This window comes from Runella zeae DSM 19591, assembly GCF_000423565.1.
Lineage (GTDB): Bacteria > Bacteroidota > Bacteroidia > Cytophagales > Spirosomataceae > Runella > Runella zeae.
In genome coordinates this window covers 1-53,649 of sequence record NZ_KE384050.1, presented here as the reverse complement: position 1 = coordinate 53,649, position 53,649 = coordinate 1, and the positions used below count along the sequence as shown (strand labels likewise).

Here is a 53,649-nt window from a genome sequence, read left to right as displayed (position 1 = left end):
GTACCGCTAGACATGGCGTCTTGAGTGATATTGGCAGATGAAGAGAAAGTGGATGAGTTTTGGAAGACATCCACTAGGTTGCTAGAGCCAGCACCCGAAGCAGTTTGGTCGATGATGATATCCCCCAATGCATCGGTACGTTGTAGCGTAGTAGCGGTATTGGAAGAGTTGTCGATTGCATCTTGAGTGATTTCGGCATTAGAGCCAAGAGCGTTGAGGTCTTCTTGGGTAACGGTAGCAGTATTGGTGGCACTGAAAGCGGCTGTTTGGTCTACAGATGCAGTCGCGTCATTTCCTTTTTGAGTGACAGTAGCGGTGTTTGTACCCGCATTTTGGGCATCTTGAGTGATGGTCGCATCGCTCATGTTAGCAGTAGACTGCTGAGTAATAGTAGCGCTATTGGAGCTACCTGAGCCGTCGGCCATTTGGTCGATAGTGGCTGTTTGGTCATCCCCAGACTGAGTGATAGTGGCTGAGTTGTCAGCACTTGCCATTGCATCTTGAGTGATAGTAGCACTGTTGTTATCGGTTTCATCTTCTTGCACTATTTTGGCAGTGTTGGTGCTACCGGCACCAGTACCAGTTTGGGTGATTTTGGCGACAAGGTCATTTTCATCTTGCTCAACATCAGCGTAGTTTTCAGCACCAGCTTGCGCGTCTTGAGAAATATTAACTGAAGAATCGTCGGTATCCTCATCTTGCTCAACATAAGCGTCATTGGTGCTACCAGCTCCTGCCGCAGTTTGGGTGATGGTAACGCCAGAGTCTTCACCATATTGATAAACTTCCACATCATTCTCACCACCGGAAGTAGCCGTCTGAGTGATAGTAACTGTATTTTCATTTTGCTCTTGGTAGATATAAGCGTAGTTGTCGCTATCGGTGCCATCGGCGGTCTGGGTAACAGTTGCTTTTTGATCGTCGTCATACTGGTCAATGTAGACATAGTTGTTACCCGTAGCACTTGCCGTTTGGGTTACAGTAGCACTGTTATCATAATCATATTGGTATATATCCGCATCATTTTCACTTCCTGTACCAGTGGCTGTTTGGGTAACAGTAGCAGTATGTCCTTCGTCTTCTTGGAATATATATACGTCGTTATCCCCTGCGCTAGCAGTTTGAGTAACAGTAGCACTACTATAATCTCCATCTTGATCAATACCTGCGTTGTTTACCCCAGCACCAGTGGCATCTTGGGTGATTGATGCTTCTGAATCATCCGTAGAAGTTGTGTAATCTTGATCGATGTCGGCAGTGTTTTCACTACCAGCACCCGAAGCAGTTTGACTGACAGTTGCCTCATTGGTGCCAGAATCATCAATTTGTTGTTTAATCATGGCGTTGTTAACCCCAGCTGCTGTGGCAGTTTGAGTAACAGTAGCCACATTGGCATAATCTTGGCTATCTTGGATGATGCCAAAGTTATTGACAGAACCAGCACCGTCTGCGTTTTGAGTAAGATCTACGGTATTACTACCAGTTCCAGAGAATCCTTGAGTCAAGGGGCTAACATTGTTGACACCCCCGTTGGTAGTAGTCTGATTGTTGTTGAATACGTTTTGTGAGAAGGCGGCCATGGTAAAAAGAAGCCCTGCCACTGTGAGTGTGAGTTTTTTCATAAAATGAATGTTGAATAATGATGATAAATGTGTGTGTTATTTACTGATAATATATGATATACGAACAAATCTACACAGAATATTTTAAGAAAGGATATAAATGTTATTGGAAAAGTATAAAAAATTATCGAATGGAATAATTTCGCAAATGAAAAGTTAGGTATGTGTCAGATAATCAGCTTTTTGTGTGGTTACTTTTCGGAAGCTGTGATACTAGTTTGAATAAAGAGGCAACACTGTTTAGGGTGATTACTTTATTCTCCTTTACTAATATGAATACAGGGTGGTTTAGAAGATACTACAATTAAGTTGCATGAAGAGGGACTTTGTGAGACATACAATATATACTAAAAAGAAGCTCCTGCTTAATCCTAGAATGATGTAGCATCTTAAGTTATTTGAGGTTTGAGATTGTATTCGGGAGAAATACTAAATAAACAAACTATGAAACACATACATGATAGTATATTATTTTTACAAAAAAGACAGAGTTAAGGAAAATATGATTAAGTTAATAAAAAACTTTAAAAGATATATTTTGAAGAAAAGAAATAGTTAAAAGTCAATAACGAAAAGTAATAGATTATTAATATTAATTTCAAATGAGTGTGTAAGCGGTCTTGTTGTTTTTGTGACTAAATTGAGAAGGTTTGGTTAATATAGGTAGGAGTTGAGATACAAAATTACCATATTAGAGTAATTTAAAGCACAATGATTATACTTTTAAGTCAATGGAAAAGAATTTTGTTGATAACTTTTTGAGTATCCAATGACGGCCAAAAGGCTCAGCCATAAATCTAAATTCAGATATAAAGTGCCAGAGGTAAGGCCTAAAAGGAAAATAGTGATACTGAGGGCATATACAGATAGTATAGACGGTGGAATATCAACAAAAAGTACTTTGTAAAGGGCTTTAAAGTAATCGCGAATAAAAAAAAAGAAAAAAAAAGCACCAATCAAGCCAGTTGCCATCAAAACTTCTAGGAATATATTATGAGCATGATAGCTATCAAAATTGTTGACAAATTGATCTCCTATAAGTGGACTTTGAAGAAATTGACTCCATGCGGCGGAATATTCAAAAACTCGTTCTTCATTGTCGGTGTTGTTGATGTTGTCAATAGTAGTGATAACTCTCCTAAAAGCTTCTATATTTTCTAACGTTTCATTGCCTATAAATATAATTAATGCTGCTATAATAATAGTAGTGGTTGCGAGATATTTTAACAAATTTTTTAGGCTTTTCGCTTTAAAGTTTTTTACAAAAAGAAAGAAGGATATTACTAGAATCATATTTAAAATGGGGCCGCGAGATCCTCCTAAAAGTAGTAATATAAATCCAATGACAAAACTTATATAATAAAGATATTTTTTTACTTTTAGGTCTTTGTTAAATAATAAGTGGCCAATGCTAATAGCTGTAAGTTGTTGCCCAACGAGAGCGAAGGTGATAGGGTTTAAAATGAAACCTTCAGTTTCGTCTGATTTATTAACAACAATTCTAGTTTGAAATATGGCTGGTGAAAAACCGAATTCATTTATTACATAATATAATAGCTGTAGATTGCTAATTAATAGACTAATGAAGAGCCATTTTCCTAAAAATGAAAAATCTATGCTTTCTAATAAAAAACAAAAAATAAATACAGCACTTATGGTATTGTGAATAAAAAATAATATAAAAAAACTATCTTCTTGCTCATAAAACTTTATTCCTCTAACTAATACATCTACCATTACTCGTACATAAATGATAAAGCTAAAAATCAGAATAGGTAATGTATAACGTGGGAGTTTGGTGAATTTTTTTTGTAAAATTCCTAGAAAAAATAAATAAGCTAGTAAAAGAATACAAAGGACACGATATATATAACTGCCCATGGAATCAATTCCAATCATGACAGACCAAAAAGCACTAATCGGAAATCCACATATAATTGAAATAATATAGATGGACGCAATATGACTTAAATGTTTGTTAGAAAATAAAAAGCTCATTACAACTCATTAGAATGTTTAAATTTCTTTAAAAAGTACATACGGCCTTTAAGCATGTTAATACAAATATCGATAATGTCGAATATACATAAATTAATAGGGATAATTCTTTTTTGGAATGCAGCTAGTCTCACGTCTGTTTCAGAGGGCGAAAAAAGGATATCTTCCGCAAAATTTCCCCATCTTTTAGAAGGCATTAAACTAATACACATGCCAGCATGAGCAGATGGTAAAATCATGCTAGAACCGTGCACTCCTATGATAAGCTCACTTTCTGAATAGATTTGACAAAGAAAGCGCTCTGTATCATCATTGAAATCGTTGGTACGTGCGTCAGTAATAAATTTGGGAAATAACATCCATTTCCCAAAGCCAGCTACTGTATAGATGAAGCGATTGCCAAACTCTTTTTTGAGAAAGAAAAAAAGTGTCACTATTCTTAAATAATGAAAAGGTAATAATATTTTTTTTAAACCTAATTTTTCAAATCCTTTAAGGATATAGATATTTCTAATCCAAAGCCTACCGGGGTCTTGGCGCCATATAAAAGTAATACGAGGGCGGGTAGGAGGTATATCAAAGTTAAACGGAGGTATTTTGGTGAATTCTTGAATATTAATAGGAGTATTGGTTGGGATGAGATGCCCATGACTTAAAAAAACTTGTTCAAACCTCTGTAATTCTTTATGAATAGCCATGTTTAGATATTCATTATAATAAGTCATTTGTTTGAAGGAAGCGTTTACGGTCCATATTTCGGCAATTCCTTCTTGCGGTAACATCCATTTAAACATAGGTTGAATTATTACAACTATCCCAAGTGTAGAATTAGAGTTTAATTTTATGATTCGTTGTAGATTAAATAGTACTAATACAGCATGCCCGTATACAAACTCTAAACAATTTAAGATAATTATTTTTTTATTATGAGTATTTACTTGAATATTTAGGGATATATCGTCTTTGACGGGAGTTAAAATGGATGATAAAGGCTTATTGAGCCAAGCATCTTTGCTTGGTTGCCAATCAAGTTTATAAACACTTTTTGTATCTTTTTCAACAATTCTTGTTTCTAAAAGAGATTGTCCAGTTGGTATATTTTGTAGAAAATTTTTGTTACAATTCTTACACGTAATATCCACACAAACATGTTGACCTTGCCAGATAATCTCTCCAAATATTAGATCTTTAGATCCACATTTACAAATTGAGTTGAGAGTGACTTGAGCAGGTTTGATTTCTATCATTATACAGATTTATGCTTAATGTTATTTTTTTATCATTTCAAAGATACCACATCCAAATATGCATCCGAAATTGTGTTCAATTTCACGGTCAGTGAGTGCTACATTTTTAAATAGATCTCCTTTGTCATTGACATAAGAAAAATGAATAATGTCATATTTTTTATTAAACAATTCTAGTAAGTATTTTACACTAAATACTCTATGAGCATTAAACTCAATACGCTGAGGGCCGATAGGGGTTGAAAAGTAAAAATGACCTCCTGGTTTAAGTATTTGATATATATTTTCTAATCCCTTGAGATGTCCATCAATGTCAATGGGATCATTGTAGCGACCTAGACCAAAATGCTCAATGACATGGAGGCAAGAAATAGAGTCAGTATAGTGAATTAAATTTTGGTCAAGATGCATAAGATCTGCTTGAATAAATTTGACATTATAAATATAATCTGGAAGTGATCGAATATCAAATACTTCTATTTTCCTAAAGGAAGCTACATGTGCTACAAATCCATCCACCCTTGACGCTATATCGACATGGTTAACTGGCTGATTTTGAAATATACGTTGAGCGATTAGAAGATCTTGATGAAAATAATGACCTGAAGCAATACCACTAGTAGAAAACTTTTCGTTTAACACTGGATATTTTTTTCCAAAAGGAAATTCGTTTTTATTTTTAGATTCTATTTGTTTTTTCAAAGATTTTAAATCTTTGAAGTACCAAACGAGTCCTTTGATGTTTTCCAAGAGTATACTAGGGTAAAACCCTAAAAACTGAATTAACGCTTTAAATCTTTTAAGCATTTTATTTTATTTTTTAATGAATAAAGCCCTTAATAGAATCCGAAAAATATGATAGCAGGATACGAGTGGTGCTTGAGAATAACTTGCTTTTTTTAACCAAAGAGAAGCATCGTATACATTACTAATTTCATAAATATTGCCATCAATAATCACATTTTCTTTTACACTTTTCAAAATAGATAACAAAACCGTGAATTTATTTTTAGGTTTTACGGGGTATTTAGCAATTAATGCTTCGATTTCAGCTGATAAATGATGCTTTTGCCCAAACTCTCTTAGATAATCCACAGTCATGTTGTATTTTACAGTTCCGGTTTTGACGTCAATTTTGAGGGTTTGTTCTATATAAGTTAGGATATCAAGCTTAGTATTTTGATGAAAACCCCATTTCTGAGCTTGAGCTATACATTCAAGCATGATAATCTCAATGGAAGGAATGAAACGTATGTAGTCTTCGTGAAAAGGGAGATTGTCTTCTTTAATAAACTTCTCAGCAGCGTCTGATTTCTTTTTTTCAGGCGAAAATTGAGCAGTACCTCCACTATGCCCTGACCCACCATTGATTGCAATTTTATCATCTGTAACATAATAATAGTCTATCATTTCTGGTATAACCAAGCTAGAATAAACGTCAGGAATCATAGAATGAAAAAAACGGCCTTCGGAACGTTCTTTTATTTTATTGATAACATTGATGTGTACAAATCCTTTATAAAGAAAGGGAAGCTCAGTATAGTTTTTTTTAAAAGATAATACATCCCTGAGAGCTTCTTTAGACGAAATTACCTGATTGACTTTGGTTTTTGGTATAGATAATACATTTTTATAAAAATCAGAGATATTGTTTGGCCATCCATAAAAAACATTGTAAACACAAACTGCTTCTACCTTATATGTATTGACAATCTCATTTACTCGACCAATAGCATCAGGTGTAAAAGCATCATCATCTCCTAAAAATGTTACGAAACCTTCCTCTACATGACTAAGAGCAAATTCCCAGTTTTGACTCATCCCAGTGCGTTTATTGGTATTGATGTACTTTACTCTAGGGTCTTTGAACGATTGGACTATTTCATGGGTGTTATCAAAACTACAATTGTCACTAACTATGATTTCTAAGTTAGGATAGTTTTGTTGGAGGGCTGTTTTGAGAGTCCAATATAGGGTATCAGGCCGTTCCCTTGTAGGAATAATGATCGTAAATTTATGTTGAATCATAATCTGTACTGGGCGAATTGATCAAATTAAATTTATTTAGTTTTATTGAATTTTTGGTGTAGGAGCCGACCTTGCGTCATTAATAAATGTCTCGTAAATTTAGTAAATACACCAGCTGCTAGAAGAGAAATTGTAAAAACGGTACCAATCACTAATATTTGAATGAAAGGTGGTTGCGGGGGGTGTTTATCAAGCCAGTATCGGCCTAAAATTAAAATTGGAAAAGTACTGATAAATGGGATTAAAATATCATATAGATACCATTTTATTTTTTCTCCTTTTAAATACTTATGATGAAATATATGAGGCTCAACAAATAAATAACTTATGTTGAGTGAAGCCCATATGAAACTTGCCCCCATAGAACCATACAGTTGAGTGAGCCAAAGTAATAAAGGGATAAGAATAAATAGAGCTGCGACATTTTTCCAGAAGGCGAGTTTAGTCCACCCATTCGCCAGTTGGTAGTAATAAGACATAGTAACCAGACCATTGCACATTGTCCCTAAGATAAGTACACTTACCAAAGGAGCACATTCTTTGGTGCTTTCGTCATTTTTTAACCACCATCCGATGATTTCTTTTGAGAAAAAACTAAGAGTGAGACTTATCGGTATAATAACCACAGCCATGAGCTGACTACTTTGATGGTACAAGCGGCGCTGTTGAAGCGAATCGTTGAGCTGAATCGCTTGAACAATACGGGGATAAAAGGCTGTAGCTATAGGAGAAATGACCCGAAACAGTACGAATGAAATGGAAAAAGATAGAGTATAATATCCAAACAAATCCAAAGGAAGGATCTTGGATAAGATTAGCTTGTCGGTTTGCATCAAAATTGTGACCACTAGAGAAATACCACTTACTCCTGCCGAAAACCTGGCTATCTGTAAAAGAAGTTTTTTACTGAAAGTAGGTTGATAATTTGGAATATTTAGGTTTTTCCAAAGAAAAGCCCGTAGTAACAACGTAGCTACCAATGTAATGATAATTTGCCAATTAAAGAAAGCTTGAATATCATTTTGTACCCATTTGAGAATAAATATCACTCCTACAGCTTTAGCAGTTTCTGTTATAAGTGTAATGGCATTTAGCTGAACCTGCTGTTGGATACCTACCAGCCCTCCATTATAAAGGCTAGTAGGCCACCTAAAAAAAGTCAAAATACCCATTTGAATGAGAGCAAAATGTACTTTGCTAGCAGGTAGGCGCGTATTGTTGAGCCATGAATTAGCCATCCAATCGGACGAAATTACGATCCCAAGTCCGATGACCAACCCCATACTCCAATAAAGGCGTTCGAGGGTATAGGTCAAATTTGCCGCTTCTGTATTGTGAGCAGAATTGGTCGAATACCTTGCAAGTTCTCTACTAAGAGCAGCCCCTAAGCCTAAGTCCAATACAGCAAATATTCCTAGAAGGCTGGTATAGAAACCAATGAGTCCATAGGCATCTGCTCCTAACATATTGATGTAAGTAGGCACAAAAATCAACTGAATCAAACCTGACCATATTTGGGTCACGAAATTTGATATTATGTTGAATTTAATACTAGACTTCATAACTATTTTATTCTTTTAAGATACCCTTCAGGTGCCACTGAAATTAATAATTTATTATCAATTGAATGGTCAATTTCGAACTTAGAATTATGCTTTAAAAATTTCCATACAGCAGTTTTAGGGTTATTACCTACATCCCAAGGACGGTCGTACATTCCAGCAGGCATATCTTCCACAATGGTATCAAAAACTACTATGTAAGAGCCTAGCGTAACTAGTGGCTAATAAAGATTAAGCTGTTCTAAAACATGGTCATGAGTATGATTAGAATCTAAACATATTAAAACTTTGTCTTTCACGACTTCTTTGACTTGATTAATAACTTCTGAGCTAATAGAACAGCCTTCTAATAATGTAATACGCTTGGACATAGGATGATTTTCTATTGCTTCTCGATTATGAGTACGAATATCAATATCAATTCCTATGACTTGACCTTTACCAAGCAATTCAAATAAGGAAGCATAATATATGAGAGAGCCTCCGTGAGCAACACCTGTCTCGACGAGCACATCAGGTTGAATCTGCCAAATTAACTCCTGCATGGCTATCATGTCTTGAGGATATTGAATTATGGGGCGTCCCATCCAACTAAAATTGTAAGAGTATTTTGCTTGATTCGAATGCACATTGAAATTTTTGGCTGCTACCTTCAATGGTTCATTGTGTTGGTAAGATGCAATAAGTTCTTCTCTCTCTATTTCGAACTTCTTAATGGGATTCATGATGTATTATTTGTTTTAATTTATGAATATTTCCCCAGAAAGCCATAGGCTCATAATCGGGGTAAGGGTAAAAGCCTAAATTAAGTTGGATTTGTTTGCGGCATTTTTTAAGGTGATTCTCAACCAGCTCTTTTACTGAAATAGGAGCCCCACTACAGCAATTGATAATACCTTGTACATCATTTTGAAGGGCTATTGCGACAAGGTATTGAGCTACTTTTTCTACAGCTAGGTAGTCTCTTAATTGCTCTCCTGCCGACATATTAAAAGACGGTGCATTTTCTTGTAAGGCTTTGTCTAGCTGAGCTAAAATACTTTTGGGGTTTTGTCCTGCTCCGTACATATAGAAAAGCCTTGCCCATTTTAGTGAAAATGGCACTTGCTTTTGTAGTTCTTCCAAAAACTTACGTAATGTATCTTTGGCGATGGCATAGGGGTTTTGTGGGTTAGGAACTAGTGATTCATCCAGTTCTCCTTCACGTAAGCCATATTCGAGGCAAGTGCCTGAGACACATAAATTACCAGACCCATTTATGATTAAATTTTTTAGAAAATGATATTGCTCTGGAAGTACCTCCTCGTAGTGAAAAAGTTCTTTATAGCGTGGTAAACCGCTCCATGCTAGATGAATAATTACATCAGGTTGCTCAAAAAAATTGAATAAATTGTGCCTAATTGAATTAGCTAAGTTAAGAGACTTGTAGGTATAAACTTCTTTATACCAAGAAGAGTTTTGGGCTTTTTCAAGATTAGAGGATGATGCAATGACGTCAACATTATGCTTAAAAAGTTCTTTTATTACATGATTTCCTAAAAAACCTGTCGCCCCAGTAACTAATACTCTCATTCGATTGTAAGGTTAGGGATGGGGATTACAAATTTTCCGCCCCAGCCTCGGATATAAGATAGTTGTAGAATAATTTCTTGTTTTATATTCCAAGGTAATATTACTACATAATCGGGTTTTTCGGCTTTGAGAGTAAATTCAGTTACCACAGGGATATGGCTACCTGGCAAAAACTTGTTTTGCTTGGAAGGATTAGCATCTACTACAAAATCAATAAGGTCATTTTTAATACCGCAGTAGTTTAGAAGCGTATTGCCTTTAGCCGCAGCTCCGTAAGCTACTACTTTCTTTCCAGCTCTTTTTTGTTGAATCAAAAAATCAATGAAGGCCAATTTGACTTTAAGAGCTTTAGCCTGAAAACCTTCATAATAACTTAGGTTATTTATCCCTTTTTCATTCTCTTCATTTAAGAGACGGTCTACATTCTCAGAGATTGCTTTACTTGAATCCTGCTTGTGCTTGGCATAAATTCTAAGAGATCCTCCGTGAGTCGGGAGTTTATCGACATCAAAAATTTCTAACTCTTGTGAGTCAAATATTTGTTTGACGGTATATAAAGATAAGTACGAAAAATGCTCATGATAAATGGTATCAAATTGATTGTTATCAATCAATTGTACTAAATGAGGAAACTCCATGGTAATCACTCCTTGAGGCTTAAGTATAATTTTCATACCTCCTACAAAGTCTATGATATCAGGTACATGAGCGAGAACATTGTTGCCAAGCAAAAGATCAGCGTAGAGGCCTTGATTGGCAAGCGACTTGGCTAAAGAAACCCCAAAAAAAGACGTTATAGTTTGAATTCCCTTATCAATTGATACTTGGGCAGTGTTTTGAGTTGGCTCAATTCCCAAGACAGGTATATTTTTTTTGAGGAAATATTGCAACAAATATCCGTCATTGGAAGCAATTTCTATCACTTGAGAAGATCTATTTAAAGAAAATCGTTCAGTCATAGATTCGACGTATTGTTCTGCATGAGCTAACCAGCTACTTGAATAGGAAGAAAAATAGACATAATTGCTATCGAAAATGGCCTCTGATTTTTTATATTCATCGATTTGCACCAAAAAACAATGATGACAAGTATAAACTTTTAACGGGAAAAAAGTTTCTGGTTCGTTAAGTTGCTCTTTTGTAAGAAATGAGTTCGAAGCTGGTGAATTTACTAAGTCAATAAAGACATTCTGGAGGCTTGTTTTACAGAATCTACACTGCATAATGTTAAAAATTAATTTCTTTAAAAGTCGAGGATTTGAGATACGGGTGGCTCAAATCCCGCTCCGAAATTTCAGTAAGCGGAAGAGGCCATGCAATATTTAGAGAAGAATCATCAAATTTGATGCCTCTTTCTGCGCTATTTTCATAAAATGCAGAATGGCAATAAAGCATTTCACAATTTTCGGTAAGAGTTTGAAAACCATGGGCAAAACCTTCAGGTATATAAAGCATTTTACGATTTTGAGCACTTAGTAATGTGGCATACCATTGTAAAAAAGTAGGGGATTCTTTTCTGAGGTCTATAATTACATCCCATACTTCTCCAGCGATACATCTTACTAATTTTATCTCGCTGTATGGAGGAATTTGGAAGTGTAAGCCTCTTATGCTACCTTTTTTGCTTGTAAAAGTGTGATTCATTTGTACCCAAGTTTTTTTAAAACCAATATCTTCAAATTCTTTTGCACAATAAATCCTAGCAAGCCATCCTCTAGAATCACCTTTGAGGTCTAAGCTTATTTCATAAGCATCTAATAAAGGTGTGTGGGTGAATTTCATTGAGTCCAAAGAAGTTTGGCTGTGATTGCATCTGATATGTAATTTGTTAAATCATCATGCGTTAATAGCTGTTGGTCAAAATAAAAAGCCTTATACCATTCAAAAGTTTTTTTAATGGCTTGATGAGTGTTCCAAACAGGATACCATTCGAGAGCCATATTAGCCTTAGAACAATCGAGCCTCAAAAAATTGGCTTCATGAGGAATACCTTCTTGGGACAAAATAGTATATGATATGGCAGGCCAAATACTTTTTCCGATTTTTAATACGGCATCTACTGATAGTGCTTCACCATCATTAGGTCCAAAATTCCAAGAATCAGAAGCTGTTTGGGCACCTTCTAATAACTTTTGTCCAACACTAAGATAACCTGATAATGGTTCAAGAACATGTTGCCAAGGACGAGTGGCTTTAGGATAGCGTATTTCAACAGATTTTGATTCGATAGTAGCTTTGACAATATCTGGGATGAGCCTATCTGTAGCCCAGTCACCTCCACCAATTACGTTTCCTGCGCGTACACTTGCCATTAGAATTTTACCACCGTAAAAAGATTTACGAAAACTTGCCGCAACCAATTCTGCGCAACCTTTAGAAGCACTATAGGGATCGTGACCTCCCATAGCATCCGTCTCTTTGAAAGCAAGGTTATGCTCGCTATTTTCATAACACTTATCACTTGTTACATTAATAATTGCTTTCAGATTGCTACAATGTCTAGCAGCTTCTAACACATTAGCAGTCCCTAATACATTGGTAGAGAAGGTTTCTAGAGGAAATGAGTATGAGCGTCGTACGAGGGGTTGAGCTGCCAAATGAAAGATAATATCAGGATTTATGGCAGTTACAACTTTTAAAAAACTTTCGTAATCTCTAATATCGCCTTCATATGAATCAATTTCAGGTCTGATGAGTTCAAAATGATTGGGCGTAGTAGGCAGGCTCAATGAGTAGCCTGTGAGCTGTGCCCCAAGATTTTGGAGCCAATAGCTTAGCCAAGACCCTTTGAAACCAGTATGTCCAGTAATAAGAACTTTTTTTTGCTTATACTGTCCCCCAAAAAGGTTTACCATACTTTCCATGCTGCTTGATTAGTTTGCCAAAGTTCTTCCAACTCTATTTTGTCTCTCATAGCGTCCATACATTTCCAAAAACCAGAGTGTCGATATGCTGCAAGTTGGTTGTGATTAGCAATTTCAACTAGAGGTTTTTTCTCCCATTGAATAGCATCTACATTGCCTTTTAAATAATCAAAAATGCCAGGTTCAAGTACAAAATATCCGCCATTGATCCAGATACCGTCCCCTTCGGGTTTTTCTTGGAATTGGGTTACTGTGCCTTCTTCATTGATATTCAAATTTCCAAATCTTCCAGGTAATCGTATTGAAGTGAGTGTAACGAGTTTATTGGCTTTATTGTGAAAGTCTAACAGCTGCTGTATGTTTATATCCGCTACTCCGTCCCCATAAGTCAGCATAAAAGTTTCATCTTTTACGTAGTCCTGAATTCTTTTGATACGCCCTGCGGTGTTAGTCTCTAATCCTGTATCTACAAGTGTAACTTTAAATGCTTCTGCATTTGTGTATAATACATTGAGGTTATTATTGTGTAGCTCAACCGTAATGTCTGAATTATAAAGAAAATAGTTGATAAAGTATTCTTTAATCATATAACCTTTATAACCCAAACATATCACAAATTCATTAAAACCATAATGGGAGTATGTTTTCATGATATGCCAAAGGATAGGTTTCCCGCCTATTTCTACCATAGGTTTGGGGCGAAGGGTAGTTTCTTCGCTGATACGAGTTCCCATGCCACCTGCCAAAATAACGACTTTCATTAGTTGACTAATTTGCGGTTTTTGAAAATAATAAAAATGACAGCACATATAGCACCTATTGCAAAAAATACAGAAAAAAATGTGCGTCTTTTGGGTTCGCTTTTTTGCAGAGGGATTTGAGTAGGTTCGTGTACTTTTAGCACAGGAGTTTCTTCTTCTAGTTTGATTTTCGCTTGTTCATATTGACGATTTAAATCGTTATAAATTGACTGAGCTAAAGTAAAATCACTTGTTAAGCGAGCTTCTTGAATTTTAGCTGTTTGTAGTATCAAAGAGCGATTCCGGTCTTGATATGAAGCAAGGGCGGACTCTGCATTTTGATAGCGCCTTTTAGAGTCATCTAACTGTTTTTTTACAAATTCTAAATTTCTCTTTGCTTTCTCCGTCCGATACGTGGTCACATATGTGATCAAGTATTCAATTGTAAGGTTAGTGACACTTGCGGCGGCCACTGGATCGGGCATTTTAGCACTAAGAGTAATGACGCCGGTTTTACGGTCAAAAGAAACGGCCACTCTACTGCTGATTTCTTTAATTAGAGTTTCTTTCTCTCTAGTAAGTTCAATAGCTTGGCTGTATTTTTGAGGATCTAACAAAGAAGATGCATTTTCAGAAGACTTCATTAATTGACTAAGCCAAGTTTTTTGTTTTTCTTTAAGTAACTCTTCTACGGTCATAAGTTTTTTAGGCTCAGATACATAGACTTTTTGTTGAAGAATATACAGGCTGTATAAAACACTTTGGATAATATTAGGGTAAAGGTCTGGACGAAGCGCATCCATGCTGCCCCCCGCGGCACTTATGTCAATGCCAGCAAGGCCTGCTAATGCTCCAAGTCCACCACTTAATTTTGAAGTAGAGGTTGAAGCCATTTCTGGAAGTAATTTGGCTTGGGCTACATATTCCTTTTGAAATAGGAAAGACAAGCATATTCCTGTAAACCCAAAAATAAATCCAGTGATTAGAATTTTTTTCCAAAAAGTTTTGATAAAGATAAAGACAACACTTAGATCAATTTCTGCCGATGCTGTATTATGACTTCCTTCTATCACTTGTCTTAGGTTTTTAATTTAACAAAAAAATAGCCTTATCTTAAGAGTGTTGCAGCGGCAATAGCCAAGGTTCCAAAAAATGATAGTAGTACTGGGGCTGATAAATCGGACTTCTTCTCAATTTTAGGCTTATACGGAACAAAAATAGTAGAACCAGGTTCTATTTTTGGGTGAATTCTAAAAAATAAGAAATGTTTAGTTCGGGCGGCATAGCCATTCGCATATCTTACATATACTTTGCTTTTGTGGGCTCTATCTCCATAACCACCTGCTTGGGAAAGATAAGAATTGAAATTAAAATCCTTTGAATAGTTGAGAATAGAAGTATTTAAAACAGCGCCCGTAACTCTTACCAATTCAGATTGGCGAGGTATGATCAATGTATCCTCACTTTGCAAAGTCAAATTGCTTTCGATGGTGGGTTGTTCAATGATGTTTTTGATTTGAAGTGCTACCCTTTCGCCGCGCCGTCTCAAAATAGCTCCATCTAAGTAAGCAGATGAACGTATTCCTCCTGAGCGTTCAATAAGACTTGAGATTCGTTCGGTATTGTTTACAATTGCGTAAGTTCCCGGATAGATGACTTCGCCAAGAATTGTTACATTTTGTTGGGTTTCATAACGAGGGGATGTCCGAATGTATACAATATCGAAGGGCAGTAGTTTGAATTGTGCATCTGTCTGAGTAAGACCCAATTTGGCATCGACTGTTAAGGGGATAATTTGAGTGTTGTAATTGTCTGGAACGTCGGTCATATTATCATCTCTGATTCTACGTGCTACTTCGATCCTTGTAGGAATACCGCCATCCACAAAACCTCCCGCTTGGGTAATAAGATCCGAAACACTCATATTATCGGCAAAAAGAGCGTCGCCTGGTTGATTGATAGCCCCCAAAATAGTAACAAAGTACTCCTCGCGTAATTGTTTGACAGATTTGACCACGATACTGTCGCGTGCTTTCAAATCTAAATCTGCGGAGGCACCTGACATAATTTTAGTGAAGTCAACCGATACCACTTCTGGGTCAAAGTTGTCTTTTAATCTATGTACTAAAATTCTACTTTTAAAAGCATCTTCACGTAAACCATCAGCCTGAGCCAAAAGCTGAGTGAGCGTCTTCGTCTCAGAAGTAAGCGCGTAGTCGCCAGGCCTAAATACGGCTCCCGTAAGTTGTATACGGTTTTGGAAGCGGTTAAGTATTTTTCCTATTACATATCGATCTCCTGTTTGTGGCACTACATTTCCAAAGTTTTCTTGCTTGATGTTCAAAACTTGTTGCTCCCTTTCAGAGTTACGATACAAGGTTATCGAAGCTTTGTAAGCTGATTCGTTGAAGCCGCCAGCAAAACTCAAAACCTCTTTGAATGTTTCTCCCTCTTTTGATTCAAAAATAGCAGGACGTTTTACTTCGCCATCGATTTCGATTCGAGTTGTATAATAAGAAACATGTATTACATCCTGATCTTGAAGTAGAATGTTGTTTTTTTGTTCTCCTTTGAGTAGAAAATCATACAAGTCGATTGTGCGAATGGCTTTATTGTTTCGAATCACTTTAATGCTTCGAAACGTACCCGTCGAATCAGGCCCGCCACATAGATAAAGTGCATTGAAGACAGTCGCTAGTGACGAGACAGTATACGTGCCAGGTTTTTTTACTTCGCCTGTTATCGTGACTTTGATACTACGGATATTGCCGAGATTGATGGATGCTCTAGTTCCTCCACCGCTATTAAGTCCAGCGTAGGCTTGCCGTAATCTGCTTATAATTTTCTCTTTTGCTTCCTCAATGGTGAGCCCACTAACGTATATGGGGGCAAAATTAAGAACTTTAACAGTGCCTTCAGGGCTCACTTTTAATTTATAACTATCGGAGGCATTGCCATAAATATCTACAAGAAGTTCATCATCAGGGCCTAATACATAGCTAGTGGGTGTGGCTAGACGTAAATTAGGCTCAAAGGCAAGGTTAGAATTTTCAAAGAGCGTTGACCCATAAATGAGTAATTTTTTTTGGGTCTTAATAGGTAATTTTAAAGAGTCTCTTAGGTTTGCGTTTTTTGTTTTTATAGATAACTTACCTATCTGACGACGAGGGCTTATCACGCTATCTTTCCCATTTTTGTTTTGCTCACTTTGTATTTTTGCAAGTCGTTTACGAGCATTTGAAATATCGGTCAGCGTGAATCCTTGGGCAAGAGCGGCTTGTTCCATCTGAATTTCTGACATACCACTTGCCATAGCTCTTTTATAAAATTCCATAAACTGTTCATCGCTTATACTGTCAATGGTTGGAGTTTGGGGAGATTGTTGGGCTTGCGCGGAGGTACTATTTAAGTTTAGAACGCCCCCCACAATGAGAGCGAAAATTAAAGTATATCTATGGAAAAAAGACATAAAATGCGACACGAATATAATCTTTTGAGGATGTGTATGCGAATGTTGTTAGATAATCAATGCAGTATATTTTCTGAAAAGACCTACAAATTAAGCGAACATGCAGCATTTTACCAAAATATTGCTGCTACACTTATCAAGCGGAAAAATTGGATTTAAAACACTCATTTTGAGATAAAATATACCAAAAATCCCCGAGATCACTTAAATTGAAATTGCCTTTATGTATACGTGAAATGAAGTAAATGCCGGAATTTCGTCACTAGATAGATATATAAGCTATTTTAGAAATCATTCAGATTTTATCCCAAAAAAAGCCTAAGTATAGGTAGTGTGGATTGGCATTTTAGGAGAAAAAATTGCTTAAAAAAATACTTTTCCAAATGTAGGAAGCAAGCATAAAGAATGCGCTACACTGATGCGTCAGTAGAAATTTGTACCTTTGCGAATCCTATCCAAAAAGTACTCAGTGATTTTTTGTAATGAAAATACTCAATATAGTCGGTGCTCGTCCTAATTTCATGAAAGTAGCCCCTTTGCACAGGGTTTTTCTGACCAAAAATGAGATTGAATCAAAAATTGTTCATACTGGCCAGCATTATGATGCTAAGATGTCGGATGTGTTTTTTAACCAATTAGAACTGCCAGAGCCTCACTATTTTTTGGGAATAGGGGGAGGCTCTCATACGCAGCAAACTGCCAAAATCATGCTGGAGTTTGAAAAAGTGATGGAGGTGGAGCGTCCAGATTTGGTATTGGTGGTAGGGGATGTGACCTCGACCATTGCGTGTGCTTTAGTAGCTAGCAAAATGCACGTTCCTATTGCCCATGTAGAAGCAGGACTGCGAAGCGGTGACCGTCGAATGCCCGAAGAAATCAATCGAATCTTGACAGATAGCATCTCCGATTGGCTTTTTGTAACCGAACAATCAGGCATCGATAATCTAAAAAAAGAAGGCGTGCCGGATGAAAAAGTTTTTATGGTTGGCAATTGTATGATTGATTCGCTGGTATATTATCATCAAAAAGCCCAACAACTTGATTTAACGGATTTGATAGGAACGTCACTACATGCCAGTGAATACGTATTGATGACGATGCACCGTCCAGCCAATGTAGATACTGAAGAAGGTTTGCATAATATTTTACAAATAATAAAAGATACCGTAAAACACAAAAAAGTCTTGTTCCCGATTCATCCGCGAACTAAAAATAACATTGAAAAGCTTGGTTTGTTGCCAATGCTCACTCAAATTGAAGGATTGATTCTCACTGAGCCTCAAGGGTATTTGGAGTTTTTGAAATTGATGCAAAATGCCGCTATTGTCATCACAGATTCGGGAGGAATCCAAGAAGAAACTACTTTTTTGCAGGTACCATGTCTTACTTTTCGAGATACTACCGAGCGGCCTGTGACCGTAGAGCTTGGTACTAATCAGCTTTTGGCCGATTTGAATCCTTTGACAGTACGTCAAAAAGTAGAAGAAATACTCACCGGACGTACTAAAAAAGGTACTATTCCTCCTTTATGGGATGGAGCGGCTGCCAACCGCATCGCCGATATTTTAGTACAAAAATTCCATGGTGAGTTGGTATAGTTGTCTTATTTATAAGTGATTGATAAATTTATTTTTATGTCCCAAAATGTCCGTACAGAGGCGCTGCCCGACAATCCCGACGAGCATTATCGTATCAAGCCTCCCTTTGGGCATCCACGTTGGTATTATCTTAAAAAACTTCGTGCATTGGTAGAATGGGGGCGCGATAAGTATGTAAACTCCCTGGCCCAGAAAACAACTATTACATTGGCTGATTATGGATGTGGTACTAAACCCTATCTTTCTCTTTTTAGGAATAAAAATATCCAGTATTTAGGAATTGATTTGGCCTGGAATCCACATGCGGATATTATTGTGGGAAGTGATAGCAAGATTCAATACGGGGATAGCGAGATAGATGTAGTGCTTTCGACCCAAGTACTAGAGCATGTAGAAGACCCAGAAGGCTATCTTAGTGAAGCGCATCGTATCTTAAAACCCGACGGCACTTTGTTGTTGACAACGCACGGGTATTGGATGTACCACCCCGACCCTACGGATTATTGGCGTTGGACCTCCACAGGATTGAAAAAAATCGTAGAGCGAAATGGGTTTGAAGTAGTCGCATTTCGGGGAATTATTGGACGCTCAGCAATGGGGCTACAGCTATTTCAGGATGGACTTTTGTTCAAACTTCCGTCTTTTTTACGTCCTTTGCTTACGATTCCCATGCAAGCTTTGATTGCCCTTTTTGATAAAATTAGTACTCAACAAGCCACTGATACCGATGGATGTACTTATCTGGTAGTGGCAAAAGCCAAAAAATAAAGTATGAAGATAGGTTTTGCCCATCCCAATAAACGCAATTATTCAGAAACGTTTATTAGGTATCATATCGAATACTTAAAACCTTTTTTTGTACTTACGGGCGGAAAAAGACCGTATGAAGACCAAAACGGTAAATCTGTTTTTCCATTTAGTGAACCCATCAGGGTATTTATCAAAAGGCTTATTCCAGCGTTGTATGCTAAGGTTTACACGCACTATTTGGCTAAGTATTTACTTCAGCAGCAGCCTGATGTAGTAATAGTAGAGTATGGCACTACGGGTGCGGGAATCATCGACGGTTGTATCAAAGCAAGGATTCCGTTGGTAGTGCATTTTCACGGATTTGATGCTTTTGAAAAAAAAACGGTGGAATCACATTTGGCCGAATATCAAAAGATTTTTAGATATGCCAAAGCAATTGTAGCAGTGTCGAGAGATATGGTGGAGCGTTTGGTGGAATTAGGCGCTCCCCGCGATAAAGTCCATTTTGTATCGTGTGGGGTAAAAATACATGAGTTTTTTGGCGCCAATCCTGCTACTTCCGAAAAATTGGCGGTGGCAGTAGGACGTTTTACGGGCAAAAAAGCCCCTCATCTGACTATCAAAGCATTTGACAAGGTTTTGGAAACTCATCCTGATGCCCGTTTGGTGATGATTGGACATGGTGATTTGTTTAATAGTTGCAAAAAACTAGTAGAAGATTTACAGCTTCGACACGCCGTACAGCTACTTGGCATCAAAAAACCTGACGAAGTAGCTTCTTATCTTCGTGCAGCGCGGTTGTTTGTACAACACTCAATGTTTAATCCCGAAAACAATGATTCTGAAGGTACTCCTACTTCTATTTTAGAAGCAGCGGCAACGGGGCTGCCCATCGTAAGTACACGACATGCGGGTATCAAAGATGCCGTTGAACATGGAAAAACAGGCTATTTGGTAGAGGAGCAAGATGTTGAGAATATGGCGTATTTTATGTCAATATTGTTTTCCGATGCCGCATTAGCTGCTCAAATGGGAGAGACTTCTCGTGAAAAAATGATAAAAGAGTATGCTATTGATTTACAAACTGAGAAGTTATTACAAGTTTTAAAAAATTAGAAGGGCTTTCTTAAAGCTAAGTTTTGACAAAAATAACTTATGGAAAATACTTCCCCCATGACCGTTGTTTCCCCACTTACTGGTAAGGCCGATGTGGTACTCGAAAGCCAATTGTCTGCCAGCCAAATCATAGAGCAGTACCAAAAAGAATTTAGTGTGGATGTAAGTAGCTATTTCAAAGGACTGGACAATATTGATATATACCAATGCCAGACTTCTCAATTGCGGTTTTATTATCCTTTTTCATTAGCAGGAGATGGGCAATTTTACGCAGATTTGGCTAGGGTTTATAAGGGCTATTATTCACTGTGGAAATGGGAGCATGAGAAGACAATTCAACATATAAAGGAAGGACAAAAAATATTAGAAATTGGCTGTGGTAATGGTTATTTCTTACAGAAAATAAAAGAAAAAAAGGCAGAAGGCATTGGCTTGGATTTTAATCCTGAAGCAGTGGCCTATGGTAAAACCCAGGGAATCCAAATCATCGACCAGACTATCGGTGAGCATGCCACTCAGTATCCAGCTAAGTATGATATGGTATGCGCTTTTCAGTTGTTTGAGCATGTCAATGAAGTAGGACAATTTATCAAAGATTCGTTGACTTGCCTGAAAAAAGGAGGTGTATTTGCTATCGGTGTACCTAACAATGATAGCCCTATTTTTGCACTCGACCCTTATCATACACTCAACGTACCACCGCACCATATGCTACTTTGGGATGCTCGCTCATTGGCTTATTTGGCTACTCAATATGATTTGTCAATCGTTGAGATTTCGATTCAGCCTTCCGGGGCTATCAATCGCAGCATGGCGTATCGATTATGGCTCAATAAGATACTGGGCAACAATATCTTAAGTAGTGCTACCCATGTACTTACTCGTTGGCTAGTCAAACGCTTACCTGTATTTCCACAAGGAGCCACCGTACTAGCCGTTTTTCGTAAAAACTAAACCTTGCTAGTTGGACTGATGCGTTTTTGTGAATCTATGGTTGTACATGAACCACCGACAATTCGGTATCACCTCCAAAATCAATAGGCGTTGGAATGGCTTTTAATGGCCAATGTCTAAGACTAGAGGGGCGAATATCGGTCGCTTCAAAAAAATAGCGATTGATACTCACAACGGAAACAGGCTCTGGCTTGGTCAGAGATTGGTGTTTGAGCATATATCCTAAATCGGCGATTGTTTGGGTCAAGGGAGCTATCCATAAATGCTGAGAGCTTTGGTAGGCCGAAAATTGCGTATTTGAATGAGAATCATACCCAGTATATTGAAACTTAAGAGCGGGTTTGGTATGATCGGTGGAGATATTGACTTGGCAATCTTCGCAGCTAATACTTTCTTGACGAAAAGTCGAAGTAAAAGAAGGTATTTGCCAAATGCCACTTTCTATGATTTGATGCGTATTTTGATTGATGAGATGATACTCCTTAGGGCCACGATGAGCAGGATAAAAACTCCAGCGACTGTTGACTTTAAAATTGAAAGCGTCAGCCTCAATTTGATGGTGTAAGTTGATGATGTGAGGGGTATGTATAATATAACTTGCCATCCAAAATAGGCCCGCAAATACCATCCCTATGACCCTGACTTGTAGACGGGATGAAAAATATTGTAGCCCCCAACTATACAATACAATTATGAAAATTTGGGAATAGATGCGATAATAATCAGGAAATGACCACTGATTAAATTTGGCGCCAACTCGATTGAATGCTGCGGCAAGCCCTACAATGCCCAAAAAGAAAACGATGTGTAATAAAAACAGTTGATTTAAACTTAAGTTTTGCCGTGCTTTCCAGAGCACTTGAGGAAGTTGATGCCACGAAGAGGCTTGCAAAATAGGTTTTAATTGAGAAAATACCCAAGTCAATAACCCCCCAAAGCTGAGTATTCCGATGAGCATTGCGGTCATTTTGCCAGCTTTAAGAGAACCAAAATCAAAAATATCGAAGAAAAACGTAGGAAGATAAAAGGGTAAATTGAGAATTTTGGTAAGCAAAGGGACGTTTTGAGGGGCAAAAGAACTTGGTTTTCCGCCTCCGCCAAAATACCCAACAATACAGATAAGGGCTACTATTGTCCAGATGATTAATTGATTACGCCTATTTTGCCATACTAAAATTGAACCACCTACGCCCCAAACAATAAGCCCCGTGCCTGTGCTAAAAGTGGCTAAGAAAGCTAGCAATAAAGCCAAAACGAGCTTGTGCGGAAAGTAAATTAAGGTATAAATTGTTCCTATGACAAACAAAATGGTGTAGTGATTGGAGAGACCGTATGTGGTAAAGATGTTGTGATAGCATTGAGGTTGCCATAATATCCAAGTAATAGGCCATAAATAAGAGATTTTAACAAGAAGATTACGACCCGGCAAGGATTTCCAAAATAAAAACGGTAAGGCTAATAAGCCAATATTGCCAATCAACAAAAGGGTTTGGAAATTGATAGTACCATTGAGCCAATAGCTCGACAATAAAAACAAACGTAACCATACGATACGGTGCTCAAAATAAAATCCAAATAAATGTTGCCATTGTTGAGCAGCGTTTTTGGCTTGAGTCCAGTCAGCCATGAAATTGACCGCCCACAAAAAATCATCCCAATAAGGTGTGTTGGAAGTATATTGAAGAAGATAAAACCACCATACTCCAAGTGCGCTACCAATGGCGATAAAAGGAAGGGCAAGCGGAAATAGAAAGGAGGATTCCTTACGTAAAACCTGCGTAATCATGTTAATTTTGGGGTTGGGTAGTGTAAAATATATACTTAAGCAGCAGTTCTCAACAATTATGCCAAATGGGATATTTTTAATGTAAATATTTGTATTAATGGGAATTATAATTAGGCAAAGCCTTAAAAATTCGATAGTTACATACCTAGGAGTCATTATAGGTACTGTAAATATTCTCTATCTCTACAACAGTTTTTTGGAGACGGATCAGATGGGATTATACAGTGCCCTGACGAGCTACCCCGTGGTGTTTGCGTCTTTTACGCAGCTCGGAATTCCGTTTGTAGCAGTGAGGTTTTTTAATCGTTTTAGTAATGAACGAAATCAACACAACGGCTTTTTTGTGTTTCTGTTGGTAGCGCCTTTGATAGGATGCCTCATTTTTACGTTGTTTTACTTTTTTGGGGTTGATTTTTTTCGGTGGTTGTACGAAGAAAATTCGCCCCTTTTGGTAAGTTACTATTATTACTTATTGCCGCTGACAATATGTTTGGTATATATGGCGGTGCTTGAAGCATATGCTAGGGTGCATCTTCGGATTGTGGTACCGGCTATTATTCGAGAGCTAGGAATCAAACTGACTAATTCTCTCTTGGCGATTTGTTATGGCTTTAAGCTCATTACTTTCAATGAACTCATTATGGGATTGGTGTTGGTACATGTAGCCGCCGTCATAGCCCTTTTTGGATATTTATTTTGGCTTGGGAGGCTATACTGGAAAGTTGATTTTAGTTTTATTAGAAAGCCAATTTTTCGGGAAATGTGGCAATATGGCCTTTGGGTAATCATGGGTGGAATCAGCGTCAATTTGGCGCTTAATATTGAGAAGTTTTTTTTGCCCCTCTATAGCAATGGAATGACCAACACGGCCATATTTGACATTGCAACCAAAATCGCCCTCATTATTGCGATTCCTCGCAATGCCCTTGCTTCTATCAGTACGCCGCTTCTTAACGAATCTTGGCAAAAAAATGACATGGGCCATATCGACGAAATCTACAAGAAGTCGTCGCTTAACTTGCTGATTATCGGTGGGTTGTTGTTTTTGGGGATATGGTGTAATATTGATAGTATTTTCAAAGTTATCCCTAAATCTGAAGTATATCAACAGGGGAAAATGGTGGTGTTGTTTGCTGGTTTGGGAAAATTGGTTGACATGGCTACGGGGCTTAATTCTGAGATTTTGGTAGGTTCTAAATACTATCGCTATGACCTTTTCTTTTATATTTTTCAAACCCTCATGCTCATCGTTGCCAATGCCATTTTGATTCCTACTTATGGCTACAACGGAGCGGCTTTGGCGATGCTTGTGGCTCTTACGATTTACAACTTTATCAAGTTTTGGTTTATTTATAATCGTTTTGGGCTGCAACCCTTTACGAGCAAAACGCCCAAAGTCATGCTCTTGATCGCCATAACTTACGGCGTTTCGCTCTTGATTCCGCCACCTTCTTCTTCCCTAATGAGTATTTTAATAAATATGGTCGCCAAATCTCTGTTGATTGTAACGGTATTTGGAGGAGGAGTGCTTGGGTTGAAGATTTCGGAAGATGCCAACAAAACGCTTTGGTCTATTTGGCGAAAATCAAAAGGGTATTTGGGTAAATAAATTACAAAAAAAAGCTGTCCAAAAAATCTGGTATCACCAAATTATCTTCGGCGTCTGTTCAACCTCACGGCAGCGGCCGACCGTCCCCTAAATCCCCCTCACGGTACGCCGTCGCGGCCTTTCAGTAGAGGGGGACTTTTGAGCCCTTCTCCTGCCAGGAGAAGGGTTGGGATGAGGTTGAAACCAAAGAATATTTTGTGACCTGTTACTTTTTGGACAGCCTCTTTAGACCCAATAAGGCAAGGGCTTATTGATTAAAAAACATGACTTCGGTAGCGGGTTCTCCAACGTATAATTTGAGGGTATTGCCTTCTACGGCAAACTTCTTCACATTTTGCAAATTGCTATGAAAATCCCTTTCGGCTTTCATTTGTTCAGGAGTGCCAGCCATTTTTGTCATACCGATAGGGGCCGCAATTTGAATGCTAGATTGAGCTTCGTTGTAAGTAAAAGACGTAGAGTATAAATTTACAAAAGACCGACCATTTACTATCAAAATGTCGGAAGATTCACCTTTCGAAAACTCGATAGTAGCCTCGCTATTGGCCGGAACGGTTTTGTCTTTGAGATACTCTTTAAAAATCCACTTGCCCGACAATTTTTCAAAATTAGCGCGTGTGTTTTTAATTTGGGTGGCGTTGTTCAATTCATCGGTGGGTGTTACTTCGTTTTTGTTGCAACTTGCACTTACCAACATCACAACTGATAACATACTAATCAACTTAATCATGGCTTTTGTGTTTGGGTTTGATTAATAACTTTTATTTACTTACCATGACGCAGGCTGAAATCTAAAGGTTGGAAATGATTCTTTTGATTGGTAAATGTAGCCTGTAAGTGGGGGTGTAAGATGTTGATTATCAGTATTGTGTGAGGTGCTGAAAACTAGCTCATAATTTGTAATATCGAAGCCCTTGACCGCTGCTTCGGTGGTGGGGTCAACATTCACTACAAATACAAAACGTGCGTGTGGGGCATGAGTCCATACCCATAGCTTGTTGTTGGGGGCTGTGCTTGGCGCTACAAGCCAATTCACTACTTGCGACTGAATATGTTTCCAAATAGATTCCGCAAACAGACGTAGTTTATTGAGTTCTGCAAACTGAGATACGTTCTTTCCCCATTCAAAAGGCCCATGAGTTACTTTGTCTTCCTCACTATCATCGTGGATTTGGAATACGTACAGTTTGGTATATTCTTCATTTTTACCCCGTTCAAGGTGCAAGTTTCGTACTTCAAAACCTAGGCTGTAATAACTAGGCATATCGGTCAAAAAAAGCCCCATAAAATACCGAACTAGATTGCCGTTTTGGTAAAAAATATCAAAGCGAGGGTCGTCTTTGTCGGCAGTAATGACAGTAAAGCTAGGGGCAAATTGCCGTGTACGTAGCAGTTGGTCATAGAGAGAAAAGCGTTCAGAAAATTCCTCACTTCCTACGACCGATGCTTGTAAATCGCCCAGCGTGGCATCAGCGTTGATAGCTTCGAGGTGGTCGAGTTCGTCGCCGTAGCCCATCACGTTGGGGGGAGCGATAAATGTCTCGGCATAAAAAGCGAAATATTTGACACCTCGTTTTTGAATAAAAGTTTTAACCGCTCGTAGCGGGTCATAAAAAGCGTCTATATGGCTAGGGACTCCTTCGGGGCGCATTTGGACGTGTGCCATATCGCCCCTCATAAAATCGAAGTTGAATTGCTGTTGGCACTCGTAGTATTTTCTCATAAAATAATGCCAAGCACCTACATTGGGGTTTTCAAAATCCAACTCCCACGCTTCGTTATTGTTTTTGGAATGGTAAAATCGATAGCGTGTCAATGGTCCAAATACCCGCGACATCTCTTGGGGATGGTCAAACTCATACTGAAACCACGGAGTACCTCTTTCGTCAAGTACAAATACGTCGGGATTGATATGCAAACCACGGTAAGGGGGTGCCATAGTCATGGGGAGTGTCTCAAATCCTTGAGCAACTAAGGTTTGCATCAAGGCCAATCGGCGGTGTAAGCGCTGCTGTTGATCAAAGCCAAAAATAATTTCTTGACGTTTTTGGTCACTAAATAGTGGGATTTCGGGGTCAAAAAGGATGTCTTTCCCGAAATTGAGTTGGCTCCCGTCGGCAGTGCCGTGCTCTTGGAGAAAAGCCCAAATCACGGCTTCCACTTGCTGCCATACATTTTCTGAATGGTCGATGAGCATTCCGCCGTCGCGACGTACCCATTCAAAAATCCGAGGATGAATCAGTACAATTTCCGAAAAACGATCAGTGTGAGGAATCACGTCAAGTCCTACTGTTTTGCCTAAAGCATGGAGTAAATTGACCACCACTTTGAGCTGCTTTTCGACACTATCGAGCCAAGGTAGGGCCTCTTGAAGTTTGTTACTAAAAAACGCTGCGTTGATATTCCAACTTACTTTTCCGTACAAACTTCCCACTACACCCGGCTCCCAGATGGGTAATAGATGAACCGAGTCATGAAACTGAGGCAGGGTAAGTGCATAGGCCACCACATTCCAAAAGCTACCAATCGTACGGACATTGACCCCCACCATATTTGATTTTTTGAGCCATTGGCTATCGGGCTCGTTCTTGACCGGCGAATCGATAGTTTCGGTAGGATTGAGTGCACGCAAAAAAACGTCATTACCAAGCCGTTGTCGTAGGATTTCGAGGAGCTGAAAAGTAGGGAGCTTGACAGAAAACTCTGGTAAAAAATAAGGAACGAATGAGCATTGAGACTGCTCAAAATCAGTAAGAAAGCGATGGTGAATATCGCGCCACTCTTTTACATACGCATCATATGTGAGTGGAGTATTGGTAGTAAAATGATTCATCATAGGTTTTGTAAAGCGACAAAATAATACTTTTTTTGGAAAAAGTACAAAGAAAAAAGCCGCTTTAAAACGGCTTTTTGTAAACTAAAAATATACTTATCAGCTAAAAAAACAAATCTATTTGCCAGTAGGAGGCGAAAGAGGCAGTGTCCAAGCAGGTGGCTCGGTTCCTAATAAGTGTTTTACGAAAAAATCACGTCTTTTACGTTCGCCATAATCGCCGCCCGCAGAATGACCCATGTTGGGAATCATCAAAAAATCAAAATCTTTATTGGCCTTAATAAGCGCATTGACAAGCTGCATCGTAGAAGCTGGATCCACATTGTCGTCCACTTCTCCCAAGATAAGCAAAAGCTTCCCTTGCAGTTTGTCGGCATGAGTGACATTGGAGCAATCAGCATAGTGCGGGCCAATAGGATACCCCATCCACTGTTCATTCCACCAGATTTTATCCATACGGTTGTCGTGGCATCCACAAGAAGATACCCCTACTTTATAAAATTCAGGATAAAACAGTAGTCCGCCCGTCGAACTTTGCCCACCAGCCGATGTACCGTAAATACCTACTCGGGTCAAATCCATGCTGGGGTATTGGCGGGCGGCGGCTTGGAGCCAAAGGATACGGTCTGGAAAGCCCGCGTCTTTGAGGTTTTGCCAGCATACATCATGAAAAGCCTTAGAACGGAGCGATGTACCCATGCCGTCGAGCTGTACTACAATAAAACCCAACTCGGCCAATTCAAACATGGAGCGATTGTAAGTCATAAAAGACTTAGGAGTAAAAGCACTATGTGGCCCTGCATAAATATTTTCGATAACGGGGTATTTCTTTTTGGGGTCAAAATGAGTAGGTCGTATGATGATTCCCCAGATGTCAGTCTGACCGTCACGAGCTTTGGCCGTAAATACCTCTGGCGCTTTCCAGCCTGCTTTTTGCCATTCTGAAATATCTGCTTTTTCTAACTCCATCAATACAGAACCGTCGGTGGCCGACCGCAAAACCGTGAGCGGAGGCATATCGACTCGCGAATATATGTCTACAAATGACTGGAAGTCAGGGGCGAAAAAAGCAGTATGATTGGCATTGTCGGAAGTGAGTGGTGTAAGCTCTGTGCCGTCGAAATTGATACGATAATAATGCACAAAGTAAGGGTCTTGCTGAGGGTTCATTCCACTTGCCGCAAAGATAATTTGACGCTTGTCAGGATTAACGTTTACCACATTACGTACAACCCAATTACCTTTTGTAATCTGATTTTTGACTTTGCCCGTTTCGGCATCGTACAAATAAAGATGATTCCACCCGTCTCGTTCGGAGGCCCAGATAAGCTCTTTACCGCCTGCGACATCATAGCGGTATTTTTTACCACTATAATCAATAAAGGTTTTGCTTTGCTCCTCTACCACAGCTCGTACGTTTCCGGTAGTGGCGTTTACCTCAAGTATGCGATAAATTTGATGACCGCGTTGGTTGTATTCGAAAGTAAAAGCACGACTATCTTTGCGCCATTCGACGCGTGAAATATTAAATTGGTGATTGAATAAGGCATCATCTATCGGAATGTGCTTTTTGGATTCTATCAAAAAAAGCTGAGGTCTCCGAAAAGGAAGCGCGTCGCCGGGTTTGAGATATTCTCGGTTTTCGAGTTTAGGCTGAAGTTGATCTTCGGGCGACGAACGCACAAAGTATATCAGGTGTTTTTGGTTGGGGCGGATTTTGTTGGCTACTACTTTTTTAGAATCGGGCGACCACTGCACATAGCCTGAATAGTAATCGCCTTCTGAACCGTCGTAGCTCAGTTGGAATTCTTTTTTGGTGGATACTTCACGAATGTAAAGGTTGTAGTTTTTGATGTAGGCCGTCCAGTTGCTATCGGGCGAAAAAACAGGCTTGTCAGGTTGGTCGTTGCCACTTGCGCCCCAGTATCTTCTATCTTCAGGCCGAACAGGTTCTTTTTTTGTCAAAATTTGGTTGCTCAATCCATACGTCCACACAAAATCCTCCGCATTGAATTCAATCTCTTGGTCGTTTTTGAGGTACTTAAACGTGCTGAAAGGCAGAGCGTAAGGGTCAATTTTTTTGTTGAGCGATTGAGAAAGTTGTTGCGCCACTGACTCCTGATTAAATGCAAGCTGACGTTTTTTCTCTTTGGCATTCACGGCAATAAATTCCTTGCCCCGTGGGGTTTGGATAAGGTACCAAAACCACGAACCACTCATAGACCAAGTAGCCGTCGAAGGCGCACCATATACTTTGTCTTTAAGTTGATTTTTGAGTTGTTCGGCACGTTGGTAGTCTTTGAGCTTGCCTTGGGCGAGGGCCAATTGACTCAAAAGAAAAGAAATCAGTAATGTTTTGAGAAAAATGGGCTGAGATAAATGAAAACGTATCATGTAGGTGTAAGTTAAGGTAATACAAATTTAAGGGTAATTTTGGGGCTTTTCTGCCGCCTTCTTAGCTAAGATTGGTATTATTTTAACCCCTGGGCCAATTCAAGTAAGTAAGGCCGCACTTATATTTGTATTGTTTAACTTATCTCATCTTCATGCAAGCAGCACTCGACTTATTACACCAACTTGTAGACTCTGTTTCTCCTTTATCTCCTGAAGTTTGGGACGATTTTTCAAAGATTTGGCGGCCTTTTTCTGCCAAAAGAAAAGAGATTTTAACTACTGCTGGTGAGAAAGAAAAGTACCTGTATTTTGTGATAGAAGGCGTACAGCGAGTGTATTACTTTGACGACCAAAACCGCGAAGCAACCATTGTATTCACCTATGCCCCTTCGTTTGGAGGCGTATTGGACGCGTTGATGTTGCAGCATCCTTCCAAATATTATTACGAAACACTGACGGTATCCACATTTTTGCGAGCTTCTTACGCTGAGCTTTATGAGCTAATACAGCAGCATAAGGAAGTAGAAGTACTGGTACGACAAGGGGCAATGATTTCTCTTTCGGGGGTATTGGAGCGTTTGGCAGAGCTGCAATGCTTCAGTGCCGAAGACCGTTTCAGACGCCTTTTGCAACGGAGTCCGCATATTTTGCAATTGGTTCCTCATAAATATTTAGCCAATTATTTGGGAATGGATGCCACAAATTTCAGCAAACTGATCAATAAAGTGAGGATGTAGAAAATGTTGGTAAATACCAAGAATTGTTTTGGGCGGTTCTCCCAATTTTGTATCCATCAAACAAATAGTCATGGAAACAATTCTCACTAAACAATTGCTCGAAAAATTAGAAAATCGTGTTGACAGTCACTTGCAAACGGTGATTCAACAATTTCAGAATCTTAAAGAAGAAGATTTGTTACGCCCCTCATCGACAGGTGGTTGGAGTATTGCGCAATGTTTGGCGCATCTCAATAGTTATGGAGATTATTATCTACCAGAGATAGGGGCAGGGTTAGCAAAAATACCTTCTTCTCCGCCCAGTGACACCTTCAAAAGTTCTTGGTTGGGTGCTTATTTTATCAAAATGATGGAACCGCAAACGGGCAAGAAAAAATACAAAGCTTTCAAAGGGCATATCCCTTCTCCGACATTGGATGCCTATGCAGTAATAGCGGAGTTTATTCAGCAGCAAGAGACTTTGTTGAGCTATTTGAGGCGCGCCTACAGCGCTGATTTGAATCAGATAAAAATTCCTATTTCGATAGCGCGTTTTCTAAAATTAAAATTGGGGGATGTGTTTCAATTTATGATTGCGCACGACGAGCGACATTTGCAGCAAGCCTTGCGCAACCTAAGGAAGCATTCAGTTTTGATTTGAAAGAATGCCTGTTGCGTCAGAGACGCAGCTCCAAATTGTCCCCAAATGATAGTTTGGTGACAGCTGCTTCTCGTCCCGACATATTGTCGGGGCGGAAATGGTTTAAAGTCTCCGACTTTAATACACAAGCCTATACAGCCGATTATAATTTCATACTCAACGCAATACGTTTACGGTTTAAGTCCACTTCTACGACTTTTACCGTAACGTGTTGTTGGAGTTTAACTACTTCGTTGGGATCTTTGATGAATCGATTGGCCATTTGAGAAACATGAACAAGTCCGTCTTGTTTGACCCCAATATCTACAAATGCCCCAAAGGCCGTGATATTGGTGACAATACCGGGTAGTACCATTCCTTCGTGCAAATCTTCGGGTTTGCGCACGCGGCTGTCAAACTCAAAAGCCGAAATGGGAGCCCTAGGGTCGCGTGAGGGTTTTTCCAATTCCTTCATAATGTCCTGCAAGGTAAGCAGCCCTGTGGTGGCACTCACGTATTGTTGAAGATTGATTTGGCGGCGCAATTCAGGTTTTTTCATCAATTCGGCCACGGTGGTTCCCAAATCTTTCGCCATTTTTTCTACTACCTGATAGCTTTCAGGGTGTACAGCGCTATTGTCGAGGGGATTGGCGGCGTTGTCGATGCGCAAAAAGCCCGCAGCTTGCTCAAACGCCTTACCTCCCAAGCGTGGTACTTTCATGAGTTGCTGACGCGATTTGAAATCTCCGTTTTGGGCGCGGTATTCTACGATATTTTTAGCCAAAGAAGCCCCCAAGCCTGACACATATTGGAGTAAGTGCTTGCTAGCGGTGTTGAGATTGACACCCACCGAGTTGACACAACTTTCGACCACAGTATCTAGTGCTGTTTTGAGCATTCCTTGATTCACATCATGCTGATATTGACCTACTCCGATAGATTTGGGGTCGATCTTTACCAATTCGGCAAGTGGGTCCATTAAGCGGCGACCTATTGATACAGCACCCCGTACGGTTACATCCTTGTCGGGAAACTCATCGCGGGCTACTTCGGATGCCGAATAAATAGAAGCGCCTTGCTCCGACACCGCAAACACGCTGATGTTTTCTTTACCAAGACGAGGCAATATGTTTTTGATAAAATCTTCCGTTTCGCGGCCTGCTGTACCGTTACCAATGGCGATAGCATCAATTTGATGTCGTTGAGCTAAATTTTTAATCGCCGCTTCAGCCTCCATTGCTTTATCAAATGGATAAATCACCGTGTCGGCGATAAGGTTGCCTTGCGAATCTAGGCATACCACTTTGCAGCCTGTGCGATAACCTGGGTCGATTGCTAAAACTCGTTTTTGACCAAGTGGCGAGGCCAAAAGAAGTTGACGGAGATTTTCGGCAAATACCTGAATAGCATAGCGGTCAGCTTTTTCTTTGGAGCTATTTGAAAACTCCGTTTCGATACTTGGCTTGAGCAAGCGTTTGTAGGCATCCGATACAGTGAGTTCTTGTTGGTCTTTGCAAGCCGGTAGCCCTTTCACAAACAACCTATCCAAAAATTCAATAGCCATGTCTTCGTCGGGCGAAATATCCACGCTCAAGATACCTTCTTCTTCCCCGCGACGAATGGCCAAAAGGCGGTGAGAAGGGATTTTGTTGAGCGGCTCGCTAAAGTCAAAATAATCGCGATACTTGGCTCCTTCTTCTTGTTTGTTTTTCTTGACTTTTGACGAAACGTAAGCCGTCCGTTCAAAAGCATAGCGTACTTTATTGCGTGCATCGGTATTTTCTGAAATCCACTCAGCCATGATGTCGCGCGCGCCTTGGAGTGCTTCTTCGACGTTGGATACTTGGTCATTGAGAAATTGTTCGGCTTTGCGTTCAGGATTGGCTTCTTTTCCCGCAAAAATCAACTGGGCCAACGGCTCTAACCCTTTTTCAATCGCCATAGTGGCGCGGGTTTTGCGTTTGGGCTTATAGGGGAGATAAATATCTTCTAAGGTCTGTAAAACGTAGGTATTTTCGAGCTTTTTTTGAAGTTCAGGAGTCAACTTTCCTTGTTCTTGAATACTTTTTAGAATGGCTTCTCTTCGTTTTTCAACTTCTTGAAACTTCTGATATTGTTCTTTGATGGCATTGATTTGGACTTCATCGAGCTGTCCAGTCATTTCCTTACGATAGCGTGCGATAAACGGAACAGTAGCACCTTCGTCAAAAAGGGTGATGGTATTGTGGGCTTGGCGTTCGGTGATTCCCACCAAAGGGGCGATAAATTGAGCGGCGGTCATTAAATTGGATTAATTGGTGACGATAAGGATTACAACGACCAAAGTCGAAATCCTGTATTTTGGGGTTGCAAATAAGCAAACGGGCTTTGAATGGTGCAAGCAATTTTTGAGTTAAAAAAATCTAATACTATCAATTAAGCGTATATTCAAGCAAAAAACAATAATGCAGAATCGATTTTTATTTTTCATACTTCTGACTTTGGGTAGTCGATGTGTATATGCCCAAGCATCTCTCGAAGTGACAGTGAGTAGTTTACTTTATAAAAAAACATTAAGAGGAATTAGGATTTATCTCCAAAGTTCTAGTCAACCATCCATTGATTCAACCATTAGCGATAAAAATGGGGTTGCATTATTTCCTAATTTGAGGACAACTGAAAAATATCGAGTTTTTACAAAACTAACGGATGAATTTGACGCTACTGAAGTGATAGGTGTCTCTTTAGAAAACAATCAAAAAACTACTTTGGCACTTACCTTACCAGCACGCCGGCAGACTGTGTTGGAAGAGATTATCATCACCGACGTTCGCTCGGCTAAGCTCAATGTGCAAAATGCGGAAGGCGCCTCGGTGATTGGTAAAAAAGAACTTCAAAGTTTGCCTATCGAAGGGCGCGATATTACGAGGGCACTTGTAAGACTCCCCAATCTGTCGGTCTCAAGCCTAGGGTACGCCGAAGCCCCCAATGTAAGCATCAATGGCATCAACGGGATTTATACCAATTATCTCATTGATGGTATGGACAACAATGAGCGTTTTTTAGGAAACGTAAAATTCAATGTACCAGTAGGATTCACAGAGTCGATTCAGGTCTTAACCAACAACTACTCGGCGGAGTGGGGGAATACCAGCAACGGGATTGTAAATGTGACTACTCGTTCGGGCAGTAATCAGCTAACGGGTGAAGTTTTTTATCTGACTCGTCCAGGTTCGATCATAGATGCAAAATCACCCTATCCTACGCTCGATTTGTCGGGCAATCCCGTCAAAGATGGTTTTCAGCGGCATCAATTGGGAGTGGGAATCGGCGGTGCTTTGAAAAAAGATAAGACGTTTTTTTATGTCAACTTTGAACAAACCTATGATAAGAAAGACAATTTGCTACGGGTGCCACAGCTCAATATCAACGAGATAGTGACGGGGCGCAATAGTTTTTCTTATTTTTCCACTAAACTAGACCATAACTGGACTCCCTCTTTCAAATCAAGTGTACGTGTCAATGTAGGAAGTTTTGATATTGCTAGGCAAGGAGGTGGTTTGGAAGGAGGTATTGTTTTCCCTTCAGCGGGTGCCAAAATCGCCAACCGTACTTATCTCGTTGCTTTGAAAAATAGCTATGTCTTAAAAACAAATTTAACGGGCGAGACCAACTACCAAATTTCGATGTTTCGCTGGAATTACCGTCAGCCCGACAATCCTACAAGTCCCTCAGTGACAGTGCAAGACCCTAGCGGAACGGCCTTTGCGACTTTGGGACAAACGGGCGCTATTTTTGATGATTTTGAACATACTCATCATCTTCAGCAAAAGTTCACATTACGTAGCGGACGCCATACTTTGAAGGCAGGAGGGGAGTTTATTTCTTCCAATTTTTCGCTTTTGGGAGGAGGCAATCAATACGGGACTTATACCGTGAGATTGACCCAAGCGCAGTTGGATGCGCTAAAAGCAAGGAATTTAGGTTCGGCATTGAGTATCAATGATATACCAAGGGATGTTTCAGTACGGACTTATGACGTCGAACTAAGACCTACTACTTTTGGGGCACGTCAAAATGTAGTGAGCCTGTATTTAGAAGATACTTGGAATGCTACCGACCGTTTGAAGATTGCATTGGGACTGCGGTACGACTACGATAATTTGTCCAAGGGAGGAGGTACTAAAGGTGATTTTAATAATGTAGGGCCGCGATTTAGTTTCAACTATCAAATACATCCACAGTGGGTAGTGAGGGGAGGATATGGATTGTTTTATGACAAAATAAAGTACTCCATTTATAGCGACAATCTACAATTTAGTAGCAATTCGACCGACTTCAAAAAACAATTGGCCGAACTTCAACGCCTAGGAGTACTCGACCCCACGGCCAATCTTGACCGTATTACATTTCCAGGTAATATCAGAGCGACGGCCTCCAACGTGACTTATCTGGCGGGGCCTTCTTATGAGCAATTGCAAGGGCGTAGAAATGAGCAGTTTAGTGCCAATTTACGCGTCATGAACCCCAATGGATTTCAAAATCCATACGCACATCATGTAACGGTAGGAGTACAGCACAAGCCGGCGGCTGCTTATCTTTTGTCGGTCGATTTGGTACATGTAGCTACCAACAATCTTTTCATTATTCGCAATCTCAATGCGCCAAGCCCTTATCCCTTTACGAGCGATAAAGATGTGAAAACCAGAACCGTAGCGCAAGGAGATTTGACTCGTCCTATACCCATTCGCTCAGATAGCAGAGGTGCTTATGCGGTAGCGGGTAGAGATACTTTAAGGGGGATTGCTCGAAATGTATTTATGACCGAAACGGCGGGTATTACTCGTTATTATGCCGCTAATTTTGCTTTTCAAAAACTCAAAGGAAATGACAAATACGCGTATCGATTAGGCTATACGCTTTCTTCTATCAAAGGCAATGCGGGCGAGAGTATCAACGTTAGAGCACAAGACGCCAACAATTTTGACAATGAATATGCTTATCACAGCAATGACCGACGCCATATCATCAATGCTATGTTTGCCTACTATCCCTGGCCAAGTTTGATGATTTCGCCCGCAATTCAGCTTCAAAGTGGACAGCCCATTACGCGTTTGGCCGATGCCAAAGTCTTTGGAACGACTGATTTGAACGGTGATGGAGAGAGTTTTGGGTATTCGGCAGATTATTATCCTGGCGAAAAACGAAACAGTGACCGATTGCCGTGGTACAAAGGTGTAGATGTGACTGTCAGATATACCATTTATATCAAAAACAAACCTCGCATAGAATTTGAAGGAGATGTATTCAATGTGTTCAATACCCTCAATTTATCTGGTTTTAATGCCACTATCGGGGCTAGTAATCAGTTTCAAGTAGGGCCTATCGGAACGCCTTTGGTAGTGAGGGCAGCGGGTCCTCCACGTCAGTTTCAATTTGGATTACGATATTTGTGGTAAAACTTTCAAAACATCTTTTATGCACTTAGATATTGCGCAGCCGCAGCTTCTGGAAGATTACTTAAAAACAAAAAATTGGCTCAAAGAAAACGAGCAAATCCTTATCTTGGAAAAGCCTGGAGAAGGCAATATGAACTATACCGTACGCGTGCGTACTCATGACCGTACTTTTATTGTGAAGCAGTCGCGGGCTTATGTCGAAAAATACCCTCAAATAGCTGCTCCCGTCAATCGTGCTATCACTGAGGGGAGATTTTATGAGCAAATCCAACCCTTTGCAAGCCTGAATGAGCTAATGCCTCAGTTGATTGGAATGGATGAAGAAACCAATATTCTGGTATTGGAAGACCTAGGAACGGCCAGTGATTATACCTTTTTGTACCAGCCTAACCAAACGCTGAGCTTGGCTGAAGTGGAGGCTTTGGCACACTACATCGCGATGCTTCACCGACTGACCCGTAAAGAAACAATCGACGAATCGTTTGCCAATCGCGAAATGCGCGCCCTAAATCACGAACACATTTTCCAGTATCCATTGATGTTGGAAAATGGGTTTGATTTAGATACCGTTTCGCCGGGACTTCAGATGATATCGATGGCCTATAAAGTAGATGAGGCACTCAAACAAAAAATCAAAGAGCTAGGTTTGGTTTATTTGGCAGATGGTCGCTGCTTGCTACATGGCGATTTTTATCCGGGTAGTTGGCTCAAAACCCTCAATGGTGTCAAGGTGATTGACCCAGAGTTTTGTTTTTATGGGCCTGCGGAGTTTGATTTAGGAGTGATGACAGCCCACCTGATGATGGCCAAGCAAAGTGAAGAGGTGATTCGTAAAGTATATCAAGCTTACGGAGACATCAAAAACCCTCAATTGGTAGATCAATTTACGGGTATCGAAATCATGCGCCGATTGATTGGACTGGCCCAATTGCCTTTGACATTGAGTTTGTTGGACAAAGAAGAATTGTTGGAAACAGCCTACGAACTGATCATGAAGTCCTAATCAATTGGCTTTATTTCAATACTTTAAGTGTTAGAACACTGGTAACAGTATGTGGGCAGTTAGTCATTAATTGTGTTGAATAGCAGCAGCTTGAAGTGTCGTTGGTATTTCTTATCACCAGCCTGAAGGCGAGGATTAGAAGGTAATATTAATTAAAGGAAGTGTTTAATAATCAGAACAATTAACCGTGGGTAAGTACTTAGTTTGCTTTTTTCTTGATATTTATGAATAAATTATTGGTGTTTTTTTGCTTTATATCCACTCTTACTTTTGCCCAAAAAAAGGTGTGGCTGGATACGGACTTGATGATTGGATTGCCGGAGCGGGCTCCTCGTGAAGTAGACGACGGTGTCACACTGATGATGGCTCTTCAGCATCCCGATAAAATCAATTTGGTAGGGATTAGTACCATTACTTACGCAGACTATGGCTACGAAACCGCCCAAAAACTCCTTAGATGGTATAGTCGTGGAAAGACCATTCCGGTATATAAAGGTTCTGATAAAGCCGACGACATGGGGACTGAAAATGATGCAACGCGGGCGTTGGCGGAGGCCCTTCAAAAAGAAAAATTAACGATTTTGGCGATAGGTCCTTTGACCAATATTGCTACTCTTCTCAAAAATCATCCCGAACTAGCTTCCCAAATTGAAGAGGTGGTGGTGTGTGCCGGGCGTACACCGGGCTATTCGTTTAAGCCGGGCCTTGAAAAAATAATAGTTTTTGATTACAACTTTGAAAAAGATGTAGAATCATTCCGAACGGTGCTAGATGCAGGTGTCAAGATGGTATTGTCGGGTTTTGAATGTAGCGTCTATTTATTTTTGGGAAAAACCGATTTTGAATTTCTCAACAATCGTTTCCAAGGAGACAAATGGGTGTATGACCAACTTACTCCTTGGGCATTGCGTGGTAAGAAACTATTTGGTATTGAGGGGTTTATTCCCTATGATACCACCCCATTGGGTCATATTACTCACCCTGAGTTTTTTAAATATTACAAAGATATTCCCGTCCAAATCAACGTTAAAAAGAATGATGCGGCGTCGGGAATTGGCGGCGTTCGCCCTGATGAAAAAGCGTTTTTGGAAGTGTCCTATGATTTTCAATCCAAATGGAAGGTCGATTACGCTTATAAAACCTTGCCCGGATTTGAGGAGATTTTGATAGAATCTCTCAAAAGAAAATATGTGAAGTAAATACGAACCTTAGAGCATAGTATCGTTTGTGTCCCGACCTATTTTTGGGAATACAAACGATACTACTTTAATATCCTGGCACTACCGTACCCAATTCTTTCGCTGCCAAGTCGTTGATGTTTTTATAAAATTTGTATTGCTTCTGAATCTCCATGATTTGCGCAAATTCTTCGTCGGTATTACCCGTGATTTTACCCATTTGATTGAGCAAATCCTTCATCTTATCGCCTGAGTAAGCCATCTTAAATCGTAAGATTTTCTTGAAAGCGATTTCGTGGAGTAAATCCTCGTCGGAAGGTACCCAAATCTCGTGTTTTGACCAGTTTTCGCTCAAATAATGCTTGCTCGTACACAGGTCAATCGTAAAGCTCTGAATATCCGGGTCAAGATGACTCAGAAAATAATCAGTAGAGGGTACTTCTCCAAAGCTAAAACGCTGACGGAAAATATTGAGAATCAAATCAAAAAGCTGGTTTTCAAAAGTAATTTCGCCGATTTCGTGGAGCAAGTATCGACATACCGAAATACCCGGTTCGAGTTCTGTTTGCCCGTACAAAATCAGCAAACGAACAAAGGCTTGTTCTTGAAAGTAAAGCCTTGCTTTGAACAAATCCGTAGGAGGCTCGTGTTTTGAAACGGGAGTTTCGGCAGGAAGCGACTCCGTGGGAGGGGCGTCAGTTACCAATATGCCAAACTCTTCTTCTATGAAATTCTCAGAAAAAGAAAATGGGTCAGGTTCGGGATTGAAGCGAGGTTTTTCGGCACTTTTGGTAGGTTGAGTAGGTTTTTCGGGGTTTTTATCACGTTTTTGACGCAAGTGCTTATTGCCTTCCGAAATGAGCGTTTGCTCGTCCATTTTCATCAATTCGGCGGTGCGCTTAAAGAAAATTTGCCGTTTGATGGGGTCTGGAATTTTGGTGATGCTAGTCACAATGTCGTTGATAGCTTCGGCGCGTTTGAAAGGGTTGTCGCCGGCTTCTTTGAGGAGCATCTCGGTTTTGAACGTAATAAAATCTTTGGTGGCGCGCTTGACGTGCGCCTTAAAGCCCTCGGCGCCTACCTTATAAATATAGCTGTCGGGGTCTTCGCCATCAGGCAAGGTGACTAGGCTTACATTGAGGCCTTCTTCGAGCACCATGTCGAGTCCACGCAGGGCAGCTTTGATACCAGCCGCGTCGCCGTCGTAAAGAATAGTGATATTTTGGGTAAAACGCGCGATGAGTTTGATTTGGTCTTCGGTCAGAGAAGTACCCGATGAAGCAGCTACGTTTTGGATGCCTGCTTGATGCAACGAAATAACATCGGTATAGCCTTCTACCAGATAGCAAACGTCTTCTTGACGGATAGCGTTTTTAGCCTGATAAATCCCGTATAGAATTTTACTTTTATGGTAAACATCCGTTTCGGGTGAGTTGATATACTTGGGTTGGTTTTTGTCGTTGGTCAAAATACGCGCCCCAAACGCAATCACTTTTCCCGATACATTATGAATCGGAAATATCACGCGCCCCCTAAAACGGTCATATACGCGGGCCGCTCGCTGCGAGTCATTGTCTTTATGAAGAGCCAACCCGGCTTTTTCAAGAAGTTGTGGGTTGTAGCCTTTCTGCCCCGCTTCTTTGGTGAGACCGTCCCATTCGTTGAGGCTATAGCCTAGCCCAAATGATTTGATGGTGAGGTCGTTGAACCCCCGATTTCGGAAATAACTTAACCCAATTGATTGCCCTTCCTCGTGTTGAAAGAGGAGCTTTTGATAATATTGTTGGGCAAAATTGAGAATAATATAAAGACTATCACGCTCATTTTGACGCAGTACATCCTCGGGCGTTTGTTGTTCTTCTTCAACTTCGATGTGGTACTTTTGGGCCAAATGACGAAGTGCTTCGCCGTAGCTAATTCCCTCAATATCCATCACAAACTTGACGGAGTCGCCAGCGGCACCGCAGCCGAAACACTTATAAATCTGCCTTACAGGGTTGACATTGAAAGAAGGCGTTTTTTCATTGTGAAAGGGACAGCAAGCGATGTAATTAGCCCCTCGTTTTTTGAGCGACACAAAATCTCCAATCACCTCTACGATGTCGGCGGTTTGTTTGATTCGGTCGGCAGTTTCATTGTTGATACGCATACGGCAAAGTTACGGTATTAGTTAATTTGAAATGTACCAATTTAAAAAATTGAAGATGAATAATTGTGCCCCGTAGGGGCTATATATCGGTAGCGAATTTGAAAATGTGTTAATTTGAAAATGGGTGAATTGTGCCCCGTAGGGGCTATACATCGGTAGAATATAAATTTGAAAATGGATAATTGTACGCCGTAGGGGCTATATATCGGTAGAATATAAATTTGAAAATGAATAATTGTGCCCCGTAGGGGCTATATATCGGTAGAATATAAATTTAAAAATGGATGAATTGTGCCCCGTAGGGGCTATACATCGGTAGAATATAAATTTGAAAATGGGTGAATTGTGCCCCGTAGGGGCTATACATCGGTAAAATATGAATTTGAAATGGATGAACTGTGCCCCGTAGGGGCTATACATCGGTAGAATATGAATTTAAAAATGGATGAATTGTGCCCAGCAGGGGCTACATATCGGTAGAATATAAATTTGAAAATGGATGAATTATGCCCCGTAGGGGCTATACATCGGTAGAATATGAATTTAAAAATGGGTGAATTGTGCCCCGTAGGGGCTATACATCGGTAGAAATGAAAATAATTTCTACATCGCCAACCTTTCGGGGCGCTTGTGCGTCATTCCTATAAAACGCCTTAATGGATAATTTAAACCCTTTATCGTTGATTTTTTACGGTTTAACTAATTTATCTGGTTTGTCTTTTTGGTACCTATTAATTTCGTTCAAAATTACATACAGCTATGACAACATCTCTTAAAAAACAAATCGCAGGATTCCTTTTTATTATAAGTGGTTTAACCCTTCTTTCTGTGCTGATACTTAGCTAGTTTGAGGGTTTGTTGCTACCTAAAAATGAGTCATTCCAGCTTTAGATGATTCCTAAAAAAAACTTCTAGTTTGTATTCGAGTAGGGACAAATACTCAAATGTAAACAGAAGGTTTTTTTTGATACTGTGGGTATTGCAGCTATCTTTTTTACAAATGCCTTTTGATTCCCTTCTCTATTAAGCTTCTGTTTGACTTCTCCGAAGTCATTTGTTTTGTGTAGGGTTTGTGGGCTACAAACATTGCGCCTCTCCGAGGCAAAATGTCAGATTACTGCTGCAAAAGCATAGCTTCGGAGAAGCTCCACCTTTGTAGTATGGGGTTTTTGCTCTAGCACCAAGGGCTTCGGAGAAGTCAAACCCAAGCGCATGTGGTATAGCTTTTGGTTGCGAATTTTGAGCTTCTGCTTTTATCGGAGAGCTTTTATGATACTAGAGGTTATGCTCCCCGATTTTCGGGGTGACTCATGTTTTATTAAATTACTAATTCTTATATTTTGGCATTGGCGATGGTTTGTTTCCACACACGCCATACGTTTCGGTACATAATATTTGCAATATCATCTTCTGAATAGCCACGCTTTAGTAGCACATAAATAAGATTAGGATACTGCGACACATCTTTCAAACCAGTAGGAAGGCTATCGCCCACGCCATCATAATCGGAGCCGATGCCTACGTGTTGGGTATTGCCGGTGAGTTTTACGACATGGTCGATATGGTCGGCTACGGTTTCAACATCCGCAAACAAAACAGGGTTTTCTTTTTGGTATTGTTTCAAAAACTCTTCGGCGGCTGGAGCGCCATATTTGAGGCCTTTTTCTTTCAACATTTTTCCAAATTTCTCTTGCAATACTTGAACTTGGTTGCGGTAGTTTTCGTCCAAAAAGCTAGAACCAAAATTGATTTGAATGACTCCCCCTTTTTTCGCCATTACCTTAATCATATCGTCCGACATATTTCGCTTAAAAGTAGGAGTAAAATGCCGACACGATGAGTGCGACGCTATCACGGGTACTGTCGAAAGTTCTACGGCTTGGTAAAACGAATCGTCCGAAATATGAGACACATCTACCATGATACCAACGCGGTTCATTTCTTTGATTACGTCTTTTCCATAGGCGCTGAGTCCTTTGTGGGTGTAAGTAGTATCGTAAGAGGAGTCGCAGATGTGATTGTCTTTGGCGTGGGTAAGCGTCACATAACTAATCCCTTTTTGGCGAAAATAAGCCACGTCCGAAAGTTGGAGAAGAGGAGCACCGTTTTCCATCCCCATCGGAAACGAAATGATGCCCTTCTTGAAGTTGGCATCCGCTTGTTGGGGAGTCGTTACGACGGCAAATTTATCAGGATGCGCCTTGGCTATACCTTTCACCATCGTAATGAGCGAATCGGCCAATTGTTTGGCTCCTCCCGTTTCTTGATAAGAAGAAGGAATATAAATAGACATGAAAGGAACCGAAAGCCCCCCTTTTTTGGCACGTTCATAATCAAAATCACCGTCTTTGGTGCTGATAGGAATCCCAAGATACTCACGTTCGAGGCGAAAATTTTTGATTTTGAGTCGATAAGGTAAGTCTACGTGCCCATCTGTAAGAATATATTTATGGGCAATCTTGTCAGCCTTTTGCCGTAGTTGTTCGTCAGATTGTTGGGCATTTAAGGTGGAGGTTGTCAGGATGATTCCTACCAATAACAAAAAAGATGATTTCATGATGAAGCGTAAATTGTGTTTGGTTTATGGATATAATAGATATTTTTTTCTCATTTCTTTGAAGGCTTTTAGCTCATTTTGCCAAGTAGCCACGATTTCCTTCTCGGTTTTGCCAGCCACAATCATCGTACGGATACGGTCTGTACCAGCTAATTTATCAAAAAAAGCAGGGCTTGTGAAAAATTTGTTTTTGTCAGGGGCTTTTTGGTACATCCCAATAACATACTTGAGCGTCAGGCCTTCTTTGTAAGCGTTGATTTTGGTCAAATCTAACCCATAACATACTTTTCCTTCGTTGGGAGGATTGATAGCACCAGGCTTATCAGTGGGCGTAAAAGTATATTTTCCATAGCTGGGGTTTGTACCTCCAATGACCTGAAACTGAGTATCTGTGCCTCGACCTACGCTGATTTCGGTACCTTCAAAAAAACAAATCGAAGGGTAGAGCAAGATGGATTGGCGGTTGGGTAGGTTGGGAGACGGAGCTATGGGCAAATCATACACCGTTTGGTGATTGTATTTCTGACAAGCTACTACTTTCAAATCACATTTAGCGCCTTTGGCGAGCCACCCCTCTCCGTTTATCATTTGGGCCAATTCGCCCGATGTAAGGCCATGCACGATAGGAACGGGGTTCATTCCTACAAAAGAAGCAAATTTTCGATCCAATACTGGCCCTGCTATATAGTGACCGTTGGGATTGGGGCGGTCGAGCACAATACATTTTTTGCCATTTTCGGCGCAGGCTTCCATCACATAGTGCATGGTACTAGGGTAGGTATAGTAGCGCACGCCTACATCTTGGATGTCAAAAATAACTACGTCTATGTCTTTGAGTTGAGCAGCAGAAGGTTTGCGATTGGCCCCATAGAGAGAGGCAATCGCCACTCCTGTTTTAGCATCTACGCCGTTGGAGATTTTTTCACCCGCACTTGCGTCTCCTCTAAAACCATGCTCAGGAGCGAAAATAATTTTGATTTTAACCCCCAAACTCACTAAGCTATCTGCCAAATGCTGTCGATTGGAGAAAATCGTAGTATGGTTTACGACCAAGGCTACATTTTTACCCTTCAAATCTGGTAAATAGGCCGTAGTGTTTTCGCATCCCAAAATAGGTTTTTGGGCATGGAGAAAACTAACTCCTAACATACAAACTATGAGGAGAAGTTTAGAGTAGGATGTCATTTGAGGAAAAATAATAAAGCGCATTTTTGATAAGGGCTGAAATACAGTTAGTTGTTGAATAGCTCTAAGTAGCTTTTAAGCGTAAGGGCGCGTTTTTTGACGATTTCGAGGCGATCGTTGACAGCCATCGGAAGGTACATAGTGCCCTCCATCGCCTGATAGATAGCAGCTTGGGTTTTAAATTCTAAATCACGGTATTCAATCCATTTGCGTTGCGAGGCTAGTAAAGCTGCTTTTTGAGTCGCATTCAACTGTAGGTTGAGCGCTTTGTAGTTTTTGTTGAGTTCGGCATCCCATTTTTTGTAAGCTTCATCAAGGCATCCAATCATACCCTGAGTGGAAGGGTTTTTGTCCATACAGTTGTCGAGGCTTACATCGATAGGGTGACTTTCGGGGGTTTGTTGCGAAAAAGATGCGGTAGCCATTGAGAGTGAAATAACCAATGTGCTAAAAAAAAAATTCATAGGAGTAAAGGTTGAAAAAATGACTAAACAGTACAAATAAACAAGATTCTGTAACTTTGTCAAAGATTGTTGTTTCAATAAACCACTCTTCGCACGTGACTATCGACGATTTTACCCGCCAAAAAAGAAGCCAACTCATCAAATCAATCGCAGAAGAGTTAGGTTTTGAGGCGTGTGGGATTTCGAGGGCTACTTTTTTGGAAGAAGAAGCGCCACGTCTCGAAAATTGGCTTTTCCAGCATCGCCACGGAGAGATGCACTACATGGCCAATCACTTTGACAAACGCCTCGATCCTCGCCAACTGGTAGAAGGGGCACGCTCCGTCATTTCTGTGCTGTTCAATTATTATCCCGAAAAACGCTTGCCTGAAGGCGAAAATGACCTCAAACTTTCTAAATATGCTTACGGCACCGATTACCATTTTGTGTTGAAAGACAAACTCAAAACATTAGTAGATACAATCCAACAACAAATAGGGGAGGTAAACGGCCGTATTTTTGTGGATTCGGCCCCTGTCATGGACAAAGTGTGGGCGGCCAAAAGTGGCTTGGGATGGATAGGCAAGCATTCTAATCTTATTAGTCGTAAAATGGGTAGTTTTTTTTTCATTGGGGAAATCATCTCCGATTTAGATTTGTGGCCCGACCATGCCATCAAGGATTATTGCGGTAGTTGCACTCGCTGCGTAGATGCGTGTCCTACAGATGCTATTGTGGAGCCTTATGTGGTAGACGGGAGTCGCTGTATTAGTTATTTTACGATTGAACTCAAAGAGGCTATTCCCCAAGAAGTAAAGGGTAAATTCGAAAACTGGATTTTTGGCTGCGACATTTGCCAAGATGTATGTCCTTGGAATCGTTTTGCCAAACCTCATCAAACACCTGAGTTTCAATTGCCGTCAGCTTTAGAAGGATTCACAAACAACGACTGGCAAGAAATCACCGAAGAGGTATTTAAAGAACTCTTTCGCCGCTCGCCCCTCAAACGCACCAAATGGGAAGGCTTAAAACGTAATATAGATTTTGTGGTAGAAGGTACTGAAAATAAATAACCGTAAGACAAAATCCTACGGTTATCTTCTTAACCTAAACTAAATCGTATGAGAATTCTTTAATGTTGTAAATCAGCGTAATAAAACGAGGACTAGACCATTACCGCACTTTTACTGCCTTCTCTCCTAAATCCTGTGCCAAAATTCTGCAAAAAAAACGAACAACAAATCACCCGTTATGAGCCATTTTTGATGACTTTTTCTTGGACAAAACTACTACTTCCCCCGCATCTTGGGGGATTTGAATTATTAGATTTTTTTTAAGGTTTTAATCGTTCCCTTAATTCATGGTAGCTAAAAATGAGGGATAAAACGCTTAAAAATTTCCCCTAGCAGTGCTTTGGAAAAATTTAGAAATAGCAATTTTGGGAAAAAATGCTTTAAAATTCGTCGTAGAAAGGTTTTGCCCAACATAACATTGGCATAACATTATACTTAATAAACCACTATAAATGGGTGATTTTTGGCATAAATGAAATGGGGAAATTTGTTTCGGCAATTATCATCAGTTGCCAAAACGAATTAAAAACCAAATTCCCAGTTCATTTTATGAAAAAAAATTTATTACTCCTGATGGGGATAGTGCTGTGTATTGCTCAGAGCTATGCCCAAAACCGCACCGTGACGGGAAAAGTCACTGCCGCCGCCGACGGTAGCCCTTTGCCCGGCGTCAATGTACTTGTAAAAGGCTCTAATACAGGTAGCTCAACCAATGCCGAAGGGACTTACCAAATTCAAGTACCCAACAATGCTACCTTGGTATTTAGCTTTATCGGGTATCTTTCGCAAGAAATAGCCGTGGGAAGCCAAACAAGTATCAATGTCTCCCTTTCTGACGATGTAAAACAATTGAGCGAAGTGGTGGTGACAGCCGTGGGGATTGAGCGGAGCAACAAGACCCTCGGTTATTCGGTAGAAAGGCTATCGGCCGAAAAACTGGTACAGAAATCAGAGCCTGATGTCATCAAAGCCATGCAAGGCAAAATTCCGGGCGTAAACATCAATGGTTCAGGAGGAGCGGCGGGCAGCTCTTCGCGGATTACGATTCGGGGAGCCAATTCTTTCTTTGGTTCAAACCAGCCTTTGTTTGTAGTAGATGGAATTCCTTATAACAATGACTTGAGCGAAAGTGGTAGCTTCCGCGACAACGGTGCGGCTTTTTCGAGCCGTATTGCCGACCTTGACCCTAACAACATTGCGTCGATGACGGTACTCAAAGGGGCTGCCGCTGCTGCACTTTACGGAACACGCGCTGCCAATGGAGTGATTGTGATTACGACTAAGTCGGGTACCAACAAAATGTCGAAAAAAGGCTTAGAGATTACGTTTAATACTTCTTATTCGGCAGAGAAAATTGCGAGCTATCCAGACTTCCAAAACAAGTATGGTTCGGGGTCGCAGCAAGTATATGCCAATGCCAATGGGACGTGGGGGCCTGCTTTTGGACTAGGACGTATATACAATGCGGCAGGTGGCTGGACCAATACCACCGCCCCCGTAGATTCGGTTCCGATTTGGGTAGGCTACAATACCTATGCAGCCAATTACCCCGCTATTGCGGCTCAATACGGACTTCGTCCCAACGGCAACGTGGCCTATCGGGCTTATCCTGACAATGTGCGGAACTTCTTTCGTACTGGAAATCTTTACGAAAATTCAATCAGCATTACGGGAGGAGGTCCCAAAGCAAGTGTGACATCGGTGATTTCGCGTACTGACCAAAAAAGCTTTTTCCCCGGTTCGACTTTTGAGCGTACCAACGTCAGCATTGGTGGCAATACTACCCTTGATAATGGGTTTGTGGTAGGGGCTAATCTGGCTTACACCAATACCGTACAAGACAGCCCGCTTTTTGGTGCTGATGGTACTTCTCCTCTCTCTCGGATGTTTCAGCAACCCCGCAACTGGCCTCTCGACCAGCTGCCTTATGAAGACCCGTTTGGAAATGGCGTGTTCTTTTTTCCTTTTGGTCAAGCTGATAATCCCTATTGGTCGGTCAACAATAGTATTTTTACCAGTAAAGTCAACCGTGTAGCCTTGAACGGTAGTATTTTGTACGACATCAACAATTGGCTGAATGTGAGCTATAAAGGAGGTCTCAATACTTTCAACGACAATCGTTTTCAACGGATTTCGGCCGGGTCGCTTTCGGGAGCGCAGGGCATTGGAAGTATGCAGTTTGACGCGATTGAGTTTCAAGAACAAGACCACAACTTATTGTTTAATCTCAATCGTGACTTGACGCAGGACCTCAACCTGAGAGCTATCGTAGGAGCCAACTACAACCAAAGAAGCAGCGACCAAACGAGCGTCAATGGGTTGGGGATTGTGACGAGAGGCATTGACTTGATTACGAATGTAAGTACTGTGACTCCCAATACTGGCAATACCGCAATTAGCAAAAGACGTTTGTATGCCGCTTTTACAGATATGACTTTGGGCTACAAAAACTATCTTTTCTTAGGTTTGACGGGGCGCAATGATTGGTCATCGACTTTACCTGCCAACAATCGCAGCTACTTCTATTATTCGGGCAATGCTTCATTGATTTTGACGGAGGCATTTAATATAAAATCAAAAGCACTTACAAATGCCAAAATAAGAGTAAGCTACGCCAAAGTAGGACGCGATGCCGATCCTTACCAGACGCTCAATACATTTAGAATCAACTTTGGAGAAAGCTCAGGACAGCAAGGGTCAACACGCTATAACGATTATCCCTTCAACGCCCAACCGGGAGCCTCTGTAGCGGCATCGGCTTTTGACCCAAATCTCAAACCTGAGTTTACGAAAGAAGTAGAAGTCGGAACCAACCTAGAGTTTTTTGGCGGTCGTGCTGTATTGGATTTAACTTATTACAATCGCCTCAGTACGGATATTATCGCCCGCCGGGCACTGCCGCAATCGTCGGGTTATACTTCTTTTGTAACCAATTTTGGCTCTATTCGTAATTCAGGAATCGAAGCGGCTATCACGCTTGTGCCGATTCAGATGAGCAATGGACTGAAGTGGGAGATATTTACGGCTTACACCCAAAACAAAAACATCGTAGAAAGCTTGGCCGACGGCGTAGAAGAAGTAACCCTCCGCAATATTTTTACCAATCAACCTTTGCCAGTAGTACGGCCTGGGGAGTGGTTTGGGGTATTGAGAGGTACTGCCGTAGCCCGTGACGATAAAGGCAATGCCCTCATCAATCCCAATACAGGGTTGACGATTCCAGACGTTGAGCAAAAAATCATCGCCAATCCAAATCCTAAGTTTATTTTGGCCGTAACAAATACCTTCAAATACAAAGGATTTACCCTCAGTGGCGTGGTAGATTATCGTCATGGAGGAGATATTTATTCTTGGACCAATCAGTTTTTGCTAGGACGTGGGGTGACTCAAGATACCGAAGACCGCGAAATCCCTAAAGTAGTGGCAGGAGTATTGGGCGATGCAAATACCCTTAAGCCTTTGCTTGGAGGTGACGGGCAGCCCATTCCTAACAATATTCAAGTAATGGAAAATAATCTCTGGTTTCAGGCAGCTGGTGGGTCGTTGGCTATCAATGCCCCCAACGAGTTTTCGGTATGGGATGCTTCAGTGGTACGCTTGCGTGAGGTGTCTTTGGCTTATTCGCTTCCTAAAAGTTTGTTGACCAAAACTCCTTTTGGGGCCGTCAATTTGAGTGTGAGTGGGCGCAATCTATGGTTTTTTGCTCCTCATATGCCCAAACATACGCACTTTGACCCTGAGGTCAATACTTTCGGAAATACCAATGCCCAAGGTATTGACTTTTTTGCCGCACCATCGGTACGTAGATACGGCGTTAATTTAAGCGTAACATTCTAAGCTGGTCTTCAAATCACAAGTGCTATAGCACTTAACTATCCTAAAAGCATGAATCGAATCATTAAAAGTTTAAAATATAGCACGCTTATGGCAATGATATTGCTCTTGAATGCGTGCAGCCTTGATATAAATACCGACCCCAACAACCCTTCTACGGTCAATTCGGGGCAATTGCTCACCAACGCGCAGCTTGATATTGTGAACTCACTAGGGGCAGGGCCTCCAGGTTTGGCAAATCCTGCGGGCGTATTTGTACACCAATTGACGCAGCGTAGCAACAACGACCAATACGCCATCACGGGTCAGGATTTTTCGGGCACGCAGGCTTGGTCAAATATGTACCGAGCTATCCAAAACCTCAACATATTGATTGAACAAGCCAATTCTAGCCAAAGTTTTGCCTACGTTGGAGTGGCTCAAATCATGAAAGCTATGACTTTTAGCTACATGGTGGACGTGTGGGGAGATGTCCCTTTTACAGAAGCGAGTACGTCGGCCAAGATTCAGTTTCCAAAATTTGACAAAGGTCAAGATATTTATCCTCAGCTATTTACGATGATAGATGAAGGTATTGCAAATCTTGCAAAAACCTCGGCGCTGGTTCCTCGTACAGATGACCTCATGTATGCGGGTAATTTGGTGCGTTGGAGACAGTTTGCCAAAACCCTCAAACTGAAACTTTATAACCAAATCAGACTTACTCAAAACGTAAGTACGCAGGTAAACGCTCTGATTTCGGAAGGAGATTTGATGACTTCGGCGGGTGGTTTTTCACTTAACTATGGCACGACCAGTGCTCCTGATAACCGTAATCCGATTTTTAGAGAAGATTATAACATCACCACCTCTGGACGCGACAATTATATCAGTCCCTACTTCCACGAAATTTTGTTAGGAACGAGCATCCTCAATCCTGTTTTGAACGGGATTCGTGACCCTCGTATTCCGTATTATTATTTTAATCAACTCTCAGCTGCTCGTCCCAATGCCCAAAACCCTGTAGAATATCGTAACGGGAATTTTGTGTCGATTTATTTTTCTTCACAAGGCCCCAATCAGGGTTTTGACCAATCATCGTCTATTACGATTGTGGGGCTGTATTATTGTGGTGGTCGTTACGATGATGGCAATGGCGTAACCGCCGCTGGCGTAAGTGGTGCATCAGCAAGAGGCGACGGTCCCCAACGCATTTTACCCTATCATTCTTACTTATTTACCCGCGCCGAGTTGGCTCAGACGGGCGTGGGGACGGGCAATGCCAAGCAGCTTTTTACGGATGCTATGAATGCCGCTTTTGCAGAAGTCAATGCCGCTGCTGCTAAGGGAGGGGCTCCAAGTATCACGGCCGCTACTATCAAAGAATATGTAGATGCGGTATTGGTCAAATACGACGCTGCCGACGACAACGGCAAGCTTGAACTTATCATGACCGAAAAATGGATTGCCAATTTTGGCTTTGGTTTGGAGTCTTATAATGATATTCGTCGGACGGGTTTTCCAAAAATCTTTGACCCCAACAACGACGGAATCGCCTTTACCAATGTCAATCGTGGGTATCCGCAATCTTATCCTTATCCCGTACCGGGAGAGTTGCAGTTGAATCCCAATGCTCCTCAGCAGCGGGTTATCGCTACAGCTAAGGTATTTTGGCAGAAATAGTTAAATGTTTGACTTTCAAAACGATAATTGATAAAAATGAAAAATACATTGAAAATATCTGTTTTCTTGGGGCTGTTAGGGGCTGTTCTGATAAGTTGCGAAACCAAAAGTCCTTTCCCCGAAATCAAAGAAGGAGCGCATTTTATAGCTCGTCCTGACCCACTACCTGCGGCTGTAACGGCGGCCAATGTCAATACCATTACTGTCACTTTGGCCAATGCTGCTTCTGCCAACATGGCTTTTTCGACTCAAAGCCTCAATGCTTCTGAAATTGAAAAAGTAGAAGCCTACGCTAGCCACGTAAGAGGTACGGTAGTGACACCTGCCGCTAGTACTGCGGCACCACATGGCGTTTTGTTGAAGGCCCTGTCGAGTATCAATGGCAAAGAACAAATAGCCGTCAGTGAGCTTCTTTCCAAGACCGGAGTGGCTGCTGCTACCTTGAGAGCCAACGATCGTCTTAGGGTACGGTTTGTGGCGACGATGAAAGACGGGCGGGTGTTTTCGTGGCAAAACTCAGGACCGGGCATTGTTGTCAATCCCCTTGGGACAACTTTTACCCCGCTTCTAGATGTGCTTATACAGTAAAAGTTATTGGTAAAAGCAAAAAAAATGGGCGATGTACATCGCCCATTTTTTTTGCTTTTAATACCCAAATTAAAGACTTTATTATGAGTTATTTATGAAACTTTTCGGACTAAGTTGAGTAGACTTTTTATGAAATCCTATCACAGTTCTGAACGTTTTTATACCCTACTTTGTATTATATGTAATAACAATAAATGTAAATACATATGAAATTGCTTGAAGATTTGAATTGGAGATACGCCACCAAGAAAATGAATGGAGAGAAGGTGTCGCAAGAAAAAATAGATTTTATTTTGGAAGCTATTAGATTGTCTCCGTCGTCATCGGGCCTGCAGCCGTATGAAATTTTAGTAGTCTCTAATCAAGAGTTGAAAGAAAAGATTCGCCCGATTGCCTTCGGACAAAGTCAAATTACGGACGCATCTCATCTTTTGATTTTTGCTTCTTGGGAGCAATATACCGAAGAGCGCATCAACGCTTATTTTGAAAGAGCCAATCGTGAGCGAGGGTTGCCCGATTCGGCCACGGATGCTTATCGTACTCGCTTGATTCAAATGACCACAAGCCAAACCCCCGAACAGAACTTTGCACATACCGCTAAGCAAGCAGCTATTGCATTAGGGATCGCGATTGTGGCCGCTGCCAACCAAAAAGTAGATACTACACCAATGGAAGGGTTTGATGCCAATCAGCTTGATGAGCTTCTTGGATTGTCGGAAAAAGGCTTGAAAAGTACCGCTATTTTGGCATTAGGCTACCGCGATGAGTCGGGAGATTGGTTAGCAAAACTCAAAAAAGTAAGGACTCCTAAGGAGCTTTTGTATACGCATCTTAACTAACCTATGAGTGAAGTTAAACTTGGTAAGTGGGCGAAAATTGTAGCCTTTTTACTTGTCAAGTTTCGTGTAAGCCATGAACAAATGAGTTGAATAATTATAAAATGGAAGAGGCTGTCTCAAAAGGGACAGCCTCTTTTTTGTGGGCAGATTTTTTTGTAAATTAGGGCTATGAAACACTCAAGAAATCGGGTGGTATTTAAGC

General features: G+C 40.6%; 37 protein-coding genes and 1 pseudogene. 15 read left to right on the top strand and 23 right to left on the bottom strand.

Features of this window, described 5'->3' with window-relative positions:
- From G563_RS36565 to G563_RS0133100, 14 genes and pseudogenes are all read right to left on the bottom strand, one after another.
- On the bottom strand, positions 1 to 1,622 hold a 1,622-nt coding region (locus G563_RS36565; protein WP_037328869.1), incomplete at its 3' end, for a beta strand repeat-containing protein.
- A 723-nt stretch (positions 1,623 to 2,345) separates the two neighbouring features.
- The gene (locus tag G563_RS0133160) at positions 2,346 to 3,620 is read right to left on the bottom strand and encodes an O-antigen ligase family protein (RefSeq protein ID WP_028669125.1); all 1,275 of its coding nucleotides are present in this window, start codon (positions 3,618 to 3,620) and stop codon (positions 2,346 to 2,348) included.
- Positions 3,620 to 4,867, bottom strand: a complete 1,248-nt coding sequence (locus G563_RS0133155; RefSeq protein WP_028669124.1) for a hypothetical protein — start codon at positions 4,865 to 4,867, stop codon at positions 3,620 to 3,622. Before G563_RS0133155 ends, G563_RS0133160 begins: the two co-directional genes overlap by 1 nt.
- 21 nt (positions 4,868 to 4,888) lie before the next feature.
- The gene (locus tag G563_RS0133150) at positions 4,889 to 5,674 is read right to left on the bottom strand and encodes a DUF268 domain-containing protein (RefSeq protein WP_084651035.1); all 786 of its coding nucleotides are present in this window, start codon (positions 5,672 to 5,674) and stop codon (positions 4,889 to 4,891) included.
- A 6-nt stretch (positions 5,675 to 5,680) separates the two neighbouring features.
- The gene (locus G563_RS37450; protein WP_028669122.1) at positions 5,681 to 6,895 is read right to left on the bottom strand and encodes a glycosyltransferase family 2 protein; all 1,215 of its coding nucleotides are present in this window, start codon (positions 6,893 to 6,895) and stop codon (positions 5,681 to 5,683) included.
- A 32-nt stretch (positions 6,896 to 6,927) separates the two neighbouring features.
- Positions 6,928 to 8,457, bottom strand: a complete 1,530-nt coding sequence (locus G563_RS0133140) for an oligosaccharide flippase family protein (RefSeq protein ID WP_037328868.1) — start codon at positions 8,455 to 8,457, stop codon at positions 6,928 to 6,930.
- A gap of 2 nt (positions 8,458 to 8,459) precedes the next feature.
- A pseudogene (locus G563_RS39025) lies at positions 8,460 to 9,011 on the bottom strand (cephalosporin hydroxylase family protein).
- 157 nt (positions 9,012 to 9,168) lie between these two features.
- Positions 9,169 to 10,029: an NAD-dependent epimerase/dehydratase family protein gene (locus G563_RS0133130; protein ID WP_028669120.1), complete on the bottom strand. Its 861-nt coding sequence runs from the start codon at positions 10,027 to 10,029 to the stop codon at positions 9,169 to 9,171.
- Positions 10,026 to 11,252 (bottom strand): class I SAM-dependent methyltransferase, encoded by a 1,227-nt coding sequence (locus G563_RS0133125; protein WP_028669119.1) that lies wholly within the window; start codon positions 11,250 to 11,252, stop codon positions 10,026 to 10,028. Before G563_RS0133125 ends, G563_RS0133130 begins: the two co-directional genes overlap by 4 nt.
- Positions 11,253 to 11,256: 4 nt before the next feature.
- Positions 11,257 to 11,811, bottom strand: coding sequence for a dTDP-4-dehydrorhamnose 3,5-epimerase (rfbC, locus tag G563_RS0133120; protein ID WP_028669118.1), 555 nt, complete (start codon positions 11,809 to 11,811; stop codon positions 11,257 to 11,259).
- The gene (rfbG, locus tag G563_RS0133115; RefSeq protein ID WP_157585803.1) at positions 11,808 to 12,893 is read right to left on the bottom strand and encodes a CDP-glucose 4,6-dehydratase; all 1,086 of its coding nucleotides are present in this window, start codon (positions 12,891 to 12,893) and stop codon (positions 11,808 to 11,810) included. Before rfbG ends, rfbC begins: the two co-directional genes overlap by 4 nt.
- Positions 12,878 to 13,654, bottom strand: a complete 777-nt coding sequence (rfbF, locus tag G563_RS0133110) for a glucose-1-phosphate cytidylyltransferase (protein ID WP_028669116.1) — start codon at positions 13,652 to 13,654, stop codon at positions 12,878 to 12,880. Before rfbF ends, rfbG begins: the two co-directional genes overlap by 16 nt.
- Entirely contained in the window at positions 13,654 to 14,706 is a 1,053-nt protein-coding gene (locus G563_RS36550; RefSeq protein WP_037328867.1) for a GumC domain-containing protein, read from the bottom strand. Before G563_RS36550 ends, rfbF begins: the two co-directional genes overlap by 1 nt.
- 35 nt (positions 14,707 to 14,741) lie before the next feature.
- Entirely contained in the window at positions 14,742 to 16,967 is a 2,226-nt protein-coding gene (locus G563_RS0133100) for an SLBB domain-containing protein (protein WP_229598601.1), read from the bottom strand.
- Positions 16,968 to 17,584: 617 nt separating this feature from the next.
- Between G563_RS0133100 and wecB the strand changes: the two genes are divergently transcribed.
- The 4 genes from wecB to G563_RS0133080 are packed head-to-tail and all read left to right on the top strand — an operon-like array spanning position 17,585 to position 21,520.
- A complete protein-coding gene (wecB, locus tag G563_RS0133095) occupies positions 17,585 to 18,700 on the top strand; it encodes a non-hydrolyzing UDP-N-acetylglucosamine 2-epimerase (RefSeq protein ID WP_028669114.1) in 1,116 nt (371 codons plus the stop codon).
- A 36-nt stretch (positions 18,701 to 18,736) separates the two neighbouring features.
- Positions 18,737 to 19,468, top strand: coding sequence for a class I SAM-dependent methyltransferase (locus tag G563_RS0133090; RefSeq protein WP_051211361.1), 732 nt, complete (start codon positions 18,737 to 18,739; stop codon positions 19,466 to 19,468).
- A 3-nt stretch (positions 19,469 to 19,471) separates the two neighbouring features.
- A complete protein-coding gene (locus G563_RS36545; RefSeq protein ID WP_051211360.1) occupies positions 19,472 to 20,566 on the top strand; it encodes a glycosyltransferase family 4 protein in 1,095 nt (364 codons plus the stop codon).
- Positions 20,567 to 20,605: 39 nt separating this feature from the next.
- Positions 20,606 to 21,520 carry a class I SAM-dependent methyltransferase gene (locus G563_RS0133080; RefSeq protein WP_028669112.1) on the top strand — a complete coding sequence of 305 codons (915 nt, stop codon included), beginning with the start codon at positions 20,606 to 20,608 and terminating at the stop codon, positions 21,518 to 21,520.
- Between the two features lie 34 nt (positions 21,521 to 21,554).
- Here G563_RS0133080 and G563_RS0133075 read toward each other — a convergent pair whose 3' ends face one another.
- Complete coding sequence (locus G563_RS0133075; RefSeq protein WP_028669111.1) at positions 21,555 to 23,306, bottom strand: hypothetical protein; 1,752 nt, start codon at positions 23,304 to 23,306, stop codon at positions 21,555 to 21,557.
- A 97-nt stretch (positions 23,307 to 23,403) separates the two neighbouring features.
- Here G563_RS0133075 and G563_RS0133070 point away from each other — a divergent pair, with 97 nt between their 5' ends.
- On the top strand, positions 23,404 to 24,915 hold the full coding sequence (locus G563_RS0133070) for an oligosaccharide flippase family protein (RefSeq protein ID WP_028669110.1): 1,512 nt from the start codon (positions 23,404 to 23,406) through the stop codon (positions 24,913 to 24,915).
- A 247-nt stretch (positions 24,916 to 25,162) separates the two neighbouring features.
- Here G563_RS0133070 and G563_RS0133065 read toward each other — a convergent pair whose 3' ends face one another.
- From G563_RS0133065 to G563_RS0133055, 3 genes are all read right to left on the bottom strand, one after another.
- Entirely contained in the window at positions 25,163 to 25,645 is a 483-nt protein-coding gene (locus tag G563_RS0133065; protein ID WP_084651033.1) for an META domain-containing protein, read from the bottom strand.
- A 39-nt stretch (positions 25,646 to 25,684) separates the two neighbouring features.
- The gene (locus G563_RS36540) at positions 25,685 to 27,751 is read right to left on the bottom strand and encodes an alpha-amylase family protein (RefSeq protein WP_051211359.1); all 2,067 of its coding nucleotides are present in this window, start codon (positions 27,749 to 27,751) and stop codon (positions 25,685 to 25,687) included.
- Between the two features lie 114 nt (positions 27,752 to 27,865).
- On the bottom strand, positions 27,866 to 30,142 hold the full coding sequence (locus G563_RS0133055; RefSeq protein ID WP_028669108.1) for a S9 family peptidase: 2,277 nt from the start codon (positions 30,140 to 30,142) through the stop codon (positions 27,866 to 27,868).
- A 152-nt stretch (positions 30,143 to 30,294) separates the two neighbouring features.
- Here G563_RS0133055 and G563_RS0133050 point away from each other — a divergent pair, with 152 nt between their 5' ends.
- Complete coding sequence (locus G563_RS0133050) at positions 30,295 to 30,879, top strand: Crp/Fnr family transcriptional regulator (protein ID WP_028669107.1); 585 nt, start codon at positions 30,295 to 30,297, stop codon at positions 30,877 to 30,879.
- 70 nt (positions 30,880 to 30,949) lie between these two features.
- On the top strand, positions 30,950 to 31,519 hold the full coding sequence (locus G563_RS0133045) for a DinB family protein (protein WP_028669106.1): 570 nt from the start codon (positions 30,950 to 30,952) through the stop codon (positions 31,517 to 31,519).
- Positions 31,520 to 31,661: 142 nt separating this feature from the next.
- Here the strand turns inward: G563_RS0133045 and G563_RS0133040 are convergent, their stop codons facing one another.
- Positions 31,662 to 33,779: a Tex family protein gene (locus G563_RS0133040; RefSeq protein WP_028669105.1), complete on the bottom strand. Its 2,118-nt coding sequence runs from the start codon at positions 33,777 to 33,779 to the stop codon at positions 31,662 to 31,664.
- Between the two features lie 163 nt (positions 33,780 to 33,942).
- Here G563_RS0133040 and G563_RS0133035 point away from each other — a divergent pair, with 163 nt between their 5' ends.
- From G563_RS0133035 to G563_RS36535, 3 genes are all read left to right on the top strand, one after another.
- Complete coding sequence (locus G563_RS0133035) at positions 33,943 to 36,936, top strand: TonB-dependent receptor domain-containing protein (protein WP_028669104.1); 2,994 nt, start codon at positions 33,943 to 33,945, stop codon at positions 36,934 to 36,936.
- Between the two features lie 19 nt (positions 36,937 to 36,955).
- On the top strand, positions 36,956 to 37,939 hold the full coding sequence (locus G563_RS0133030) for a phosphotransferase (RefSeq protein ID WP_028669103.1): 984 nt from the start codon (positions 36,956 to 36,958) through the stop codon (positions 37,937 to 37,939).
- Between the two features lie 224 nt (positions 37,940 to 38,163).
- Positions 38,164 to 39,138 (top strand): nucleoside hydrolase, encoded by a 975-nt coding sequence (locus G563_RS36535; RefSeq protein ID WP_037328866.1) that lies wholly within the window; start codon positions 38,164 to 38,166, stop codon positions 39,136 to 39,138.
- Positions 39,139 to 39,205: 67 nt separating this feature from the next.
- Here the strand turns inward: G563_RS36535 and dnaG are convergent, their stop codons facing one another.
- The 4 genes from dnaG to G563_RS0133005 form a co-directional block, all read right to left on the bottom strand.
- On the bottom strand, positions 39,206 to 41,266 hold the full coding sequence (dnaG, locus tag G563_RS0133020) for a DNA primase (protein WP_028669102.1): 2,061 nt from the start codon (positions 41,264 to 41,266) through the stop codon (positions 39,206 to 39,208).
- A 1,333-nt stretch (positions 41,267 to 42,599) separates the two neighbouring features.
- Positions 42,600 to 43,823 carry a dipeptidase gene (locus tag G563_RS0133015; protein WP_028669101.1) on the bottom strand — a complete coding sequence of 408 codons (1,224 nt, stop codon included), beginning with the start codon at positions 43,821 to 43,823 and terminating at the stop codon, positions 42,600 to 42,602.
- Between the two features lie 24 nt (positions 43,824 to 43,847).
- Positions 43,848 to 45,032, bottom strand: coding sequence for an exo-beta-N-acetylmuramidase NamZ family protein (locus tag G563_RS0133010; protein WP_229598600.1), 1,185 nt, complete (start codon positions 45,030 to 45,032; stop codon positions 43,848 to 43,850).
- A 23-nt stretch (positions 45,033 to 45,055) separates the two neighbouring features.
- Positions 45,056 to 45,472, bottom strand: a complete 417-nt coding sequence (locus G563_RS0133005; protein ID WP_028669099.1) for a lysozyme inhibitor LprI family protein — start codon at positions 45,470 to 45,472, stop codon at positions 45,056 to 45,058.
- Between the two features lie 95 nt (positions 45,473 to 45,567).
- Here G563_RS0133005 and queG point away from each other — a divergent pair, with 95 nt between their 5' ends.
- The 5 genes from queG (at position 45,568) to G563_RS0132980 (ending at position 53,447) form a co-directional block, all read left to right on the top strand.
- Positions 45,568 to 46,524, top strand: coding sequence for a tRNA epoxyqueuosine(34) reductase QueG (gene queG / locus G563_RS0133000; RefSeq protein WP_028669098.1), 957 nt, complete (start codon positions 45,568 to 45,570; stop codon positions 46,522 to 46,524).
- 549 nt (positions 46,525 to 47,073) lie between these two features.
- Positions 47,074 to 50,361 (top strand): SusC/RagA family TonB-linked outer membrane protein, encoded by a 3,288-nt coding sequence (locus G563_RS0132995; protein WP_028669097.1) that lies wholly within the window; start codon positions 47,074 to 47,076, stop codon positions 50,359 to 50,361.
- Between the two features lie 48 nt (positions 50,362 to 50,409).
- The gene (locus tag G563_RS0132990) at positions 50,410 to 52,020 is read left to right on the top strand and encodes a SusD/RagB family nutrient-binding outer membrane lipoprotein (protein WP_084651032.1); all 1,611 of its coding nucleotides are present in this window, start codon (positions 50,410 to 50,412) and stop codon (positions 52,018 to 52,020) included.
- 36 nt (positions 52,021 to 52,056) lie between these two features.
- On the top strand, positions 52,057 to 52,608 hold the full coding sequence (locus G563_RS0132985; protein ID WP_028669095.1) for a hypothetical protein: 552 nt from the start codon (positions 52,057 to 52,059) through the stop codon (positions 52,606 to 52,608).
- Positions 52,609 to 52,814: 206 nt separating this feature from the next.
- Positions 52,815 to 53,447: an NAD(P)H-dependent oxidoreductase gene (locus G563_RS0132980; protein WP_028669094.1), complete on the top strand. Its 633-nt coding sequence runs from the start codon at positions 52,815 to 52,817 to the stop codon at positions 53,445 to 53,447.
- The last annotated feature ends 202 nt before the right edge of the window (positions 53,448 to 53,649 follow it).

What these genes read in the sequence shown, in the direction of transcription:
- G563_RS0133160 (WP_028669125.1), bottom strand. Translation starts at nt 3,620, where the DNA reads ATGAGCTTTTTATTTTCTAACAAACATTTAAGTCATATTGCGTCCATC.
- G563_RS0133155 (WP_028669124.1), bottom strand. Translation starts at nt 4,867, where the DNA reads ATGATAGAAATCAAACCTGCTCAAGTCACTCTCAACTCAATTTGTAAA.
- G563_RS0133150 (WP_084651035.1), bottom strand. Translation starts at nt 5,674, where the DNA reads ATGCTTAAAAGATTTAAAGCGTTAATTCAGTTTTTAGGGTTTTACCCT.
- G563_RS37450 (WP_028669122.1), bottom strand. Translation starts at nt 6,895, where the DNA reads ATGATTCAACATAAATTTACGATCATTATTCCTACAAGGGAACGGCCT.
- G563_RS0133140 (WP_037328868.1), bottom strand. Translation starts at nt 8,457, where the DNA reads ATGAAGTCTAGTATTAAATTCAACATAATATCAAATTTCGTGACCCAA.
- G563_RS0133130 (WP_028669120.1), bottom strand. Translation starts at nt 10,029, where the DNA reads ATGAGAGTATTAGTTACTGGGGCGACAGGTTTTTTAGGAAATCATGTA.
- G563_RS0133125 (WP_028669119.1), bottom strand. Translation starts at nt 11,252, where the DNA reads ATGCAGTGTAGATTCTGTAAAACAAGCCTCCAGAATGTCTTTATTGAC.
- rfbC (WP_028669118.1), bottom strand. Translation starts at nt 11,811, where the DNA reads ATGAAATTCACCCACACACCTTTATTAGATGCTTATGAAATAAGCTTA.
- rfbG (WP_157585803.1), bottom strand. Translation starts at nt 12,893, where the DNA reads ATGGAAAGTATGGTAAACCTTTTTGGGGGACAGTATAAGCAAAAAAAA.
- rfbF (WP_028669116.1), bottom strand. Translation starts at nt 13,654, where the DNA reads ATGAAAGTCGTTATTTTGGCAGGTGGCATGGGAACTCGTATCAGCGAA.
- G563_RS0133100 (WP_229598601.1), bottom strand. Translation starts at nt 16,967, where the DNA reads ATGGAATTTTATAAAAGAGCTATGGCAAGTGGTATGTCAGAAATTCAG.
- wecB (WP_028669114.1), top strand. Translation starts at nt 17,585, where the DNA reads ATGAAAATACTCAATATAGTCGGTGCTCGTCCTAATTTCATGAAAGTA.
- G563_RS0133090 (WP_051211361.1), top strand. Translation starts at nt 18,737, where the DNA reads ATGTCCCAAAATGTCCGTACAGAGGCGCTGCCCGACAATCCCGACGAG.
- G563_RS36545 (WP_051211360.1), top strand. Translation starts at nt 19,472, where the DNA reads ATGAAGATAGGTTTTGCCCATCCCAATAAACGCAATTATTCAGAAACG.
- G563_RS0133080 (WP_028669112.1), top strand. Translation starts at nt 20,606, where the DNA reads ATGGAAAATACTTCCCCCATGACCGTTGTTTCCCCACTTACTGGTAAG.
- G563_RS0133075 (WP_028669111.1), bottom strand. Translation starts at nt 23,306, where the DNA reads ATGATTACGCAGGTTTTACGTAAGGAATCCTCCTTTCTATTTCCGCTT.
- G563_RS0133070 (WP_028669110.1), top strand. Translation starts at nt 23,404, where the DNA reads ATGGGAATTATAATTAGGCAAAGCCTTAAAAATTCGATAGTTACATAC.
- G563_RS0133065 (WP_084651033.1), bottom strand. Translation starts at nt 25,645, where the DNA reads ATGATTAAGTTGATTAGTATGTTATCAGTTGTGATGTTGGTAAGTGCA.
- G563_RS36540 (WP_051211359.1), bottom strand. Translation starts at nt 27,751, where the DNA reads ATGATGAATCATTTTACTACCAATACTCCACTCACATATGATGCGTAT.
- G563_RS0133055 (WP_028669108.1), bottom strand. Translation starts at nt 30,142, where the DNA reads ATGATACGTTTTCATTTATCTCAGCCCATTTTTCTCAAAACATTACTG.
- G563_RS0133050 (WP_028669107.1), top strand. Translation starts at nt 30,295, where the DNA reads ATGCAAGCAGCACTCGACTTATTACACCAACTTGTAGACTCTGTTTCT.
- G563_RS0133045 (WP_028669106.1), top strand. Translation starts at nt 30,950, where the DNA reads ATGGAAACAATTCTCACTAAACAATTGCTCGAAAAATTAGAAAATCGT.
- G563_RS0133040 (WP_028669105.1), bottom strand. Translation starts at nt 33,779, where the DNA reads ATGACCGCCGCTCAATTTATCGCCCCTTTGGTGGGAATCACCGAACGC.
- G563_RS0133035 (WP_028669104.1), top strand. Translation starts at nt 33,943, where the DNA reads ATGCAGAATCGATTTTTATTTTTCATACTTCTGACTTTGGGTAGTCGA.
- G563_RS0133030 (WP_028669103.1), top strand. Translation starts at nt 36,956, where the DNA reads ATGCACTTAGATATTGCGCAGCCGCAGCTTCTGGAAGATTACTTAAAA.
- G563_RS36535 (WP_037328866.1), top strand. Translation starts at nt 38,164, where the DNA reads ATGAATAAATTATTGGTGTTTTTTTGCTTTATATCCACTCTTACTTTT.
- dnaG (WP_028669102.1), bottom strand. Translation starts at nt 41,266, where the DNA reads ATGCGTATCAACAATGAAACTGCCGACCGAATCAAACAAACCGCCGAC.
- G563_RS0133015 (WP_028669101.1), bottom strand. Translation starts at nt 43,823, where the DNA reads ATGAAATCATCTTTTTTGTTATTGGTAGGAATCATCCTGACAACCTCC.
- G563_RS0133010 (WP_229598600.1), bottom strand. Translation starts at nt 45,032, where the DNA reads ATGCGCTTTATTATTTTTCCTCAAATGACATCCTACTCTAAACTTCTC.
- G563_RS0133005 (WP_028669099.1), bottom strand. Translation starts at nt 45,472, where the DNA reads ATGAATTTTTTTTTTAGCACATTGGTTATTTCACTCTCAATGGCTACC.
- G563_RS0132995 (WP_028669097.1), top strand. Translation starts at nt 47,074, where the DNA reads ATGAAAAAAAATTTATTACTCCTGATGGGGATAGTGCTGTGTATTGCT.
- G563_RS0132990 (WP_084651032.1), top strand. Translation starts at nt 50,410, where the DNA reads ATGAATCGAATCATTAAAAGTTTAAAATATAGCACGCTTATGGCAATG.
- G563_RS0132985 (WP_028669095.1), top strand. Translation starts at nt 52,057, where the DNA reads ATGAAAAATACATTGAAAATATCTGTTTTCTTGGGGCTGTTAGGGGCT.
- G563_RS0132980 (WP_028669094.1), top strand. Translation starts at nt 52,815, where the DNA reads ATGAAATTGCTTGAAGATTTGAATTGGAGATACGCCACCAAGAAAATG.